We start from the raw sequence: 56,780 nt of genomic DNA on the forward strand, positions 1-56,780 counted from the left end.
AACCGGCTCAAACGTCATCGTGGTGTGGCCACCCGCTACGACAAACTCGCCGTGCGCTACCTGGCCACACTCCACGTCGTCGCCATCAACGAGTGGCTCCGGCCCGGCCTATGAAACACGGCCTAGGCGAGGCGGCCGACGCCGCCCCGGCGTGGGTCGCCGGCCGCGCCGGCGTGCCCGACCGCGCTGGCCCCGCCGAAGTAGTGGTCGGCGCGGTCCCACCAGTGCAGTCGGTACCCGGCGGTGGCGAGCGCCTCGACCTCGTCGGCCGGGTAACCCGGTTCGAGGTGGGCCACCGGCGGGCCGCCGTCCGGATCGGCGACCACGTGGAACCGGGGATGGTTGATCGCGGCGGTCATGTCGGCGTTGCGGACCAGGACGTTGACGAGCGTGTGCACCAGGGCGGTACGGATCCGCGACGCCCCGGCCGAACCGGCGGCGATCAGCAGGTCACCGTCGTCGTCGATGACGACCAGCGGGCACATCATCGACGACATCCGCCCTCCGGGCCGCAGGTCGGCGGTGATCAGTTCCCCCTCACCCAGCATCGAGTTCAGGTGTACGCCCAGGCCGGGCAGCCACACACCGGAGCCGAGCCCGAGCGTCGTCGTGATCACGCAGGCGTTGCCGGCGAAGTCGACGACCGAGATGTTCGTGGTGTCGCCCAACCGCTGCCGGCCGTGGTTGTACAGCGCACCGGCCAGCGCGACGGCCCGGTCACCGGCCGGGAGATCGGCCAGATCCGGCGGCAGCGCGGCGATCGTCGGAATGGTGTTGTTGAGGTCGCGGCGCGCGAACACCCGCGCGCCGGCCAGCGGGGCGTGCTCCACGGGAAGCTCGCGCACCCGGTACGTGGCCAGGTCGTGCGGCCCCATCGCACCGCCCCCGGCGCGGACCGTCTTGACCAGCTGCTCGCCGATCCAGCCGGTGTAGAACACCTCCGGCCCGTCGGCGGCCAGCGCCTGCAGCGCCACGTCCAGGCCGGGGTGGAACAGCAGGTCGCCGCCTTCCAGCAGCTTGCCGCCGGGGGAGTAGATGCCGGCTCCGACGCCGGGGACCATCGCGGGCGCGATCGACACCAACGTACGGGCCTGCGCGGCGGGCAGGACGACCCCGCTGCGCGCGAGGGTGACCGCCGGGGTGACCACCCGGTGCCAGGGCAGCCTGCCCCAGCGCCGGTGCACCTCGCCGATGCCGGCCGGCACGCCGGGTACCCCGATGCTCGCCTCGCCGATGGAGTAGCTCATCGGGACCCCGCCGAACACCACCTCGATCGGCACCATCGGGCCGGGCTCGGCGTCGGCGTCGAGGCCCGGTACCGCACAGAAGAAGTCCAGGCAGGTGACCTCGCCCGAGGCCGCGTCGTAGTAGGTCGCGAAGCCACCGCCGCCGATACCGGTGAGCACGCTCTCGGCCACGCAGCCGGCCAGGACGGCCGCGACCGCGGCGTCGGCGGCCGAACCTCCGGCGTGGAGCACGCGCAGGCCCACCTCGGCGGTTGCCGGGTGACCGGCCGCGACACCGGCGGGCACGGGCCTCGTCTCCTTTCGCGACCGGCAGCGGCGCAGGTCCGGGGTGGCCACCGCGGGGCCTCCCGGCGACGCCGTACCGGCGAAGCGGGCAGCCAGTGCACTAGTGCTCACGGCGGGCAGCGTAAAACCATCCGGCGGACATCGGGGAGGGGTCGGGCGACAATGCGGGATGTGAGGTGGCACCGAGGTGCCCGTTCGGCCAATGCCGCCCGTGGTTAACTGGGCGTTGTGACCGCATTGCCTGGCGTCCTCGGTGAGCCGATCCGGTTCGTGCTGAACTGGGGCCGCCGGTACTCGCTGTGGGTGTTCAACTTCGGGCTGGCCTGCTGCGCGATCGAGTTCATCGCCACCTCGATGGCGCGCCACGACTTCATGCGGCTCGGGGTCATCCCGTTCGCGCACGGCCCGCGCCAGGCCGACCTGATGGTCGTCTCCGGCACGGTCACCGACAAGATGGCGCCCGCGATCAAGCGGTTGTACGACCAGATGCCCGAACCCAAGTACGTGATCAGCTTCGGTTCATGCAGCAACTGCGGCGGTCCGTACTGGGACTCGTACTCGGTCACCAAGGGCGTCGACCAGATCATCCCGGTGGACGTGTACGTGCCCGGCTGCCCGCCGCGCCCGGAGGCGCTGCTGCACGGCATCCTGCGCCTGCAGGAGAAGATCGCCGGCGAGCAGGCCGGCGTCGGCGGGGTCGCCCGCCCCGATCTGGGGGTCGCCGCCGAGCGCCGCGCCCAGCGCGACGTCGCCGCGCTGTCCGCCCCGCCGGTACGCCCGCCGCAGCCGTAGCCGTAGCCGTAGCCGCACGATACGTCCCGAGGGTGACGGCCCAGGCGCTCACCGGCGACCGGGCGGCGGCGGACCATAGGATCGATACATGACGCCGGAAGAAGTGGGCGCCCGGCTGGCGCGGCTGCTGGGCGGAGCGGACGATCTCGCCGCTACCGTCTCCGTCTCGGGTGGCAACGGGTGGGCCCGTGGCACGGTCGACGTACCCGCCGAGCGGTGGCGGGACGCCCTGCGTGCCGCCCGCGACGACGCGGAGCTGGGCTGCGACTTCTTCGACTGGCTGTCGGCCGTCGACGAGGTGGACGCCGGCTTCCGGGTCGTGGCGCACCTGTGGTCGACGACCCGGCGGCACGGCGTACTGGTGCGGACGCTGGTCGGCCCGGACGCGCCGGCCGTCGCCTCGGTCGTCGACCTCTACCCGGGGGCGTCCTGGCACGAGCGGGAGACCCACGAGATGTTCGGCATCGACTTCCCGGGCCACCCGGACCTCGCGCCGCTGTTGCTGCCGCCGGAGTTCGAGGGGCACCCGCTGCGCAAGGAGTTCGTCCTCGCCTCCCGGGTCGCGAAGCCGTGGCCGGGCGCGAAGGAGCCGGGTGAGAGCCACGACAGCACGGCCGCCAAGCGCCAGCCGATGCGGCCGATGGGTGTGCCCGATCCGGGTGAGTGGGGGCCGCGGGCCGGCCGGGACGGGGAGTCCTGAGGTGCCGGTCTGGGTGGAGCTGCTGCTGCGGGTACTCGGGGTGGTGGTCGCGTTCCTCACGCTGCCGCTGATCGTCGGCCAGACCGAGCACAAGGTGATGGCGCACATGCAGGGTCGGCTGGGTCCGATGTACGCCGGCGCCTTCCACGGATGGGCGCAGCTCGTCGCCGACGGGATCAAGTTCGTGCAGAAGGAGGACGTCACACCGGGCGCGGCCGACCGGGCGGTGTTCCGGCTCGCCCCGATCGTGTCGCTGCTGCCGTACCTGCTGGTCCTGCTGGTCATCCCGCTCGGGCCGCACGGCCTGGTGGCCCAGCCGCTGGACATCGGCCTGTTCTTCGTCCTGGCGGTCGTGGGCATCGGCGTCGTCGCGGTGCTCATGGCGGCCTGGTCGTCGGCGAACAAGTACGCGCTGCTCGGCGGCCTGCGGGCGGCGGCGCAGCTACTCGGGTACGAGTTGCCGTTCGTCCTCGCCGCGGCGTCGGTCGCGATGGCGGCGGGCAGTCTGAATCTGTCCGACATCGTCCGAGCGTGGCATCCGTGGTGGCTGTTATGGCAGCTCCCGGCGTTGCTGGTGTTCTTCACCGCCGGGCTGGCGGAGATCCGCCGGCCGCCGTTCGACATGCCGATCGCCGACTCGGAGCTGGTCTTCGGCTACCTGACCGAGTACACCGGGTTGCGCTTCGCGTTCTTCCTGCTCGCCGAGTACGTGGGGATCGTGGTCATCGCCGCGTTGACCACCGTGCTGTTCCTCGGCGGGTGGCGGGGTCCGTTCGCCGACGCCGAGCTGGGCTGGCTGTGGACGCTGCTGAAGGTGTTCGCCGTCTCGTTCGTGATCATCTGGCTGCGGGTGTCGTACCCGCGCCTGCGCGAGGACCAGTTGCAGCGGCTGTGCTGGCTGGTCCTCGTGCCGGTGGCCCTGGTCCAGTTGCTGCTGACGGCGGGGGTCAAGCTGGCCCTGTGATCACGGCGTGATCTCCGAGACCGGGATCCGGATCGGCCACGGTACGGCCACGTCGACGGTGTCGCGGAACTCTCCGGTCTGCCGGTAGACCTCCTCCACCACGTCGAGCCGGTAGGTGGAGACCTCGATGTCGCCGTCGATCTCGACCCGCCAGTAGTAGGGGATGCCGCCGGCCGCGTACAGCGCCGGCTTGGCGATCCGGTCCATCAGCAGCGACGTCGGAGCGACGACCTCGATCGCGATCAGGGCCTCGCGGGGAACCAGCCACGGCGGCCGGTCGGGGCCGGGGTCGCCGATGACGACCGTCAGGTCCGGGATGAAGCAGCGCCGCTCGTTGAACCGGATCTCGACCTCCCGGTTCACCCGGTGCCCGCGCGGGCACCGCGCCGTGAGCCTCGCGTCCAGCAGGGCGACGACGGACCGGTGCCGCGGCCCGGGCGGCGGCCCGACCAGGAGCACACCGTCGATCAGCTCCGGGTGGCGCCCGCCCGCCGACAGCCGGTCCAGGTCCGCGGTGGTCCAGCCGCCGGGCGGCGGATCGTACCGGTCGGGCGGCGGGATCATCGGCCGGTGGCGCTACTCCGCCGCCGACCGGTGCCGGGCGGCTCGCATCCGGTGCCGCGCACCGGGCAGTATGGGAAACATGAGGACGTGTGACGAGGCGGCGACATGACCAGCATCCCTGGAGGTGGGCTGGCCAAGGGGCTCGCGGTCACGTTCAAGACGATGACCCGGCGGGCGCATACCCACCAGTATCCGGATGTGGAGCCTGATCTGCCCCCCCGGTCGCGCGGGGTGATCGCGCTGCTCGAGGAGAACTGCACGGTCTGCATGCTCTGCGCGCGGGAATGCCCGGACTGGTGCATCTACATCGACTCGCACAAGGAGGAGGTCGTCGTACCGGGCGCGGCCCGGCCGCGCCAGCGCAACGTGCTCGACCGGTTCGCGATCGACTTCTCGCTCTGCATGTACTGCGGCATCTGCATCGAGGCCTGCCCGTTCGACGCGCTGTACTGGTCGCCGGAGTTCGAGTACTCCGAGTACGACATCCGTGACCTGCTGCACGAGAAGGACCGGCTGGGCGAGTGGATGCCCACGGTGCCGGCGCCGCCCGCGCACGACCCGAACGGCGAGCCGGCCAAGGAGGAGGCCTCCGCCGCGAAGAAGGCCGCTCGTGCCGCCGGGCCCGCTCAGCCGGCCGCCGGGCCCGCTCAGCCGGCCGGCGGTGGGTCGTCGCCCGCCGCCGGGAACCCGTAGCCCGCGGGGACGTCGGGCCGCCGCCACCCGGACTTCGATGATCACGGTCACTCCGGAGCGTCATCCGGCGATCTCGAGTCCACGGGCCGACCGTGGTTGATGGCAGGATGTCGCCATGGGTATCGAGCCCGTGGACGTACTGCTGGCCGGGCTGGGCGCGATCGCGCTCGGCGCCGGTGCCCTCGTCGTCTCGACCCGACACATCGTCCGGGCCGGCCTCTGGCTGGTCGTGACGCTCGGCGCCACGGCCGGGCTCTACCTCGTCCTGACCGCCGAACTGGTCGCCTGGGTACAGGTGCTGCTCTACGTCGGCGCGGTCGTGGTACTGCTGCTGTTCGCCGTGATGCTGACCCGCGCCCCGATCGGTGCCAGCGCCGACCTGGACCGGCCCCGCTGGGCCGGTCTGCTGGTCGGTGGTGGCGCGGGCGTCGGCCTGGCGGCGCTGCTCGTCCACGCGTACCGGTGGACCCGGGTGGAGCTGCCCGCGGCGGGTACGGGCGCCGAGCGGATCGGTGCCGAGGTGTTCCGGACCTGGGTACTGCCGTTCGAGGTGCTCTCCGTGCTGCTGCTCGCGGCGCTGATCGGCGCGATCGTGGTCTCCCGGCCGGACATCGGCGCCCGGCCCGCACCCGGAGCCGGCCCCGGCCGGCGGGAGGACTGAATGCACCCGGTCATCCCGTACGTCGTCGCCGCCGGAATGTTCGGCCTGGGCTGCTACGGCGTGCTCGTGCGACGCAACGCCGTCCTGCTACTGATGGCCGTCGAGCTGATGCTCAACGCCGTCAACCTGATCTTCGTCACCGCTGATACGACCGTCCGCGCGGTGCTGCCGCACAGCGGGCAGGTCTTCGCGCTGTTCGTCATCGTGCTGGCCGCCGCCGAGATCGGCGTCGGGCTCGCCGTCGTACTCCAGCTCTACCGGCTGCGCCACCACGTCCTCGTCGACGCCGTCCGGCTCGACGGCGGGCCGGACGGCGCCGGAATGGACGACACCGGCGGCGGGCCGGACGACACCGGCGGCGGGCCGAAGGACACCGGCTCCGACGTCGACGCGCGGCCCGCCGCGCCCGGGCCGGCCGGAGCCGCCCGATGAGCGCGGGCGCCCAGACCGCCGCGGGGCTCGCGTTGCCGGCCGTACCGTTCCTGGCCGCGCTCGTCGGCCTGGTTGTGCCGCGCCCGCCGCGGGCGGTGGCGGCGGCAGCCGGCGTCGCCGGGGCGGCCGTCGCGTTCGCCGTCGCGGTCGTGCTGGCGGCCACCGTGGACCGGCCGGTCGAGGCGTTCCGCCACTGGGCCGACTTCGGCGACCTCCAGGTGACGTTCGGCGTCCGGCTCGATCCCGCGGCCGCGCTCGTCGCGGTGGCCGTCACGGCCGTGGCGCTGGCCGTGCAGGTGTACTCGACCGCCTACCTGGCCGACGACGACCGGTACGCCCCCTACGCGGCCCAGGTCAGCCTGTTCACCGCGGCCATGCTGCTGGTCGTGGTCGCCGGTGACCTGGTCGAGCTGCTGGTCGGCTGGGAGGTCATGGGCATCTGCTCGTACCTGCTGATCGGCCACGACCGGCGGCTGCCGGAGGCCCCGCGGGCGGCGGTGAAGGCGTTCCTGGTCACCCGGGTCGGCGACATCGGCTTCCTGCTTGGCATCGCCCTGCTCGGGGTGAAGCTCGGCACCTTCCGGATCACGGAGGTGCTGGCCGGAGCGCAGCGGCTGTCCACGGCCGAGCTGACCGCGATCACGCTGCTGCTGCTCGCCGGCGTCGCGGGCAAGAGCGCACAGTTCCCGTTGCACACCTGGCTGCCCGACGCGATGGCAGGCCCGACCCCGATCTCGGCGCTGATCCACGCGGCCACCATGGTCGCCGCCGGGGTTTACGTGGTGGCCCGGCTGTTCGGGCTGTTCCGCGCCGCGCCGGCCACCCTCGCGACGCTCGCCGTGATCGCGGCGATCACGATGCTGCTCGGCGCCCTGGCCGCCTGCGCCTCCGACGACATCAAGCGGGTACTGGCCTGGTCGACGGTCAGCCAGATCGGGTACATGACCGCGGCGCTGGCCGTCGGCTCCCCGCCGGCGGCCCTGTTCCACCTGCTCACCCACGCCGCGTTCAAGGCGCTGCTGTTCCTCGCCGCCGGCGCGGTCATCCACGCGGTCGGCACCAACGTGATGGCGGCGATGGGCGGGCTGCGCCGCCGCATGCCGGTCACGTTCGCAGGCATGACGATCGGCCTGGCCGCGCTGGTCGGGCTGCCGCCGCTGGCCGGCTTCTGGAGCAAGGACGAGATCATCGCGGTCACCTGGGCGGGGCACGCGGGCGGCCCGGCCCCGGCCTGGGCCGCCTGGCTGGTCTGGCTGTCGGGCGTGCTCACGGTCGCGGTCACCGGCTGGTACGCCACCCGCCTGTGGCTGCGTACCTTCTTCGGCGCGCCGCGCGGGCCGGCGGCGGAGCACCCGCACGAACCGCCCGCGGCGATGTCCGTACCCGTCCTGGCGTTGGCGGTGCCCAGCGCGCTGCTCGGCCTCGCCGGCCTGGCGCCGGGTTTCATGCACCGGCTCGGGTTCGACGGGCCGGTACACCTGACCGCCGCGCTGTTCGTCCCGCTGCTGTTCGCCGTGGCCGGCGTCGCGGGCGCCTGGCTGCTGTGGCGACGGGATCCGGCCGCCGATCCGGCCGGTGTGCTCGGCCCGGCCCGGCCGGTGCTGGCCGCGGCGTTCGGCGTCGACGCTGTGCAGGAGGCGCTGGTCGTCCGCCCGGCCGTCGCGCTCGCGCGGGCGGTCCGCCGCACCGACGAGTCCGTCGTGGACGGCGTGGTCGAGGCGACCGGCCGGGGCGCGGACGACCTCGGTGCGCTGCTCGGCCGGGCGCACCGCGCCGCGCTGCCCCGCGCGGCCACCGCCGTGCTCGTGGCCGCGGTCCTGTTCGGTCTGGTCGCCGTGGTCGTCTTCGGAGGTACCCGATGAGTCCCGGTCCGGCGTTGCTGGCGGCGACGCTCGTGCTCCCCGCCGCCGGGGCGGTCGCCGCCGCGGGCGTCCCCACCCGGTACGACCGGCTCGGCCGGCTCGCCGGCACCGTCGCGGCCGCCGCTACGTTCGTGGCGAGCCTGTTCCTGCTGGCGTGGCGGGAACCGGCGCCGCAGCGCGCTCCGATCCGGCCCTGGCAGTCACTCGACCTGCCCTGGGTACCCGCGCTCGACCTGCGCCTGCACCTCGGCGTCGACGGCGTGTCGTACCCGCTGGTCGTGCTGACCGCGCTGCTCACGCTGCTGTGCTGCGGGTACACGGTGTGGAAGGTGCCCGAGCCGGGGCGCGGCCGGCTGCTGGTGGCGCTGCTCCTGGTGATCGAGGTGGGCATCCTCGGCGTGTTCGAGGCCCTCGACCTGGTGCTCTTCTTCGTCTTCTTCGAGGTCGTGCTGCTGCCGATGTACGCGGTGATCGCGGTCTGGGGCGGCGAGCGGCGCCGGGCCGCGGCCCGCAAGTTCGTGCTGTACACGCTGTTCGGCTCGGTCCTGCTGCTGGTCGGCGTGTTCGTGGTGGTGTCGCGGGCGGGCACCGCCGACCTGATCCGACTGACCGGCGGCGCCGGCCTGCCACGCGGCACCCAGCTGCTGGCGTTCACGCTGCTGGCCCTCGCGTTCGCGGTGAAGAGCCCGCTGTGGCCGCTGCACACCTGGCTGCCCGACGCGCACACCGAGGCGCCGACCGTCGGCTCGGTGATCCTGGCCGGGGTGCTGCTGAAGATGGGCACGTACGGGCTGCTGCGGGTCGGCGTCGGCGTGGCACCCGAGGGGGCCCGCTGGGCCGCGCCGGTGCTCGCCGCGCTGGCCGTCGCCGCCATCGTCATCGGGGGCCTGGTCTGCCTGGCGCAGACCGAGCTGAAGCGGCTCATCGCGTACTCTTCGGTGGGGCACATGGGCTTCGTGCTGCTGGGCGTCGCGACACTGACGGCGACCGGCACGCAGGCCGCGCTGATCGGCAACGTCGCCCACGGCATCATCACCGGCCTGCTGTTCTTCCTCGCCGGAGCGATCAAGGACCGGGCGCACACCGGCCAGCTCGCCGAGCTGGGCGGCCTGCGGGAGACCTCGCCGGCCCTCGCCGGCCTGCTCGGATACGCCTGCGTAGCCTCGCTCGGGCTGCCCGGACTCGCCGGGTTCTGGGGCGAGGCGTTCGCGGTGGTGGCCGCGCTGGAACGGGGCTGGACGACGCTCGCGGTGCTGGCCGCGGCCGGGGCGGCGCTGGCCGCGGCGTACTTCCTGCGCCTGCTGCGCCGGGTCACGCACGGTCCGGCCGCCGCGCGTCAGCTCACCCAGCCCCGGCTCGCCGGCGCGGAACTGCTGTCGTGGGGGCCGCTCGTCGTGCTCGCCCTCGGGCTCGGGCTGGTACCGGCGGCCGTCCTGGACCTGTCGGCCGGCGCGGCCCGGGCGCTGGCGGAGGTGGTCCGGTGACGACGATCGACCAGGTCGCGCTGCTGCCCGCGTACGCCGCGGCGTTGACCGCCGTCGCGGCGCTGGTGACCGACCTGCTCGTACCGGGCCGGCGCGGGCCGGTCCTCGCCGTCACCGCGCTCGGCGCCGCCGTCATCGCGGTCACCGCCTGGGTGGTCGGCGCCGCCGGCCCGGCCCGGCGGACCTTCTGCTCGCCGGTCGGCTGCTCGTACGTCTTCGACCACACGGCGGCCGTCGTTGCCGTGGTGTTCGCCCTGATCACTCTCGGGGTACTGGCGTTCTCGGCGGCCGCCCTGCGCGGCGAGACCCCGCCGGGGGAGTACTGCTTCCTGCTCGCCTGCTCGCTCACCGGCGGCGTCGTCGTGGGCGCCGCCCGTGACCTGATCACGCTGGTGATCGCCGTCGAGACGCTGACGCTGCCGCTGTACGCCCTGGTCGCGCTGCGCCGTCGGGTAGTCGCCTCGGCGGAGGCAGCGGTCACCTTCTTCGTGGTGAGCGTCGTGTCCACCACCGTCACCCTGCTCGGCGCGGCGCTGCTGTTCGCGTCGACCGGAGCGGTCCACTTCGACGCCCTCGCCTCCGCCCTGGCCCAGCGCGACCGCCTGGTCTCGGTGCCGCTGGTGACCGTCGGCGTGGTACTCGTCCTCGTCGGCCTCGGCTTCAAGGTCGCCGCCGTGCCGCTGCACGCCTGGGCGCCGGCCACCTACGACGGTGCGCCGCTGCCGGTCACCGCCTACCTGTCGACCGTCTCCAAGCTGGGCGGGGTGGTGGCGATCCTGCTGGTCAGCGTGCGGGCGCTGGGGCCGTGGCTGGACGTGGCCGGCCCGGTCCTGGCCGCCCTCGCGGTGGCGACGATGACCGTCGGCAACCTCGTCGCGCTGCGCCAGCGCCGGATGGTACGGCTGCTGGCCTGGTCGTCGATCGCGCAGGCGGGCTACATCCTCGCGCCGCTCGGCGCGTTCGCGGTCGGCTCCGGGCGCTCCGAGGCCGCCCTGCGGGTCCTGATCGCGGCGACCGTCGGGTACGCGATCTTCTTCGTGGTCCTGGAACTGGCCGCGTTCGGCGCGGTGATCGCGCTGCGCGGTGACCGCGACGGCGGCGAGATCGCGGACTACCGCGGGGTCGGCCGCCGCGCACCCTGGCTCGCCGGGGCGTTCGTCCTCGCCCTGGCCGGGCTCGCCGGCCTGCCGCCCGGGCTCGCCGGCCTGTTCGCGAAGGTCACCATCGTCCGTGCACTGCTCGTCGGCGGCGCCGCCTGGCTCGCCGTGGTCGTCGCCCTCAACGCCGTCGTCGGCCTGGCGTACTACGTACGGGTGGCCGCCGTCCTGTTCGGCGCCGCGCCGGCCGAGGTCCGGGCCGATGTGGCCGGCCGGACCGTGCCGGCTCCCCGGTTGCCGTGGCCGGTCGCGGTCGGACTCGCCGCCGTCACGATCGCGGGCCTCGTCGTCGGGTTCGCGCCGCAGCTGGTACTCGATGCCGCCGGGCTCGCCGCCGGTCGCTGACGCACCCGCAATGATCAACGCAACGTCCGGGAAGTGGTGGTCTCACGGACACCCGGAAACCACAAGCAGCCGGACGTTGTGACGATCTCGATCGGTGCTCACAGGTGATTCACAGCGGCGCCGGGGAAGACGTCATCGAAACCGGGCGTTGAATCGGTTGCGTTCCTTACCTAAGGAGTCACCGTGCACCGGCACTACAACGGCCTCAAGACAGCGGCCCTGCTGGGGCTGCTCACCTCGTTGATCCTTCTCGTCGGGTACTGGTTCGGTGGCAGCGGCGGTCTGCTGATCGCCCTCGTCCTGTCACTGGCCATGAACGCGGTGTCGTACTTCTTCTCGGACAAGTTGGCCCTGCGGGCCATGCGCGCCCGCCCGGTCACCGAGCGGGAGGCGCCCGAGCTGTACGCCATGGTCCGTGACCTGTCCAGCAGCGCGGGCCAGCCGATGCCCCGGTTGTACGTCAGCCCGACCGCCCAGCCCAACGCGTTCGCGACGGGTCGTAACCCGCAGCACGCCGCCGTCGCCGTGACCGAGGGCATCCTCGGCATGCTCACCCCCCGTGAGCTGCGCGGCGTCATCGGGCACGAGCTGTCCCACGTCTACAACCGGGACATCCTGATCGCCAGCGTCGCGGGGGCGCTCGCCGGCATCATCACGATGCTCGCGAACCTCGCCTGGTTCATCCCGCTCGGTCGATCCAACGACGACGAGGGGCCGGGCATCCTCGGGTACCTGCTCATGCTGTTCCTCGGTCCGCTCGCCGCCTCGATCATCCAGCTCGCGATCAGCCGCAGCCGGGAGTTCCAGGCAGACGAGTCCGGCGCCCGGCTCACCAGCGACCCGCTGGCCCTGGCGAGCGCGCTCCGCAAGATCCACCGGGGTACCCAGGCGCTGCCGCTCCCGCCCGAGGGCCAGCTCACCAGCACCGCGCACCTGATGATCGACAACCCGTTCCGGGCGCAGGGGCTGGCGAAGCTGTTCTCCACCCACCCGCCGATGGAGGAGCGGGTGGCCCGACTGGAGGCGATGGCCGGGGCGACCGGCCCGATCCAGTACCTGCGCTGACCACGTGCTCGTCCCAGAAGGGCGCCCCGCTGCGTGTCCGTACACGTGACGGGGCGCCCCGCTGTACCAACCCCGTGGGCATCCCGGGCGGTGACGTCGCTCCCGGGTGGTGACGTCGCTCAAAAACGCTTTGGCGGCGAACCCCCGTGCCGTTAGGGTCGCTGCCGGCATCCGCTCATTACATTCAGCGGCATCCGCTCGTTACCGTCTTGCCGGTACCCGCTCACTGTCCGGAGGTTCGTGTGGCTGCGTTTCGCCAGTACCTGGCGGTGTGGCGGCTCCCCGGGGCTCCGCTGCTGCTGATCGGCGGCGTGATCTCCCGCCTCGGGATCGGCATGACCCCGCTCGCGCTGCTGCTGCTGGTGCATGCCACGACCGGCCGCTACACCGCGGCGGCGATCGCCGGTAGCGCGTACGCGCTGGCGGGCGCCACGTTGAGCCCGGTCGCCGGGCGGCTCGCCGACCGGGTGGGTCCGGCGCCGGTCCTGATCGCCACCTCGATCGCCCACCCGTTCGCGCTGCTCGCCCTGCTCGTTGCCGCCGACCGGGCGTCCCTGGTCTGGATCGTGGCCGCCGCCGCCCTGGCCGGTGCCACGTACCCGCCGATGACGGCCGCCGTGCGGGGCGCGTGGAACACGCTCACCAGCCCCGCGAGCGGCCGCTTCCACGTCCGCAACGCCGCGCTGGCCGCCGAGACCTCGCTGTTCGAGATCGTGTTCGTACTGGGGCCGCTGCTGGTCGCCGGCTTCGTGGCGCTGTCCACCCCGGCCGCCGCGATCATCGCCGCGGCCGCCGTCACCTTCGTCGGTACCTTCGTCGTCGCCCGCGGCCAGGCCATCCGCGGCTGGCGGCGCGAGGCGGGCCACGAGCGGACGACCGGGCTCGGACCCCTGCGGGTACCGGGCTTTCTGCCGCTGCTGGCCTGCGTCCTCGGCCTCGGGGTGGCGTTCGGCGGCGCCGGCGTCGTGATTCCCGCCTACGCCACCGCGTCGGGGGCGTCGAACGCGGACAGCCTCGGCGGCGTCCTGCTCGCCGTCTGGGGTGTCGGCAGCGCCCTCGGCGGAATCTGGTTCGGTACCCGCCGGGTGCCCGCGGCGCTCAGCCGCCAGTTCGCCTGGCTGCTCGCCGCCGTGGCCGGGAGCCTCGCCATCCTGCCGCTCATGCCCAACCCGGTGGTGCTCGGAGCGGCGCTCGTCGTGGGCGGTTCGACCGTCGCACCCGCCCTCACCATCGAGAACTCCCTGGTCGGCCGGATCGTCCCCGGCGGCATGATGAACGAGGCGTACACCTGGGTGGTGACCGTCTCGGTGGCCGGGAGTTCGCTGGGTAGCTCACTCACCGGCGTGATCGTCGACCGGCCGGGCGGCGTGCCGTGGGCGTTCCTGGTGTGCGCGGTCGCGGTCGCGGCCAGCGCCGCGGTCGCCGGTTGGCCGCGCGGCGCGCTCAGCCGGGCCGACGCGCGCGCGGCGCTGCGGGTGGAGGACATCCTCACCGGGACCGCCTGACGCCGTCGCCACGGCAGCGTCGGCGGCCGCCGTCGCCGGGCGGCCTGATCGCCACCGTCGGGTCGGCCGTACGACGATGGTCGGAGGGTCCGCCCAGTTGTACTTAAAAGTAAAAGTGGATTCCTATCTATGGCTTGCCGTCCTACCGTAGGGACGTGAGCGACTTACGACCGGCGGGCCCGGTGCCCGCTCGGCACCGTCGGTGTGCCGAGCCGGTCTACGTGCACATCACCACCGTGTACGCCCTGATCGCGGTGATCCTGATCGCCGGGTACCCGGTGCTGCCCGCTCCCAGTCGCACGGTCGACTTCCTGCTCGTGTCGTGCGGGGCGGTCGTGCCCGCGGCCTGGGCGGTCCGCCGCCGGTCGTCCGCGCACCGGCGGCCGTGGTGGTACCTGCTCGCCGCGCTCGTCGTGCTCAACCTCGGCAACGTCGTCTGGTACTGGTACGTCGACGTGCGGCACGCGCCCACCGGCGACGGCACGATCGCCGACCTGCTGATCTCCGGCGGCCACGTACTGCTGCTGATGTCGGCCATGTCGGTCGTCTTCCGGCGTGGCCGTAACGACGTCGGCGGGATGATCGACGCGATGATCGTGTCGCTGGCGGTCGGCGGTCTGCTGTGGGACGCCGTGATGCTGCCGTACCTGGACGCCACGAACGAGGGTCCGGGCGCACGGCTGTCCCTGTTCGTCGACATCCTGATCCTCGCCGCGATCCTCGGGGCGCTGCTACGACTGCTGCTCAGCGCCAGGGAGCACATCCCCGCCCTGTGGCTGCTGGTCGTGACGCTGGCGTGCTCCATGGCGGGCAACGTCGTCGTGGCGCTGCTGCTCGACCCGGTCACCGGCGCGCGCCCCGACTGGACCAACATGATCTTCATGGGCGGGTACGCGTGTCTCGGCCTGGTCGCGCTCGCCCGCTCGTCGGATCTGCTCACCCGGCCCGGACCCACGCCCGCGGACGAACTGACCGTCGGCCGCCTGGTGTTCCTCGGCCTGTCCCTCGCCGCGATCCCGGTCATCGGCGGCGGGCGTCAGGTGTTCGGCGGCGACGTCGACGGTCTGCTGCTCGGCTTCGGTGGCGCGGCCGTCACATCCCTGGTGATGGTGCGGGTCGGCCGGCTGGCCGCGGAGCGTACCGACGCCGAACGGGCCCTGTTGCACCAGGCCAACCACGACTCGCTCACCGGCCTGCCGAACCGGCGCGAGTTCGTCCGGCGGCTGACCGCGGAGCTGGACCGGCCGTACGTCACCCGTACCGGCCCGGTGGTGCTCTTCTGCGACCTGGACGGATTCAAGGGGATCAACGACCGGTTCGGGCACGTCGCCGGGGACGAACTGTTGATCGAGGCCGCCGCGAGGCTGCGCCGCTGCGTGGACGGCGACAGCGTGGTGAGCCGCTTCGGTGGCGACGAGTTCCTGATCCTGTACCCGGAGGCGACGGCCGCCGACGCCGTGCGGCTGTCCAACCGCATCTCCGAGGCGCTGATCCTGCCGATCGTCCTCGACGGCGAAGAGGTCGTGATCGGGGCCAGCATCGGGGCCGTCGTCGCGGACGCCGACGCCGACGCCGAGCGGTTGATCCACCGGGCCGACGCCCTGATGTACGCCGCCAAGCAGCAGCGCCGCCTGGAGGTGCCCGGGGTCCGGACCGTCGCGGCCTGACCCTTCTCATGATTGTGGAGGTTGTTCCGTGCCCGGGCACGGAACAACCTCCACAATCACGGTGACCTCAGCGTCGATGCCCACCCCGGGCACCAAGGGGTGGCCCGGAGGTGCGATCAGGTCCGGTAGGTCGTGCTCACCGGTAGTTGGTGAACTGGAGCGCCACCCCGAAGTCCTCCTGCTTGAGCAGCGCGATCACGGCCTGCAGGTCGTCCCTCTTCTTGCCGGTCACCCGGAGCTGGTCACCCTGGATCTGCGCCTGGACGCCCTTCGGGCCCTCGTCCCGGATCTTCTTGCTGATCGCCTTGGCCTTCTCCGACTCGATGCCCTGGACGATCTTGCACTCGATCCGGTGCACCTTGCCGGACTGCTTGGGCTCGCCGCAGTCCAGCGACTTCAGTGAGATGTTGCGCTTGACCAGCTTCTCCTTGAAGACCTCCAGCGCGGCGCGGGCACGCTCCTCGGTTTCGGCCTGCAACGTGACCGCGTTCTCGCCGGCCCACTTGATCTCGGCGCCGGTGCCCCTGAAGTCGAACCGGGTGCCCAGTTCCTTCTCTGCCTGGTTGAGCGCGTTGTCGACCTCCTGCCGGTCGACCTTGCTGACGATGTCGAACGAGGGTGCCGCAGCCATTGGTGCTCCTGTGTCGGGATGCTTCGGTGGTGTTGCCGTACCCATTCTGGTCTGATCTCAGCGTGCACGACCGGGCGGCGCCGCGCGGGGCCGGGGGTGCCCTGGAGGCGGGGCCGGCCCCGTGCGGCCCACCCGTTTGCAGACACCCCGGGGGGTACCGCTATTCTTACGTGCGCTGCCGCGCACTGCGGGCGCGGCACCCTGAGGCGGGTTGCCCGAGCGGCCAATGGGAGCGGACTGTAAATCCGTCGCGAAAGCTACAGAGGTTCGAATCCTCTACCCGCCACAGCAGGGAAGATCGGCCCCTGACCTGGGAAAACCGGGTCAGGGGCCGATCTCGTTGGTCCCGTTGAGTCTCACTCCGGACCGCTTGATCTCACGGGTTGTGTCGCATACGTGTCGCCGAGATCAACTCGGTTCGGCCTCCTCGCCAGGGGTGTCCCGTCTCAAGCGATCTGGCGTCCGTCTCGTTGTAGCTGGCGACGTTGCGCTGCGTCCCATTGAATCTGTCGCCGACGGGGTTCTGGGGTGCGCTCGTCTCGTTGAAGGTGGCGCATCACGCGTGTCGTCTCACTGAAGGGTGGCTTCGGAACTGGTAGCGTGCGCGGCTGAAGATCGAGGAGCGGCTATCTCTGCGACGTGGAGGTGAGGGTGGAGTCGGCGGCGCTGGCGGTGCCGAGGGCCGATGCGTCGTTCGACCGTGCCCGAGACATACCCATCCACCTCACTCCAAGCTTAAGGAGCTGACCAGTGACAGCAGTCGCGACATCGTTGGATGACGGGAACACATCCGGGTCGCCGGACCGGAACGCTGACGGCTGGTTGGCAGATACGCGGACGTCCTACGACACGGTCGCCGAGAGCTACGCAGACTTCGTGCGCGATTCTCTGGCCGGGGAGCCGGACCTGCGCGCGGCGCTGGCGCTGTTCGCTGACCTGGTCCACGCAGCCGGCGGCGGGCCGGTCGCCGACGTGGGTTGCGGACCAGGGCAAGTCACCGCCCACCTGCACAAGCTGGGCGTCGACGCCTTCGGCATCGACCTGTCCCCGGCAATGATCGACCTGGCTCGGCGAGCCCACCCCGACCTGCGGTTCGAGGTGGGCTCGATGACGGACCTACCCCTTGCCGACGCCTCGATCGCCGCCCTGCTCGCGTTCTGGTCCATGATTCATGTCCCCGATGATGCGATCCCCACAGTTCTCGGCCATTTCCGGCGGGTACTGCGTCCCGGCGGACCATTGCTGCTCGGCTTCCACGTCGGCGACGAGACCCGGCTGAAGACGCAGGGCTACGGCGGCCACCCAATGAAGGTCTACGTCCACCGCCGCCAACCCGACCGGGTGGCAACCTGGCTGCACGACGCCGGATTCACCGTCAAGACTCAAATGCTGCTCGACCTCGACCAGAGCGTTCCACAAGCGGTCCTCATCGCCCACCGCCAGTCTTGACCTCGCCCGCGATTCACCTAGCGCTCGCCACATTCATCGAGACGCCGAGCCGCGTTCGGCGTCACCGCGCCGTCTTCGATGAGACTCCAACCCGAAGTCGTCTCATCGAAGTTGTCGTTGTCCAGGTCACAGCCCTGCACCTGCGCCAACTCGACTGAGACAGGACAAGGGGATATCCGCTCCGGTTCCGTCTGGGCCAGCGCGGCTTCGATCCGGCGACGCGCGGCCTCCTCCTGGCCGTAGACGCACTTCGCGTAGACCCGCATCAGGACGTGCACGCTGTGCCCGGCCCCCTCGGCTACCTGGGTCGCCGGCACCCCGGCGTTGAGCCAGAGCGACACAGCGGCGTGCCGCAGGTCGCAAGGGCGCCGGGCCAGCGGGGAGCGTTGCTGTGCCGGGGTCAGTACCTTCGTCCTGGCGTCCCGCCACGCCTTCCCGTAGGTGTTGCTCGGGATCGGTTGCCCGGCGGTGGGGACGTACCGGCCGCCGGGGCCGCGCCGGGTGACGAACAGCCTGCCGTCCGGTCCCGGCGGGTACTCCTTGATGTGGTGATCGAGAAGCCGTACCAGTGCCGGCGGGGCGGGCACGTCGCGGGTAGCTGCCTTCGCCCGGTGCTTGAGTCCCCGGCGCTCGGCGGTGCCGTCCCCATCGCCCCAGTCCCGACCCACCGCGACCGTCGATCCGGTCAGGTGCAGCACGCCCCACCCCCCACGCTGGGTGGGCCGCTCGTACTCGTCTTCGCGCAGGTGGAGCACTTCCTCCGGGGGCAAGGCCGAGTAGTACATGCACCCGAAGAACGCTTCCAGCTCGGGCACGCTGCGCCGTACCGCGGCGAGCAGCGCCCGCGCCTGGTCCGGGTTGACCACCGCCCGGCGGTCGACCTCATCGGCCGCCTTCGGAGCGGTCCAGCTCACCAGGGACATCGGGTGGACGTCGAGTAGCCGCAGTTCGACGGCGTACTTGAGGGCGCCGGAGAAGACGGCTCGTTTGCGGGCGATCGTGCTGGGTGACGCCGGAGCGCCGTCCATCCGTAGGGCAAGCGTGTCGAGCGCCTTGCGGACCAGCGCGGCATCGGCGAGAGCGGTCAGGTCGACCGTGTTGGCCTTGAGCCACCGGACGGTGGCGGCGAGGTCGTCGGGTGGCTCCCCGGCGTCCCGGCGGGTCTTGCTGAACGCCCACCCGTAGAGCGCGGCGCGCATGGCCTTCTCGCTGGGTACGCCCCGATCCGTCGCCAGCAGGGCGGGCGTGACGGTGGCGAGCGTCTCGGCGATGCCCTTGCGGTGCTTGGCCGACGCTCGGGGCCACTTCATGTCCACGTACGCGACGGCGTGTTCGTACCACGATCGCGTGTTGCGCGCCCTCGCCGTCGGTTCCGGTAGGCCGCTGGCCTCGTCGAACGCCACCCCTCCCGCTGAGCAACCACCAGTTTCGAGCGGAAGCTCTCGGCCAGGGCGCGGGTGGCGAACGTGTCGCGGAACGGCCGGCCGGCCACCTTCCACCGGACGGTCCGGCACGTTTGATGTCGGCACTCACCAGGCAAATGACGGAACCGAGCGTCACGGTGACCGGGCGACGGTGGTCGACAGTTATCGCGTGCGGTGGACTCCACCGGCCGATATGCGCGGCGGGGGCGGCAGCATGGTCGTCTCGTACGACGGTGAGCCATATGCCTGGCGCGCCGAGGTTCGCAGGGACCGCACGGGCTGGCGGCTGTGGTCGGTCACCATCCCGCCGTGGTGCGGCGCGTACTCCCGCTGCGGAGCGGTCGCAGCGTCGCCGGAATCGCCTTGAAATGACAGAAAAGTTCAGAGATATGGGTTGGGCGGCCATGGAAGAGCCGCGGCAAAGAGAGATACCTCTTGGGTGGTCAGTGCGCAAGAGATTGTCTCAATGTTGACCCGTGTGAGCGTCCAGGATGGACTGCGGCACGGCTAGCGTTTCACTTGCCCTCAACGGTAGTCGGATCCATAACGATCGGATATCATCGATGTCTAGCCGTCGGCAATCATGCCCTTGCGGCATCGATGCAGAGGGAGAAGCTATGCGCCTAGGAAAGATCTCACGTCCGGTCGTCACCATCTTGTCAGCGATGATTTTGCTCTTAACCGGAACCGCGACGGCTGCTCAAGCCGCGGCTGCTCATGCTACGGCCGATCACGCTACGGTTCTGGCGGCCTGGGACTGCCCTGCCGGCAACCTTTGCGTCTGGAACGGATATGGCGGCACGGGATCCCGCTGCAGCTGGTCGGACGCGGACAACGACTGGGGTGCCGCCCCGGTTATCTGTTCGTGGGCGCCGTACAACAAAGTAAAGTCCATATACAACCGTGGGCAGAGCACCTCCTTCCTGGGAGTGATGCTGTACACCGCTGCCAATTACCCCTCTAACGGTATCTGGGGTTGCGAAGCCCAAGGCAGTAAGTTCACCTTCATTTCAGGCGTTAGCGACGGGGTCTGGTTGGCGTCACATCGTTGGACCAATAGTTTCCCGTACTGCACCTGATGCTGCATGCGTCTCATGTCGCATGCGTGTTGCGCGCTTGATGTGGGACGGTGTGTATGTAGCCCAGGACGACTGAGTTCGGCGCACTGTAAATCCGTCGCGAAAGCTACAGAGGTTCGAATCCTCTGCCCGCCACACGCAGGGACATCGGCCCCTGCCTGGGAGAATCCAGGCAGGGGCCGATGTTGTTCGGTCCGGATGGGTCCAGTCGGGCCCGGCTGTCTACGGCACGTTGTGGGCGGCTCGCGGGCGGGTCGATCATCGGCACTCTCAGTGTGGAAGAAGATCAGGGATGGCTGGTCAGGTTGCGCCTGCCCTGGTCAGATCGTCCCTGGTCAGACCGTCCCTGGTTGTCGGGCAGAGTCGGTAAGTGCGGGCAGTCTTGGCTGTACGGGTGGCGGTACAGCCACCAGGATGGCACTGTGCTCGCCGAACCGACGATGCTCCTTGTCCACAGTCCGCTCCTCACCTCGGCGACGTGGGACGCCCTGCGGCCGCACCTTGAAGCGGCGGGGTGGCACGTGGCGGTACTGGACCTTCGTCCCCTGGTCGAGGCGCCGTCCTTTCATACGGCGATGTGTGCGGAAGCGGCTGCCAGCGTTGCCGCCGGTGCGCCCACCGTCGTCGTCGGCCACAGTCGCGCGGGTGCCTACTTGCCCGGCATCGCCGACGCAGTCGGCAGCGACCGGCTAGACGTCGTCTTCCTGGACGCCCGGCTGCCGCACCCGGGCGCTAGCTGGGTTGGGTCACTGCCGCCGGAGCAGGGCAGGCGGCTGCGGGAGATGGCGGTGTCGGGCCGGCTGCCGGCGTGGGACACCTGGTTCCCCGCCGGTTCCGTCGATGGTCTCCTGCCCGACCCTGGCCAGCGGCGCCATGTGCTGCACGGCTTACCCGAGCTGTCGTGGAAGGTCGTTTCCGAGGTGCTGCCCGCGCCGGGTGGGGTGTGGCACTCCGCCAGGCGGATCTACCTCCAACTGAGTGCTGCGTACAGGTCTACGGCGGAGCAGGCGGAAGAATGTGGGTACCTGGTTCGGCGCATGGATGCCGATCACCTGGCGATGGTCACGCAGCCCGCGATGGTCACGGATCTACTTCTGTCGGCGTTGCGGGCGTAGCCAGTGATAGCTGAATCCATCACGGCGCTGCGGATCTCTCAGGCGGGCCGGGGTTCGGGGCGGAGCCTCGAGGTCTTCGAGGCCTTGTCGCCCGTCAGCGTGGCCGGCCGGGCCGGCCGGCGCGGCCCGTTTTGCGGGCCGCCTTGATTCTTCAAAGGTCGATTCGGTGGTAAAGAAGCCCGGCCCCCGATCGGGGGCCGGGCCTTCCGTTCTGGTCTCGTGGTCCAGTGCGTCGGTCAGCAGCTCAGGAGCTGTGGTGACTGGTTGAGCAGTTGGGCGCGGGGTGAGACGAAGTCCTGGTGCGTCGGGCTGTTGACGGCGTCCGGTCGGAACGCCGCGACCTTGCAGCAGTTCTGGAACTCCAGCTTCACGCCGAAGTGGCGCTCCAGGGCGCCGCGCATGGAGCTGCTGGCCAGTGCGCGCAGGAGTTGGCCTTGTTCGGCGTCGGTCGCAGGCACGGTGTTGTCGTCGGCGTACTGGCCGCCGTCCTGGTGCAGACGGTCGGCTACCTGGCTGACGACCTTCCATGCGTACGGCAGGCTGTCGCGGACGCACGCGATGAAGTCTTCGTCGGTGACCGGGCCGGCCTTCGCCCGGTCGAGCAGGGCTGCGGGTACTTGTAGGGACATGGCACCGCCTTCCTGAGGGGGACCGCTACGACGGGTCCCGCTTATCGCTAATGACATCCGTTTTCAGTAGTCGCGTCAAGCGGTGGGCGCCTGCGCAGAGGTGCATCGAGACGACGCGACCCCGGTCGGGGTCTCCCGCCGGGGCCGTGGTCTGTCGAGGGTGCCGGGTAGTGTCGCGCCCAGGGTGTCAGTCGCTATGGGTGTTGGGCGTTGGGCGTTGCGGATAGCGGGTCGACGCTGAGCGCGTACTCCAGTTCGTACCGGTGGGAGTCCGGTGGGAGTTGAGTCGGAGGCCGGCGGTTTCCACGGGCGTCTCACCCGCGTATGTCGTCCGCACGATGATGACTGGGGTTCCGGGTCGGAGCCGGAGCTGTGCGGCCTCGGACGGGCGTGGCATGCGGGAGCGCATGCGCTCGACCACGGTGGTTGGACGCATGCCGCTCGCGGTAAAACGATCGACCACGCCAGCGGCCATCAGTCGGCCTTCCTCGGGTCGCTCGATGATCGTGCCTCGCGTGATCGCTGTCGGCTCGTAGGAGTGAACGATCATCATGGGTTCGTCGTTCGCGTACGCCGCCGAACCGGGCGTGACGCCGGTGGGACCGCCCCCGGGTCGAGGTGCGCGCCCGCCGGCTCGGGCGGCTACGGTTGCAGATCATGGCTACCTACACCGGACTGGCGACCCTGGTCCTGGCCGACGGCACCAGGGAGCAAGGGCTCGTGACCCTTCGCTCCGGGCGGGCCGAGCCCGGTCAGCAACGACCGTGGAGCGGAACGTTCCGCCCCGACGACCCCGGTGCGGAGCTGACGGGCGCGCTCGGCGCGACCGTACCGATCGAACTGCGGATCGGCGGGACCGGCGAGGTTCTTCTGCAGGGGATGGAGTCCACCGGCGGGGACAACACGGTCCGGTTGGTCGGTAGCGGCCCACCTCCGTTCTGACCGCGTCGATCTACCCGGCTCGCCGCCGGGTCAGCATCCCGCCGCCGAGCACGATGACGGCACCGGTCATCAGCAGGGCGAACGCTACGAGTTCCCGGTGCGTGCCGGCGGTCCGCAGGATCGTGGGCAGTACGCCGTCCCACGCCGGTGTGGTGACCAGCAGTACCGCAGCCACGATCATCAGGGTGCCGAGGGCCTTCATCGGGCGGGTCGCCGGTGCGCGTCGCGGCTGGGGTTCGAACACCGCGCGATGGACGTCCGACCGCGCCTGCTCCTGTACGCGTACTGTCACCGCCTGCATCTTCGCCTGGTCCTTCTCCAGTTGCGCGCGCACGCTGGCGGTCTCGTCGGCGCTGGCGTTCTTCGGGTCGGCCAGCCAGCGCCATCGTGCCAGCGTGAACAGGGCCCGGTCGAACACCTGCTGCCACTCTTTCACGACCTCGCGGAAGGCGTCGGTACCGTGCAACTGGATCAGCGCGTCGAGCCGGGCGCGCTGGTCGGGCTCCGAGAACGTCCCGTCCCAGGGCTTGTCCTCGAGGATCACGGTGGCGATCTCGTCACGGGTACGGGAGAAGACGGTCAGAGCCTCGTCGTACGCCGAGACCCGTTCCCGGTACGACGCCAGGCCCCGCTCGTGTGCCTGCTGGGCCCGCCGCGCGACGGTGACGTGGTGGCTCTGTACGGCAGCCCCGAGGAGGGTCAGCGCGGCACCGGCCAGGATGCCTACGCCACCGACGATCGCCACACCGAAAGCGCTCACCTCCACGTCGCACCATCCCCTCGCCGTGGTCTGCGGCATGGAACCGTGGTCTGCGGCATGGAACTGCAGCGGGGTCGTACCCTGCGGCGCCGCGGCGCGCCGAAGTCAGATGGTGTCTACCCAGCATTCGGTGGCCGATGCCCGGCCCCGTACGGAGCCGGTTCCGAGGTGTGGCGATAAGTTGCCGATCGTACGGTGCGCTGGAAAAGTCGTATTGTGCACAAGTACGTGATCATGGGGGCTCCCGGCAGCGGCAAGGGCACCCAGGCCGCGATGCTGGCCCGTGATCTCGACCTGGTCCAGATTGCCGTCGGCGAGATGTTCCGGTGGCACGTCCAGCAGCACACCAAGATCGGCACCCGGGTTCGCCAGACCATGGCGGCGGGCGAACTGGTCAGCGACGACCTCGTGATGTCGCTGGTCGACGAGCGATTGCGGGCGCACGACTGGAACTACGGTTTCATCATCGACGGCTTCCCACGCAGCCCCCGCCAGGCCGAGTTCCTGATGGCCGACTACGACGTCGACGCCGTCATTCACCTGGACCTGCCCGCCGACGAGGTGCGCCGGCGGGTGCTCGGCCGCCGACTGTGCGGCCGCTGCGGTGCTGACTACGGCACGGTCGCCGGCGGAACGGCCGGCCACGGGACGACGGACGCCGGCGGAATCCCGGACGGTGGCCGTTGCCGCTCCTGTGGCGGCGAGATCGTCACGCGGGAGGACGACACGGACGAAGCGCTGGTGCGGCGGCTGCGGGAGTACCGCGAGAAGACGTACCCGGTACTGGAACTCCTGGGTCGCAAGGAGCGGGTGGTCACCGTCGACGCGCGGCCGGACCGGGCCACCGTCCAGCGGGAGATCCGGCAGGTGCTGGGCCTGCCCGAGTACCACGGTCAGCCCGGTTAGCCACGGCTCGGGACAGCCGACGGTCACCCGCGGCCCCGGCGCGAGGCGGTCGTCCGGTTCGGGTCGGTCGGGCGGAGTTCGGGTCGGTCGTGCGGGGTTCGGATTGGTCGTGCGGGGTTCGGGTCGGTCGGGCGGGGTTCGGGTCGGTCAGGCGCAGTCGAGGGTGCGCGCGAGCGCGCAGACGGCGGTCAGCCGAAGCTGGAACCAGTTGGCCCGTGACCAGTCCACGCTCTCCGGATCGGGTAGTTGCCGGCCCATCCGCGAGGCGGCGGCGACGACCGACGATCCGTACCCGGCGAGCGGCACCGCCGTGACGGTGAGGCCGTTGGCGGCGAGACTCTCCCGGATCGCCGCGGCGTGCTGGTCGACGGCTGCCAGCAGCCCGGGGATCCGAACCGCGGCGGCCAGCCCGTCCGCGCCGACCCGGGCCATGATGGCTCCGAGCACGGCGCCCGGCTCGGTGGCAGCCACGTGCTGGCCCGTCACCGGGAATTCGCTCGTCATTACCTCAATGTAGGACGGTTACCGCTGGTATGTGGGCGTCGCGACCAACCGGCACCCGTATCACACTCCCGCGCCGGTCTGCCGCGCTCGGCGTGCCAGATCCGCGAACGTGACGACGAAGCCGGACAGCACGGCCAGGACAGCGACGAGCGTGATCACTCCGGCGGTGGCGACCAGTGTCTCCCCGGCGACCAGCGCGGTGTCGCCGGTGAGTGTCGCGGTGTCGATCAGGCCGGAGACGACCGTGCCGATGATGACGGCCGTGGCTGCCGTGAGGTAGCTCACTGCTCCGGCGGTGACCAGCCGTACCCGTCGGGCCTCGGACCAGGTCGTGTACGACGCGAGCCAGGCCAGTACCGGCAGCACCGTGACGGCGTGCAGCAGCACGGCGTGCGCCGGCTTGAGCCAGCCGCCGTGCAGGTACGCGCCCTGCCGGTCACCGGCCGCCACCGACGTCACCCCGCCCGCGATCATCACGCCGCCGACCATGAGGGAGGCCATGAGAGTGCCGAGGCCGACCCGGACGGCGAGGCGCATGCTCGCCGGTGTGCCGGGTGCCGGCCGGGCGGCGGCCACGGTGAGCCACCCGAGGGTGACGAAGAGGACCAGACCGCCGACGGCGAGCGTCCGCATCACGGCGGCGTCGAACGGGGTCTCGTCGTTGAAGTGTGACGGCACGCCGCGCCAGCACTGCAGCGTCACGAGCGCCACCTCCGCGACGCTGGCCACGGCGAGAGCGCCGAGCAACCAGGTGCGGGTACGGGAACCGAGCGGCACGAAGCGCGCCACCCAGCAGACCGAGACGAGCGTGATGCCGAACGACAGGCCGAACGTCACCGCCTTGCGCCAGGAGACCGGACCCTCCCACGGCCCGCCGTCCACGGCGTAGACGGCGAGGTGGGCGAACCCGCTGAGGATCAGCGCACCGGCGATGGCGTAGCAGACCCGCTCGACGCGGCGCCCGGCGGTCCACAGTGAGGCGACGTCCCGTACCAGTTGGTCCATGGTGGGAGACGGTAGGGACCGGTCGGCTCCGGTACATCCGCCCACGGTCGACACCGCGGGGCCAACCACTGGCGTACGTGCCCGCCCGGCCGTACGCGTACCGCGGTACGTCCCTGGTGTCCAGGTGGCGGGAGCATCCCGTCCGGTGTGGCGTCGGACCCGGGTCGACCGCTCGCCGCCGTGGCCCGTTCCCGGCCGCGGTCCGTCATCCGTAGCCACCAATTGTGACCTGCGGTTATTCGCCACATCCGGCCGTGTCCGGCCGTGTCCGACCGTGTCCGAAGTCCGACTACCCCGGACGGGTGTCAATGGTGGCGAATGTTCTCGAACGTATGTTCTAATCTCTGCATGGAGCAACGGAAGCACTGGTGGAACGGGCGGTTCGCCAACCCGGCCCGTCGGGATGTCTTTCTGTGGAATGACGGCCGTCAGTGGCACGTCGAGGCGAGTCGGGGCAGCCTGACCAAGCGCTGCCGCCGGTTCGCCTTCGACGACGAGATGGCCGCGCTCACGATGGTCGATGTGTTGACCGGCACTCAGGGTGACGGCTGGCGTGTGGTCTCTCTCTGACTCCCTGCGGCGGCCGTAGGGAAGGTCCGCACTCCGGCCGCTCGTCCGGGACCGGCCGCGACGAGGGCGGCCGAACGCCCCGACGGCGGTCGGAGTGCGTGGCCCGGCCGTTCGTCCTAACGCGGACGAGTGGTTCGTTGGCTGACAAATATCCCCGAAGATGTGCCGGTGGGTCTGTTTCTCGCTAGTTGTCCATTGCCGTTCGTCTAGCCGGAATTAGCCGAAAGGACGAAAGGCGCGCCCTGTTCGGGCGACAGCGGTACACGCAATTTCGCCCCACGCAAAGATGTGGCACTATCTGGGGTACCCCTACCGTTGTCGGACTCGTGTATGAGAGCACAGGAGTGGAAGCAGATGCACAAGCGAACCCTGAGACGGTGGGCGTCCCGGTTGGGCTACGTGGCTGTTGGCCTGGCGACGTTCGCCGTGGCGCTCTCGACCTCTACGGTGACGGCGTCGGACTACGGCTGGTACTGAGTCGCTCCTGCGTTCGGCCGGTGTGGGCCTGAGGTAAGTGTGGAGCTGAGGGAGTTGTCGTGCCCGGACCTCGTTCGACGGCTCCCCGGTCAGAGCAGCTCGCCTGGTACGTAACGGCCACCTGTCTGCTGGTCTCGCTCGCGGTGGCGGTGCCGCTCGGCATCGCCGAGCCCGAACCACTGGCCGGTTGGCCCGTTGCGGCAATCTTCTTCTTCGGTCTGTTCTGGGCAGCTGAGGCGGTCCGGCTCAACTTCGACTTCCGGCGCCAGACGCTGGCGGTCTTCCCGGCGGAGATACCGCTCGTCCTGGCGCTGGCCTATCTGCCACCGCTGACGGTGGTCCTGCTGCGCTTCGCCGGGGCGCTCCTCGCCCAGCTGTACTGGCGGACGCCGACCGTCAAGTTTTACTTCAACCTGGCCGTGAGGCTGGCGGGCATGTCCGTCGCCGGGTTCGTCGTCTTCGCCACGGTGGGCTCCCCGGCCGGCCATCCGCTGCCGGCCGACAGGCCGGTCGTCTGGCTGGCGCTCGTCGCCGCCGCGTGCGCGAACTACCTGGTCAGTCTGGCCGCGGTGGCCGGTGTCATCGCGCTCGTGCAGGGCCGGACGTCGCCGCGTGACATGGCGCGGGCGGCGACGCCCGGCCTCTTCGTGGCTGCCATCAACGTGACGGTCGGTCTGAGCGTCCTGCTCATGATCCAGAAGAGCATCTGGTCGCTGCTGTTGCTCGCCGGACTGGGGCTCGTGCTGGTGAAGGCCTACCGCGCGTACGCGACGTTCGTGCGTCAGCACCGCAGCATGCGCGAGCTGTACGAGTTGATGAAGGCGGTCGAGGAGACCGGCCGCGACGGCACGGTCATCGACGTGCTGCTCGCCCGGGTCCGCGAGCTGATGCGGGCCGACTGCGCGACGCTGTGGCTGAACGCGTCGGGGCGCCACCCCGAACTGCTGCTGTCGGCGCGGGTGGACTACCAGGGTCTGCTGGACTCGGAGGGCAGCCCGGAGAAGCTCCGGCGGCGGGCCCTGGAGACCGGTCGCACCGTGGCCGTGGGCCCCAAGTTGGACGACGGTGAGCTGCTCGCCGAGTTGCGGGCCTGGGGCGGCAAGGACGCGATCGTCGTGCCACTGCGCTCCGGGGAGGCCGTGATCGGCACTCTCGAGGTCACCGGTCGGCTCAGTGACCTCGCCCACTTCAACGACGACGACGTGCGGCTGCTGGAGACCGTGGCGGCCCACGCGGCGGCGGCGGTGGAGAACTCGCGGTTGGTGGAGCGGCTGCGCTTCGACGCGTACCACGATGCGCTCACCGGCCTGCCCAACCGGCGCCGTATCCTCAGCGCCCTCGACGAGGCGATCAAGGTGCAGACGCCGGACGACGTCGTCGCGGCCCTGGTTTTCGACGTCGCGCGGCTGCGCCACCTCAACAACTCGCTCGGCCACACCGCCGGTGACAAGCTCCTCGTCGAGGTGGCTCGCCGGCTGCGCGACCTCGCTCCGCCGGCGGCGCTCGTCGGTCGGATCGGCGGCAACGAGTTCGCGCTCACCGTGCGCGTCGCCAACGCCGAGGCGGCCGTCGCGCTGGCCGTCGACATCCGCGAGTCGCTTCAGACCCCGCTGTCGTTCGGCGTCCTCACCACCGACGTCGACTGCGCGGTCGGCGTGGCCGTCCACCCCGACCACGCCGACGACTCCGCCACGCTGCTGCAGCGCGCCGACGTGGCCACCCACGCGGCGAAGGTCCGGCACACCTCGGTCCAGTTGTTCACCGAGAGCCTGGAGTCCCGGTCGGTGCGCCGGGTCGGCCTCGCGGGCGACCTGCGCCGCGCACTCGACGCGGGGGAGTTGCAGGTGTACTTCCAGCCCAAGGTCGGGCTGCGCGACCGCAGGCTGGTCGGCGTGGAGTGTCTGGCGCGCTGGGAGCACCCGGCGCACGGGGCCGTCGCGCCCGAGGACTTCGTCGCGGCCGCCGAGCACACCGGCCAGCTCGGCCGGCTGACCGAGGTGGTGCTGCGCGAAGGGCTGCGCCGCGCACGGGAGTGGCGGGACAGCGGCCGTGAACTGCCCGTGTCGGTCAACCTGTCGCCGCGTACCCTTCTCGACCCGGCGTTCCCGGGCCGGGTGGCCGAACTGCTGGACGGGTACGGGGTCGATCCCGCCCAGCTGACCCTCGAGATCAGTGCGGGCGGGGTGGTCGGGGGTCCCGACCGTCCGGTGCCGACCCTGCACGCGCTGCGTGCGCTGGGTGTCCGGCTGTCCGTCGACGACTTCGGCACGGAGTACTCGTCGTTGGGGCACCTGCGGCGACTGCCGGTGCAGGAGGTCAAGATCGACCGGACGTTCGTCCAGGGTATGGCGACCGATCCGGACGACCTCGCGATCGTGCGGGCCGTGGTCGATCTGTCCCGGCGGTTCGGGCTCAGCGTCGTCGCCGAGGGCGTGGAGAGCGAACTCACTCTCGGCCTGCTGGAGGAGATCGGCTGCGACGTCGGCCAGGGTTTCCTGTTCAGCCGGCCGCTGCCGTACGAGCGGCTGGACGCCTGGTACGCCGCGCAGACCCAGGCCGGCGCCGGGATCACCGGTGAGGTGCGCTGGCTACGAGCGGTGCCGTGAGGTGCGGCGCGCCGATCCGGTACTCGATTTCGCGGTTGCCGGCTTGGCGTGTACTCTTACCCGGTGCGCGGGCGAGGTTGGTCCGCGCAGGGTGCAAACCCGCCCCCTTAGCTCAGTCGGCAGAGCGTCTCCATGGTAAGGAGAAGGTCTACGGTTCGATTCCGTAAGGGGGCTCCACGGGTTCCCGCTCAGGCGGAGCCCGACTCGGCGGTGTAGCTCAGATGGCAGAGCAAGCGGCTCATAATCGCTGTGTCGCCGGTTCAAGTCCGGCCACCGCTACGGTGAATCCGGAGATCGGCAGAGCCCGCTTTGCAGATCTCTATAGGCGCGAGCTACGCTCTTACGCCGGCAACAGACCCACTTCGAGGAAGGCACTCCGCCGTGGCCAAGGCGACCGACGTACGTCCGAAGATCACGATGGCGTGTGTGGAGTGCAAGGAGCGCAACTACATCACGCGCAAGAACCGCCGCAACGACCCGGACCGCATTGAGCTGAAGAAGTTCTGCCCCCGCTGCGGCAAGCACACCGCGCACCGCGAGACGCGCTGACCGACATCCACACGCTCAGGTGGCGGCCCCGGGAACCCGGGTGCCGCCACTTTTTGTCCCGCGTGCTTGTCCCGCGTGACGCCGCCCAAGGCGCCGCCTTGATCCGTCCGGGTTCCCCCTCCCGGGGTGCCGTCTCGACCCGTCCGGGTGACCGTTCCCCGTCGTCGCCACTTCTTCGCCCGCCGCGGCCGCTCGGCGCCGTCGGCGTGCCGGGTACGGAGGGGAACCGGTAGGTTCGGCCCATGCCCATGGATCCCACCTTCGTCGGCCGCACCTACCCGCCGACGCCAAGCTACGAGGTCGGCCGCGAGAAGATCCGCGAGTTCGCCGCCGCCGTCGGTGCGACCAACCCGGCGCACACCGACCCGGCCGCCGCCCGGGCCCTGGGCCACCCCGACGTCGTCGCGCCGCCGACCTTTCCGTTCGTGATCACCATGCGGGCGAACGAGCAGATCGTCGAGGACCCGGCGCTGGGCATCGACTACAGCCGGGTGGTCCACGGCGACCAGCGTTTCCGCTACGCCCGTCCGGTGTACGCGGGAGACCGCCTGACCTGTGTGTGCGTGATCGAGGAGGTCATCTCCCGGGGCGGGCTCGACTTCCTGACCACCCGCACCGACGTGACGACCGAGGACGGCGAGGCCGTCGTGGCGGTCTGGACGAAGCTGGTCGTCCGGGGGGAGGACTGACATGGAGATCGGCGAGCGGCTCACACCGCACACGTTCCGGATCACCCGCGCCGACCTGGTGCGGTACGCCGGGGCGTCCGGCGACTTCAACCCGATCCACTGGAGCGACCGGGTCGCGACCAAGGTGGGTCTGCCCGGAGTGATCGCGCACGGGATGTACACGATGGCCCTCGCGGGCGAGGCGGTGCTCGCCTGGGCGGGGGACCCCGCCGCGGTCGTGGAGTACGGCGTGCGGTTCACCAAGCCGGTCATCGTCCCCGACGACGACGAGGGCGCCGAGGTGGTCGTCAGCGCGGTGGTCAAGGGCTTCACCGAGGAGGGGCACGCACAGCTGGACATCACGGCGACGTGTGGCGGCGACAAGGTGCTCGGCCAGGCCCGCGCCGTGGTCCGGCACCGGACCGCCTGATCGGCCCGGTCAGCCGGCCCGGTACGGGGGTCGGCTGGCCGCCTCGGTCGAGATCAGGTAGGTGGCGTTGCCCGCGCGGCGCCGGTCGGCCGGACTGTCGACGGGTACGTTGACCGGGGCGGTTGGGAAAGCGGGCGGGTTACCCGTACACTGGTCCGCCGTGGGGTGTGTACCCCTGTCTCGGCGCACGTCTGAGCCAGGAGTCTCCTCCTCACAGAGGGGTGTGGCGCAATTGGCAGCGCAGCGGTCTCCAAAACCGCAGGTTGCAGGTTCGAGTCCTGTCGCCCCTGCGCCGAAGGGCCTGGCAGCCGGATGAGTCCGACGAGGGCGTTCGGTGGTTGGCATCGCCAGAGGTGGTGTCGCGACCGTGGCGGCCAGTCGTCGGGCTGATCCCCGACGAACGCCGGGCCAGACCGTAGACGTGGGATGACCACCGCGACATCACGGAAGAGGGCGGAAGTGGCCGAGAGCAAGCGCCGCGGCGAGGACGCCGTGGACGAGCGCCTCGACGAGGGGCTCGACGGAGACGCCCTCCGCGACGACGCCCTCGACGAGAGGCTCGAGAAGCCGAAGCGGGCGGGTGCGGTCGACAAGTCGACCCAGGCGCCGACCAAGGCCAAGACCAAGGCCGGTGAGCGGCCTGGTGTGTTCGCCAGGATCCGCAACTTCTTTCGTGAGATCATCAGTGAGCTGGGTAAGGTCATCTGGCCGACCCGCAAGGAGCTGTTGACCTACACCACGGTCGTGGTGGTCTTCGTCGCGATCATGATGACCATCGTCGCATCGCTGGACTACGGCTTCGCGCGGGCTGTCCTGTTGGTGTTCGGCACCAAGGGGAAGTAAGAGTCGTCCGGCAACCGGCCGATACCGTGCGGCGGGAGCCGCAAAAGCAATGGAAGTGAGCAACGTGCCTGAGTACGACGAGGTCGAGGCCGGCGAGCTCGGCAACGACTCGACCGTCGCGACGGCGGCCCACGAGGTCGGCGGGACCGCGAGCGCCGACGCCACCACGGCGGCGGACGCCTCCGCCGACACGGACGCTCCGGCCGATGAGGCCGCCGCACCGGTCAGCGCCGCGTCCGCGGAGCTGACCGGCGACACCGACGGCGACGTCGCCGACCCGGTCGCCGAGCTGCGCGCCGCACTGCGCTTCGCGCCCGGCGACTGGTTCGTGGTCCACTCGTACGCCGGCTACGAGAACAAGGTCAAGACCAACCTCGAGACCCGCATCACCAGCCTCGACATGGAAGACTTCATCTACCAGGTCGAGGTACCGACCCGGGAAGAGGTCGAGGTCAAGAACGGCAAGCGGCTGCAGGTGCAGAACAAGGTCTTCCCGGGCTACATCCTGGTCCGCATGGAGCTGACCCCGGAGTCGTACTCCTGCGTCCGCAACACCCCCGGGGTGACCGGCTTCGTCGGTGCCACCGACCGCGCCGACCGGCCCGCGCCGCTGTCGCTGGACGAGGTCGTCAAGTGGCTCGCCCCGGCCGTGCAGCAGGAGAAGAAGGCCGGCGGCAAGCCCGAGATCAAGGTTCTCGACTTCGAGGTGGGCGACTCCGTCACCGTCACCGATGGTGCCTTCGCCTCGCTGCCCGCGACGATCAGTGAGATCAACGCAGACCAGCAGAAGCTCAAGGTGCTGGTTTCGATCTTCGGTCGAGAGACGCCGGTCGAACTCAACTTCAACCAGGTCGCGAAGCTCTAACCCGGCTGGGGTACTCTAGACCGTCCGGCCCGATCGCCGGCGCGTCTGCGTGCGCGCGTCCCGGCGACCGAGTGTCAAGCAGACCCGTCTCGTCCGGCAACGCGCCGGGTGAGCACCACGCCCAGGAAGACAGACATGCCTCCGAAGAAGAAGCTCGTCAAGACGTTCACGCTTCAGCTGCCGGCGGGCCAGGCGACCCCCGCGCCGCCGGTCGGCCCCGCGCTCGGTCAGCACGGCGTGAACATCATGGAGTTCGTCAAGGCGTACAACGCCGCCACCGAGTCGTCCCGCGGTGACATCGTCCCGGCGCAGATCAGCGTCTACGAGGACCGCACCTTCACGTTCGTGCTCAAGACCCCGCCCGCCGCGCGCCTGCTGATCAAGGCCGCCGGCATTCAGAAGGGTTCGGGTGTGCCGCACAAGGAGAAGGTCGGCTCGATCAACCGCGTGCAGCTGCGTGAGATCGCCGAGAAGAAGATGGCGGACCTCAACGCGAACGACATCGAGCAGGCCGAGAAGATCATCGCCGGCACCGCCCGGTCGATGGGTATCACCGTCGCCGAGTAGTCCGCAGACCACCACGTGGGAGGGCCGGGAAGCCGGTCCGCCAACGACCACAGGAGCAAAGACTTATGCAGCACGGCAAGAACTACCGCAAGGCGGCGGAACTGATCGACCGCGACGCGCTGTACAGCCCGGCGCAGGCGGTCAAGCTGGCCAAGCAGACCAGCCCGACCAAGTTCGACGCGACCGTCGAGGTCGCCATGCGGCTGGGCGTCGACCCGCGTAAGGCCGACCAGATGGTGCGTGGCGTGGTCAACCTGCCGCACGGCACCGGTAAGACCGCCCGCGTGATCGTCTTCGCGGCCGGTGACAAGGCCGCCGAGGCCGAGGCCGCCGGTGCGGACGCGGTCGGCACCGACGAGCTGGTCGCCCGTATCCAGGAGGGCTGGCTCGACTTCGACGCGGCGATCGCCACCCCCGACCAGATGGCCAAGATCGGCCGGATCGCGCGGATCCTGGGCCCGCGCGGTCTGATGCCGAACCCGAAGACCGGCACGGTGACCATGGACGTCACCAAGGCGGTCTCGGACATCAAGGGCGGAAAGATCACTTTCCGGGTGGACAAGCACGCCAACCTCCACCTGATCATCGGCAAGGCCAGCTTCGGCGAGACCCAGCTGATCGAGAACTACGCTGCCGTCCTCGACGAGGTACTGCGGGCGAAGCCGTCGGCGGCCAAGGGCAAGTACCTGAAGAAGGTCACGATGAGCACGACCATGGGGCCCGGCGTTCCGGTCGACCCCAACCGCACGCGCAACCTGACCGAGGAGGAAGCGGCCGAGTAGGGCCGACCGAAACGGTGCCGCCGGGTGCCCCCACGATCGTGGGGGCACCCGGCGGCTTTCTTGTTGGCTTAGGCTCACCGGGTGCGTATCGACGACGTGTGGCTGCGCTACGGCCGGCGTGGTCCCTGGGTGCTGCGCGAGGTGACGCTCGCCCTGCCGACGGGCGCCACGGCCGTCCTGCTCGGGCGCAACGGTGCCGGCAAGTCGACGCTGCTGCGCGCGATCGTCGGCACCCTCGTCCCGGCCCGGGGGCGGATCGGTGGCCGCCCGGCGACGATCGCCTGGGTCCCCGAGCGGTTCCCGGCCGACCAACCGTTCACGGTCATCGACTACCTGACCTTCATGGGCACCGTCCGCGGCATGCCGGCGGCGGCGGCCGCTACGGCCGCCCGGGACTGGGCCGGGCGGTTCGACCTCACGTCCTACCTCGATGTCCGGCTGCCGTCGCTGTCGAAGGGCACGGCGCAGAAGGTCGGCCTCACGCAGGCCCTGCTCACCAGGCCGGGCCTGCTCGTGCTCGACGAGCCGACCGAGGGTCTCGACGCCGCTGTCCTGGCCCAGTTGCCACTGGTGATCGCCGAGGTGACCGCCGCCGGTGGGTCGGTGGTGGTCAGCGACCACTCCGGCAAGCTGGTCGACCTGCCCGGAGCCCGCCGGTGGTCGGTGGCCGACGGGCGGGTCACGGCCGACGACCCGACGCCGGCGGAGGAGGCCCGTTGCGTGATCGAAGTGGCGGTCAGTGCCAGCCGCGCCGAGGCCACCGTCGCGCAGTTGCGCGCCGCGGGCCATGACGTGCTGGGCGTACGGCGCGAGCGGGCCGACGAGTCGGGCGTGCGACCCGAGCAGGTCGGCGAGCGGGGTGCCCGGTGATCGCGCTGGTCCGGATGCGCCTGGCGGGCTACGTGCGTACCGGCCGGGTCCTCGCGCCGCTGCTGGCCTCCCTGGCCGTGATCGGAATCCTGTACGGCGGGGGCGCGTCCCCGGCCGGCGAGGCGTACGGGGTGTCCGCCCTGCTCCTGACGCCGGTCCTGGCGTGGCAGACGAAGCTGCTGCTGGACGCGGAGCCGGACGTGCAGCGCCGGCTGGCCGTGGTGGCGCTCGGTTCACGCCGGCGGGAACAGGCCGCCGGGCTGCTGGCCGCCGCCGTCGCCGCGCTGCCGCTGGTGGTGTTCGCGATCGTCCTGCCCTGGCTGCTCGGTGGGATCCAACTGCACCCGCACCCCGGAGAGCCCGGTCTCGCCTCCGGTGTCTCCGTCGGGCTGTGGGCGCACCTCGTCCTGGTGCCGCCGGCGGTTGCCCTGGGTGCGCTGGCCAGCCGGGCCGTGACCGCCACGTTCGGGCTCGGTGCGATGGTGCTCGGCGGTGGAATGGTGGTCAGCCTCGTCTTCGGCCTACGGGGATCACCACTGTGGTGGCTCGTACCGCCCGTGATGTCGACCACCCGGCTCGCGGCGCACGGCTTCGCCCCTTCCGGCGTGGCGACGATCACCGTTCACGTCCTGGTCTGGACCGCGCTGGCGCTGGCCGGGTACGCGCGGATCCGGCGGGTACGGGTCTGACCGGGCGCTACCGTCGCTCCTGGCGTCAAGATCCGGGCAATGTCGCCCACATTGCTGTCTCCCGGGGCGCTGACACCGCAATGTTCGTGACATTGCGAGGATCTTGGGGGCGGCACGGGGCGTTACCCGTACCGCGATTTGGTGCAGCGTCGCGGCTCGCGTACCCTAGCTTGCGTAGTTCCACCCAAAGACCGCTGGTCGCCGTGTTCGCACGGTCGAAGGTCCCGTATCCGCGGGCGGCCCGCGCAGGGCGAACGTTCGGGGTCGGCTGGCGAGGCTGACCGAGCCGGAATGTTCGTAAGGACGGTTAGCGTATCGGCCCGTTTCGTGGGCCGACCCCGCCCCGTGCGCCCTGCGCCGGGGCGTCTCTCGTTTCCGGGCCGACCAGCCTGAAGCAACGAGAGAGGAGGGACATGGCGGACAAGCCGGTTCGGGCAGACAAGGCCACTGCGGTCGGTGAGCTGACCGAGCACTTCCGTAGCTCGTCGGCGACGCTGCTCACCGAGTACCGCGGCCTCACGGTCGCTCAGCTCAAGGAGTTGCGGCGCTCGCTGGGGCGGGAGACCACCTACGCCGTCGCCAAGAACACCTTGGCGAAGCGGGCGGCGAACGACGCGGGCTTCACTGGCCTTGACGATTTGTTCACCGGTCCTACCGCGCTCGCCTTCGTCGGCGGTGACCCCGTCGAGGCGGCCAAGGGCCTGCGTGACTTCGCGAAGGCCAACCCGCTTCTCGTCATCAAGGGCGGTGTCTTCGAGGGTCGTCCCATGTCTGCGGACGACGTCAAGAAGCTCGCCGACCTTGAGAGCCGCGAGGTACTGCTGGCCAAGCTGGCCGGCGCGATGAAGGCAAGCATGAGCAAGGCCGCGGCGACCTTCCAGGCTCCGCTGGCCCAGGCCGCGCGGCTTGCGGCGGCCCTGCAGGACAAGCGTGGGGCAGAAGGCGGCGCAGAGGCCGCTCCGGCCGAGGCTCCGGCCGAAGCCTGATCTCGATTTCGAAGCTAGGAAAGGAAAGCCAGATCATGGCTAAGCTCAGCACCGACGAGCTCCTCGACGCGTTCAAGGAAATGACGCTGATCGAGCTCTCCGAGTTCGTCAAGCAGTTCGAAGAGACCTTCGACGTCAAGGCCGCCGCTCCGGTCGCCGTCGCTGCCGCTCCGGGTGCCGCGGCTGCCGCTGCCCCGGCCGAGGAGGAGAAGGACGAGTTCGACGTCATCCTCGACGCCGACGGTGGCAAGAAGATCCAGGTCATCAAGGTCGTGCGCGAGCTGACCGGCCTGGGCCTGAAGGAGGCCAAGGACCTGGTCGAGGCCGCTCCGAAGCCGGTCCTGGAGAAGGCCAACAAGGAGACCGCGGAGAAGGCCAAGGCCAAGCTCGAGGCCGAGGGCGCCAAGGTCACCCTGAAGTAATCTCCGCGGCGCCATGCGCGCCGCGTCGACGGGGCGGTCGCCGCCGGGAACTCCCGGAGGTGACCGCCCCGTCGCGGTTTTGGGCCGAATCCGTTGTCGGGCCGCTTCGCGCGCCCCAGGGAACGGCTGTCGGGCCGCCTCGGCCGTCCGGGATCGGCTGTCCCGGGTCGGTGGTCGCCGAGGTCGTCCGGGATCGGCTGTCCCGGGTCGGTGGTCGCCGAGGTCGTCCGGGATCGGCTGTCCCGGGTCGGTGGTCGCCGAGGTCGTCCGGGATCGGCTGTCCCGGGTCGGTGGTCGCCGAGGTCGTCCGCCCTCCGGGGCGGTTCGTGCCCCGGCTTGAGCCGTCGACGGGTCGCGCCGTACCCTCATCCACATGATTCGGATCTTGGGTTATCCAAGACCGAAACGGGTCGTTTTCGCGCTAATCCGGGGGGTACCGCACCGGCTGTACGGTCGAACACGCGGCGCGCCGTTGCGAGAGCCCTTGACGGGGTGACCACGATCCAGGCACGCTGAAGCAGCACCACCCTTCCGCGGACGCCATGGCCAGCGCCGCATCCTCAGGAGTGGCCTCCGGGTCGCTCCTCCGGAGGTGGCCAAGGTCGGTGCCGAGAGGTCTCGGTCTCCGGATTTCCGGAGGTCAGAGGCGTATTTCGGTCACCTGCCGGTGGCGACTCGACAGCGGTTAGCCTTTCGGCTACACTGCTAGTTTGCGCTGTCTGCCGACTACCCCTCTGTCGTCGTGCGCCCAGCCGTGGGCGTTTTCGGCGGGGGTCTGTCGGGCTGCACGCGAAACGGCCGCCGCACCACCGGTCCTCGGAAGGACGCATCTTGGCAGCTTCCCGCCCTGCGAAGACCATTAATTCGTCGAGCGCATTCGCTCCCCGCCGGATCTCCTTCGGCAGGATCACCGAACACCTGGAGGTTCCCAACCTCCTCGCCATCCAGAACGAGTCATTCGACTGGCTGGTCGGCAACGAGGCTTGGCAGGCTCGGTCGGCTGGTGATCAGCACTCGCGCTCAGGTCTCGCGGAGATTCTCGACGAGATCAGTCCCATTGAGGACTTCTCCGGCACCATGTCGCTGTCTTTCTCGGCGCCACGCTTCGACGAGGTCAAGGCCTCGATCGAGGAGTGCAAGGAGAAGGACCTGACCTACTGCGCCCCGCTGTTCGTGACCGCGGAGTTCACCAACCACACCACTGGTGAGATCAAGAGCCAGACGGTGTTCATGGGTGACTTCCCGATGATGACGCCCAAGGGCACCTTCATCATCAACGGCACCGAGCGTGTCGTGGTCAGCCAGCTCGTCCGGTCCCCGGGCGTGTACTTCGACAAGCAGCCGGACAAGACCTCCGACCGCGATCTCTCCAGCGTGAAGGTCATCCCGAGCCGGGGTGCCTGGCTGGAGTTCGACATCGACAAGCGCGACACCGTCGGCGTGCGGATCGACCGCAAGCGCCGTCAGGCGGTGACCGTGCTGCTGAAGGCCATCGGCTGGACCAACGAGCGCATCCGTGAGCGCTTCGGCTGGTCCGAGCTGATGATGACCACGCTGGAAAAGGACCACATCGCCGGGCAGGACGAGGCGTTGCTGGACATCTACCGCAAGCTGCGGCCGGGCGAGCCGCCGACGCGGGAGAACGCCCAGACCCTGCTCGACAACCTGTTCTTCAACCCCAAGCGGTACGACCTGGCCAAGGTCGGCCGGTACAAGTTCAACAAGAAGCTCGAGATCGACGTGCCGATCACGACGGGCGTCCTCACCGAGGACGACATCGTCGCGACGGTCGAGTACCTCTGCAAGCTCCACACGGGCGAGGAGGGGTACGAGGCCGACGACATCGACCACTTCGGTAACCGCCGCCTGCGGACGGTCGGTGAGCTGATCCAGAACCAGGTCCGGGTCGGCCTGTCCCGGATGGAGCGGGTTGTCCGCGAGCGGATGACCACGCAGGACGTCGAGGCGATTACGCCGCAGACCCTGATCAACATCCGTCCCGTCGTGGCGGCGATCAAGGAGTTCTTCGGTACGTCGCAGCTGTCCCAGTTCATGGACCAGACCAACCCGCTGGCGGGCCTGACCCACCGCCGACGCCTCTCGGCGCTCGGCCCGGGTGGTCTGTCGCGTGAGCGGGCCGGCTTCGAGGTCCGTGACGTGCACCCGTCCCACTACGGCCGGATGTGCCCGATCGAGACGCCGGAAGGCCCGAACATCGGCCTGATCGGTGCGCTCTCCACGTTCGCGCGGGTCAACCCGTTCGGCTTCATCGAGACGCCGTACCGGAAGGTCGACGGTGGCCGGGTCACCGACCAGATCGACTACCTGACCGCCGACGAGGAGGACCGGCACGTCATCGCCCAGGCGAACGCGCCGCTGCAGTCCGACGGCCGGTTCGCCGAGGCCCGGGTCCTGGTCCGCCGCAAGGGCGGTGAGCTGGACAACGTCGCTCCCGAAGACGTGGACTACATGGACGTCTCGCCGCGCCAGATGGTGTCGGTCGCGACGGCCATGATCCCGTTCCTCGAGCACGACGACGCCAACCGTGCCCTGATGGGTGCGAACATGCAGCGCCAGGCCGTGCCGTTGGTGAAGGCCGAGTCGCCGCTGGTCGGTACCGGCATGGAGTACCGGGCGGCGACCGACGCCGGTGACGTCGTGCTGGCCGAGGAGGCCGGCGTCGTCGAGGACATGTGCGCCGACTACATCACGGTGCACCAGGACGACGGCCACCGCCGCACCTACCTGCTGCACAAGTTCCGCCGCTCCAACGCCGGCTCCTGCGTGAACCAGAAGCCGGTCGTCTTCGAGGGCCAGCGGGTCGAGCCCGGTCAGGTCCTCGCCGACGGTCCCTGCACCGACGAGGGCGAGATGGCGCTCGGGCGCAACCTGCTCGTGGCGTTCATGCCCTGGGAGGGGCACAACTACGAGGACGCGATCATCCTGTCGCAGCGCCTCGTGCAGGAGGACGTGCTCACCTCGATCCACATCGAGGAGCACGAGGTGGACGCCCGCGACACCAAGCTGGGTCCGGAGGAGATCACCCGCGACATCCCCAACGTCAGCGAGGAGATGCTCGCCGACCTGGACGAGCGGGGCATCATCCGGATCGGTGCCGAGGTCGTACCCGGGGACATCCTGGTCGGCAAGGTCACGCCGAAGGGCGAGACCGAGCTGACGCCGGAGGAGCGGCTGCTGCGCGCGATCTTCGGGGAGAAGGCGCGTGAGGTCCGTGACACCAGCCTCAAGGTGCCGCACGGCGAGACCGGCACGGTCATCGGCGTGCGCACGTTCAACCGTGAGGACGGCGACGAGCTGTCGCCGGGCGTCAACGAGCTGGTCCGGGTGTACGTGGCCCAGAAGCGCAAGATCCAGGACGGTGACAAGCTCGCGGGCCGCCACGGCAACAAGGGCGTCATCTCCAAGATCCTGCCGGTCGAGGACATGCCGTTCCTGGCCGATGGCACCCCGGTCGACATCGTGCTCAACCCGCTCGGCGTGCCGAGCCGGATGAACGTCGGTCAGGTGCTGGAGACGCACCTCGGCTGGGTCGCCAAGACCGGTTGGAAGGTCGACGGCGACGACGCCGAGTGGAAGAAGGCGCTTCGGTCGATCAACGCGCACGAGTCGGAGCCGGACACCAACGTGGCGACGCCGGTCTTCGACGGTGCCCGTGAGGAGGAGATCACCGGTCTGCTCGCGTCGAGCCTGCCCAACCGGGACGGCCAGCAGCTGGTGGGTGCCTCCGGTAAGGCACAGCTGTTCGACGGCCGGTCCGGCGAGCCGCTGCCCGACCCGATCGCGGTGGGCTACATCTACATCCTGAAGCTCAACCACCTGGTTGACGACAAGATCCACGCTCGGTCCACCGGTCCGTACTCGATGATCACGCAGCAGCCGCTGGGTGGTAAGGCGCAGTTCGGTGGTCAGCGCTTCGGTGAAATGGAGTGCTGGGCGATGCAGGCCTACGGCGCGGCCTACGCGCTGCAGGAGCTGCTGACAATCAAATCCGACGACGTTCTCGGCCGCGTCAAGGTCTACGAGGCCATCGTCAAGGGCGAGAACATTCCAGAGCCGGGTATCCCGGAGTCGTTCAAGGTGCTGCTCAAGGAGCTGCAGTCGCTGTGCCTCAACGTTGAGGTGCTCTCCAGCGACGGTGTGGCCCTGGAAATGCGCGAGACCGACGACGAGGTGTTCCGGGCGGCCGAGGAGCTGGGCATCGACCTGTCGCGGCGGGAGCCGAGCAGCGTCGAGGAAGTCTGATCCATCCGTGCGGGGGGTCGCCATCCGGCGGCCCCCGCCCGACCCCTGGCAACCACCCGAGCAACTGATTCGAGGGACATAGAAGAGTGCTCGACGTCAACTTCTTCGACGAGCTTCGTATCGGGCTGGCCACTGCCGACGACATCCGGCAGTGGTCGCACGGTGAGGTCAAGAAGCCCGAGACGATCAACTACCGCACCCTGAAGCCCGAGAAGGACGGACTCTTCTGCGAGAAGATCTTCGGTCCGACCCGGGACTGGGAGTGCTACTGCGGCAAGTACAAGCGGGTCCGGTTCAAGGGCATCATCTGTGAGCGCTGCGGCGTCGAGGTGACCCGGGCCAAGGTCCGCCGTGAGCGCATGGGCCACATCGAGCTCGCCGCTTCCGTCACCCACATCTGGTACTTCAAGGGTGTCCCGAGCCGACTCGGGTACCTGCTCGACCTGGCGCCGAAGGATCTCGAGAAGATCATCTACTTCGCGTCGTACGTCGTGACGAGCGTGGACGCCGAGGCGCGTCACCGCGACATGTCCACGATCGAGAACGAGATCGGCGCCGAGAAGCGGCAGGCCGAGAACGCCCGCGACGCCGAGATCGAGAAGCGCGCCGCCAAGCTCGAGCAGGACCTGGCCGAGCTGGAGGCGGAGGGCGCCAAGGCCGACGTGCGGCGCAAGGTCAAGGAGGCTGGCGAGCGTGAGATGCGCCAGATCCGCGACCGCGCGCAGCGCGAGATCGACCGCCTCGACGAGGTGCTCGACACCTTCCGCAAGCTCGACCCGAAGCAGCTGGTCACCGACGAGCTGCTGTACCGCGAGCTGCGCGACCGGTTCGGCGAGTACTTCACCGGTGGCATGGGCGCCGAGGCGATCAAGGCGCTGCTGCAGAACCTCGACCTCGACGCCGAGGCCGAGAACCTGCGCGAGACGATCCGCACCGGTAAGGGCCAGCGCAAGATCCGTGCGCTGAAGCGGCTGAAGGTCGTCGCCGCCTTCCTCAACACCAGCAACTCGCCGCTGGGGATGGTGCTCGACTGCGTGCCGGTGATCCCGCCGGACCTGCGCCCGATGGTGCAGCTCGACGGTGGCCGGTTCGCCACCAGCGACCTCAACGACCTGTACCGCCGGGTCATCAACCGCAACAACCGGCTCAAGCGACTGATCGACCTCGGCGCCCCCGAGATCATCGTCAACAACGAGAAGCGGATGCTGCAGGAGGCCGTCGACGCGCTGTTCGACAACGGCCGTCGCGGTCGTCCGGTGACCGGTCCCGGTAACCGGCCGCTGAAGTCGCTGTCCGACATGCTCAAGGGCAAGCAGGGCCGGTTCCGGCAGAACCTGCTGGGTAAGCGCGTCGACTACTCGGGCCGTTCGGTCATCGTCGTCGGCCCGCGGCTGAAGCTGCACCAGTGCGGCCTGCCCAAGCAGATGGCACTGGAGCTGTTCAAGCCGTTCGTGATGAAGCGGCTGGTCGACCTCAACCACGCGCAGAACATCAAGTCCGCCAAGCGGATGGTCGAGCGGCAGCGCCCGGTCGTGTGGGACGTGCTGGAAGAGGTCATCACCGAGCACCCGGTGCTGCTCAACCGGGCGCCCACCCTGCACCGGCTGGGTATCCAGGCGTTCGAGCCGCAGCTCGTCGAGGGCAAGGCCATCCAGATCCACCCGCTGGTCTGCACGGCGTTCAACGCCGACTTCGACGGTGACCAGATGGCGGTGCACGTGCCGCTGTCGGCCGAGGCGCAGGCCGAGGCCCGGATCCTGATGCTGTCCAGCAACAACATCCTCAAGCCGGCCGACGGCAAGCCGGTCACCATGCCCACCCAGGACATGGTCATCGGCCTGTACCACCTGACCCACTCGCGGCCGGGGATGCTGGGCGAGGGGCGGACGTTCGCGTCCGACGCCGAGGCGCGCATGGCGTACGACAACGGCGAGCTGCACCTGCAGGCGCCGGTGAAGATCCGCCTGCGCGAGCTCATCGGGGTCGACAACGGCGCCGGTGCGCAGCCCTGGGAGGCACCCGAGGACTGGCAGCCGGGTGACCCGGTGATCGTCGACACCACCCTCGGTCGGGTGCTGTTCAACGAGGCCCTGCCCCGTGGGTACCGCTTCGTCAACTACGAGATCCGTAAGAGCCAGCTCTCGGCGATCGTCAACGACCTCGCCGAGCGGTTCCCGAAGGTCTCGCTGGCGGCGACGCTGGACGCCCTCAAGGAGGCCGGTTTCCACTGGGCCACCTGGTCGGGCGTGACGATCGGCATCGAGGACGTGGTCGCTCCGCCGCGCAAGTGGGAGATCCTGGAGCGCTACGAGAAGGAAGCCGAGCGGATCGACAAGCAGTACCAGCGTGGTCTGATGACCGCCGAGGAGCGCCGCGGCGAGCTCATCGAGATCTGGACCAAGGCGACCAACGAGGTCGCCAAGGAGATGGAGACCGCGCTGCCGCAGGAGAGCCCGCTGTGGAAGATGATCCACTCGGGTGCCCGCGGTAACCTGCTCCAGCTCCGGCAGATCTCGGCGATCCGCGGTCTGGTGGCCAACCCCAAGGGTGAGATCATCCCGCGGCCGATCAAGTCCTCGTTCCGTGAGGGCCTGACCGTGCTGGAGTACTTCATCTCCACGCACGGCGCCCGTAAGGGTCTGGCCGACACCGCGCTGCGTACCGCCGACTCGGGTTACCTGACCCGTCGTCTGGTGGACGTGTCGCAGGACGTCATCATCCGCGAGGAGGACTGCGGTACCGACCGCGCGATCCCGATGCAGGTCGGCCAGCGGCTCGACGGCCGGGTCGTGGTGCACGAGCACGCCGAGACCGGCGCGCACGCCCGTACCCTGGCCGACGACGTCCGTGACGCCGACGGCAACCTGGTCGCCGAGCGGGGCATGGACCTCAACTCGATCCTGGTCGACAAGATCGTTGCGGCCGGGGTGGAGAACGTCCGGGTCCGCAGCGTCCTCACCTGCGAGTCGAAGCTGGGCGTCTGCGGTGCCTGCTACGGGCGCTCGCTGCCGACCGGCAAGACGGTGGACGTCGGCGAGGCGGTCGGCATCATCGCCGCCCAGTCGATCGGTGAGCCCGGTACCCAGCTGACCATGCGTACCTTCCACACCGGTGGTGTCGCCGGTGAGGACATCACGCAGGGTCTGCCGCGTGTCCAGGAGATCTTCGAGGCCCGGGTTCCGAAGGGCAAGGCGCCCATCGCCGAGACCGCCGGTCGGGTCCGGATCGAGGACGGCGAGCGGATGCGGAAGATCATCATCGTGCCGGACGACGGCAGCGAGGAGATCGTCCACGACAAGCTGTCGAAGCGGGTTCGTCTGCGGGTGCACGACGGTGGGCACGTCGAGGTCGGCGAGAAGCTGACCGAGGGCACCATCGACCCGCACGAGCTGCTGCGCATCCTCGGCCCCCGTGCGGTGCAGGTGCACCTCACCCAGGAGGTCCAGGAGGTGTACCGGTCGCAGGGTGTGCTCATCCACGACAAGCACATCGAGATCATCATCCGCCAGATGCTCAAGCGGGTCATGATCATCGACTCCGGCGCGACCGAGTTCCTGCCGGGTGTGCTGGTGGACCGGGCGCAGTTCGAGGCGGAGAACCGCCGGATCGTCGCCGAGGGCGGCGAGCCGGCTGCCGGCCGACCGGTGCTGATGGGTATCACCAAGGCGTCGCTGGCGACGGACTCGTGGCTGTCCGCGGCTTCGTTCCAGGAGACGACCCGGGTGCTCACCGACGCCGCGATCCACGCCCGCAGCGACTCGCTGATCGGTCTCAAGGAGAACGTCATCATCGGTAAGCTCATCCCGGCCGGTACCGGCATCGCCAAGTACCGCAACATCCGGGTGGAGCCGACCGACGAGGCGAAGGCCAAGGTGTACTCGATGACCGGGTACCCGGAGACCGACTACGGCTTCGGTCCGGCCAGCGGCCAGGCCGTGCCGCTGGACGACTTCGACCTGGGGTCGTTCCGGTAGTCGAAGATCGCACCAGACGCCGTGGGCCCCGAGGCATCGCCTCGGGGCCCACGGGGCTTTCCGGGTCCGTGTGGCTTCGCGGGCCGCAGGCACGCTTTTGGGACCCCAAACAAAAAAGGCCAGGCCTGCTGCCACGGGGGAAGCAGCAGGCCTGGTGCTCACAACGGTACAACCTCCGAGGCCTTTGTGGGGTCCGGATTTGTTGCCTCGACAGGTTTTTCTCGCGCGGTCGGAGGCTGATCCGTGGCGATCGGCGCGAATCGTCTGGGTTACACCGGTTCAGTTACGCATCTCATGCCTGCCAACCGCCGTACCGCGAGGCGCGCCGGTGACGGTCGGGTCCGCGGGTTGGCCGGCACAGCCGTACGTCATATGCATGAACGTCCATTTGGTGCATGAGCTGGCTTCTCCGCCGAGCCGCCCGACCGCGCCGGCTGCCGCTGTGATCTGCTTGTCGTATGAGTACCGTCGCGCCGGTGACCCCGCCGCCCCGCCGGCATCCGCTCGATCCTGACCCGGTCGCGTCCAGCAAGGCGGGCGCCGTGCTGGCGCTCGGTATCGTCGCCGCGCTGACCGGCATCATGGTCGGTGGCGTGGTACCCGCGACGATCGCCCTCCTCCTTGCCCGCGAGGTCCGGGCCGACCTGCGGGCAGCGGAGGGCTTCCTGATCGGCAACCGGCGGCTGCACACCGGCGTGGCGCTGGCGTGGGCCGGAATCGTGCTGGCCGTGGCCGCCATTGTGATCGCTACCATCGTCGGCCTGCTGGGGTACGCCAGCTACGGCCGCGACTACGCCCCGACGGTCAACTGACCGGCGGGCGCTGCTACCCCCGCTGCCCGGCGTCGGGCAAGATTCGCCGGGACGGCGAGTGAGGCAACGGCGGCGAGTGAGGCAACGAGGAGATGCAGTGATGACACGGGGACTTCCAGGCGGTCGCGGCGGGTGCCGGACCGGTCTCCGCGGGGCCGCGCGGCCTTCGCCGGCTGAGCGGGGTACGTGGTGAGTGACGGGTCTCCGGCCGGGGGTGGCGACCCGCGTGCACCGGAACCCGAGCCGCGGGCGGAGCACGAGGGGACGCCCGAACCCGAGCCGCGGGCGGAGCACGAGGGGACGCCCGAACCCGAGCCGCGGGCGGAGCACGAGGGGACACCCGAACCCGAGCCGCGGGCGGAGGGTGAGCGGGTGCCCGCGCCCGGCGCGCCGACCGGCCCCGCCAGGTCGGGGGAGCCGGGGTACCCGCCGAGGCCGGCGTTGCGGCAGTCCACGTCCCCCTGGTCGGGTGCGTCCGACCCGGCCGCGAACGCGCAGCCCTATCCGCAGCAGCCGTCCTACCCGCAGCCGCCCTACCCGCCGCCGCAGCAGCCGCCCTATCCGCAGCCGTACCCGCCCTATCCGCAGCCGTACCCGCCCTACCCGCAGTGGCAGTCCTACCCGCCGCCGGGATGGCCGCCGCAGCCCTGGCCGGGTGCCGCGCCGGGCCACCCGTACCCACCGCCGGGCTACCCGTACCCACCCCAGGGTGCCCCGTATCCGGGTGCGCGACCGCCGGCGCCTCCACCCGCTCCGCTCCCGTCACAGGTCGAGCCGGTGGCCGGTACCGGGTTCGGCCTGGCATACCTCACCGTCGCCCCGACCGTTTCCGGTCAGGCCGTGGGTTCCATGGTGGCGGGGATCATGTCGGTGCTGGTCGCGTTCGCGGTCGCCTGTTTCGGCCTCACCGGGGCGAAGCAGGGGTGGGGGCCGCTGGTCGGTGGAGCGTTCGCCGTCCTGGCTGCCGCGGCGGGGGCCGGCGCGATCGGGCTCGGCTGGGTCAGTGTGCGCCAGGTCGCCCGTTCGGGTGGTCGGGTGACCGGGCGCGGCATGGCGATCACCGGCGAGGTCTGCGGTGCGGTAGGTCTGGTGTTGACGGCGACGGCGATGGTGGTGGCATTGTTGATCTGAAACTGAGGGGACGATCAGGGGATCAGCGGGTACCCTTGGGTGACAGAGCTTCTCGCCACCCGTATGTGGGCACCCCGTTTTGACCTGCGTGCACGTGGTGGGTACTCTTTCCCTTCGTGCCCGGTCCTTGCCGGGCAACTCGTGCGTGCCCAGGCCGGCTCACACCGACACCACGGCGCGCCACCGGTAAATCCGGCTTGAAAATTGAGCTGGATCCCCGTGTGCGGACGACACGCCCGACCGCGGGGGTCGGTAGAGGCCCGACGGGCCCCTGCCGCCGACGCGACCGGGCGAGGACGGGACGAAGACCACAGCACCAATGACGGCACGGCCGCGAGGCCGAAGGGAGACAGGAACCCGGTGCCCACAATCCAGCAGCTGGTCCGCAAGGGCCGCCAGGCGAAGACGACTAAGACGAAGACGCCGGCGCTGAAGGGGAGCCCTCAGCGGCGCGGCGTGTGCACCCGTGTGTACACGACCACGCCCAAGAAGCCGAACTCCGCGCTGCGCAAGGTGGCGCGTGTCCGGCTGACCAGCCAGATCGAGGTCACCGCGTACATCCCCGGTGTCGGACACAACCTGCAGGAGCACTCGATCGTGCTCGTGCGCGGCGGCCGGGTGAAGGACCTCCCCGGCGTCCGCTACAAGATTGTCCGCGGTTCGCTGGACACGCAGGGTGTGCGTAACCGTAAGCAGGCGCGCAGTCGCTACGGTGCGAAGAAGGAGAAGAGCTGACATGCCTCGTAAGGGCCCCGCGCCGCGTAAGCCGCTCGTCGCTGACCCGGTGTACAACTCGCCGCTGGTCACCCAGCTCATCAGCAAGATCCTGATGGATGGCAAGCGCCAGCTGGCCGAGCGTGTCGTGTACGCCGCGCTCGAGGGATGCCGTGAGAAGACCGGCACCGACCCGGTCGTCACGCTCAAGCGCGCGATGGACAACGTGAAGCCGACCCTCGAGGTGCGCAGCCGCCGTGTCGGTGGCGCGACCTACCAGGTGCCGGTCGAGGTGCGCCCGCAGCGCGCCACCACGCTCGGTCTGCGCTGGCTCGTCACCTACTCGCGCGCCCGCCGTGAGAAGACCATGATCGAGCGCCTGATGAACGAGCTGCTCGACGCCAGCAACGGCCTCGGTGCCGCGGTGAAGCGCCGGGAGGACACCCACAAGATGGCGGAGTCCAACAAGGCCTTCGCGCATTACCGCTGGTAACACAGACCATCGAGACGAAGTAGGGATCATCGTGGCTGCCGCAGACGCCGCCCTTGCCAAGCTCCGCAACATCGGCATCATGGCTCACATCGATGCCGGTAAGACCACCACGACCGAGCGCATTCTGTTCTACACCGGTATCACCTACAAGATCGGTGAGGTCCACGAGGGCGCTGCCGTCATGGACTGGATGGAGCAGGAGCAGGAGCGCGGTATCACCATCACCTCCGCCGCCACCAAGTGCGAGTGGAAGGGCCACACGATCCAGATCATCGACACGCCCGGCCACGTCGACTTCACGGTTGAGGTGGAGCGCTCGCTGCGAGTGCTGGACGGTGCTGTCGCGGTCTACGACGGTGTGGCCGGCGTGGAGCCGCAGACCGAGAACGTCTGGCGCCAGGCGGACAAGTACAACGTGCCCCGGATGTGCTTCGTCAACAAGCTCGACCGTACGGGTGCGGACTTCTTCCGCTGCGTCCAGATGATGATCGACCGGCTCAACGCCACGCCGCTGGTGCTTCAGATCCCGATCGGTGCCGAGTCTGACTTCATCGGCGTCGTCGACCTGGTCGAGATGCGCGCGTTGACCTGGCGCGGCGAGACCCAGAAGGGCGAGGACTACGCGGTCGAGGAGATCCCGGCCGACCTCGCGGACCAGGCGGCGGAGTGGCGCGACAAGCTGCTCGAGACGCTCGCTGACGTCGATGACGAGATCATGATGAAGTACCTCGAGGGCGAGGAGCTCTCGGCCGACGAGATCCGGGCCGGCATCCGCCGCGCCACGATCGCCGGTAAGGCCAACCCGGTTCTTACCGGTACGGCGTTCAAGAACAAGGGCATTCAGCCCATGCTGGATGCCGTCGTCGCGTACCTGCCGTCACCGCTGGACATCCCGGCGATCGAGGGCACGGCGACCGACGGCGAGACGCCGATGACGCGTAAGACGTCGATCGACGAGCCCTTCTCGGCGCTGGCCTTCAAGATCCAGACCGACAAGCACCTGGGCAAGCTCACCTACGTCCGCCTCTACTCCGGCAAGCTGGAGTCGGGTTCGCAGGTCGTGAACTCGACGAAGGACCGCAAGGAGCGGATCGGCAAGATCTACCAGATGCACGCCAACAAGCGTGAGGAGCGGTCGGTCGCGCAGGCGGGCGACATCATCGCCGTGCAGGGTCTCAAGCAGACCACTACCGGTGACACGCTCTGCGACCCGGCCAACCCGGTCATCCTGGAGTCGATGACCTTCCCCGAGCCGGTCATCGACGTGGCGATCGAGCCGAAGTCCAAGGCCGACCAGGAGAAGCTGAGCACCGCCATCCAGCGCCTCGCCGAGGAGGACCCGACCTTCCGGGTCCGCAACGACGAGGAGACCGGCCAGACGGTCATCTCCGGCATGGGCGAACTGCACCTCGACATCCTCGTCGACCGGATGCGGCGCGAGTTCAACGTCGAGGCCAACGTCGGCAAGCCGCAGGTGGCCTACCGCGAGACGATCCGCGGCACGGTGGAAAAGATCGACTACGTACACAAGAAGCAGACCGGTGGCTCCGGTCAGTACGCCAAGGTCGTCTGCAAACTGGAGCCGCTGCCGATGGATTCCGAGGGCGCGACGTACGAGTTCGTGAACGCGGTGACCGGTGGTCGCATCCCGAAGGAGTTCATCCCCTCGGTCGACGCCGGTGCCCAGGACGCGATGCAGTACGGCGTGCTGGCCGGGTACCCGCTGGTCGGCATCAAGTTGACGCTGCTCGACGGTCAGTACCACGAGGTCGACTCGTCCGAGATGGCGTTCAAGATCGCCGGTTCGATGGTGCTCAAGGAAGCGGCCCGCAAGGCCGACCCGGCACTCCTCGAGCCGATGATGGCCGTCGAGGTCGTCACCCCGGAGGACCACATGGGTGACGTCATCGGCGACCTCAACTCCCGGCGTGGCATCATCCAGGCCATGGAGGAGCGCGGCGGTGCCCGCGTCGTCCGTGCCCTGGTGCCGCTGTCGGAAATGTTCGGCTACGTCGGCGACCTGCGGTCGAAGACCCAGGGCCGGGCGAGCTACTCGATGCAGTTCGACTCCTACAACGAGGTTCCTGCGAGCGTCGCCAAGGAGATCATCGCAAAGGCGACCGGGGAGTGAGTTGATCCCGGCTCCCGCGCCAAACGCGGGGGCCGGGGGAGACGCCACTCGTCGGGGGCCGGAGCGGGTTGCATCACCGGGCCTGAGGCTTCCGGCCGCAAGACCCAAGTCGACAAGTCCGTCGGGGCCGCAAGCGCCGCGCGGAACGAACCAAGAAGTCCACAGGAGGACACCAGTGGCGAAGGCGAAGTTCGAGCGGACTAAGCCGCACGTCAACATCGGCACCATTGGTCACATCGACCACGGGAAGACGACGCTGACCGCGGCGATCACCAAGGTCCTGCACGACCGGTACCCGGACGTCAACCCGTACACGCCGTTCGACGAGATCGACAAGGCGCCGGAGGAGAAGGCTCGTGGTATCACGATCTCCATCGCGCACGTCGAGTACCAGACCGAGGCCCGGCACTACGCGCACGTTGACTGCCCCGGTCACGCGGACTACATCAAGAACATGATCACCGGTGCCGCCCAGATGGACGGCGCGATCCTGGTGGTCGCCGCGACCGACGGCCCGATGCCGCAGACCCGCGAGCACGTGCTGCTGGCTCGCCAGGTCGGCGTTCCCTACATCGTCGTGGCGCTCAACAAGAGCGACATGGTCGATGACGAGGAGCTGCTCGAGCTGGTCGAGCTCGAGGTGCGGGAGCTGCTGTCGAGCCAGGAGTACCCGGGCGACGACCTGCCGGTCGTGCGCGTCTCGGCGCTCAAGGCCCTCGAGGGCGACCCCAAGTGGGCGGACGCTCTCATGGAGCTGATGAACGCCGTCGACACCGCGATCCCGCAGCCGGAGCGCGAGACCGAGAAGCCGTTCCTCATGCCGATCGAGGACGTCTTCACGATCACCGGTCGCGGTACGGTCGTCACCGGCCGCTGCGAGCGTGGCGTGCTGAAGCCGAACGAGGAAGTCGAGATCGTCGGCATCAAGCCGAAGTCGATGAAGACCGTCTGCACCGGCATCGAGATGTTCCGCAAGATCCTCGACGAGGCGCGCGCCGGCGAGAACGTCGGTCTGCTTCTTCGTGGTATCAAGCGCGAGGACGTCGAGCGCGGCATGGTCGTGGTCAAGCCCGGCTCGACCACCCCGCACACGGAGTTCGAGGCGACCGTCTACATCCTCTCCAAGGAGGAGGGCGGCCGGCACACCCCGTTCTTCCAGAACTACCGGCCGCAGTTCTACTTCCGTACCACGGACGTCACCGGCGTCGTCACGCTGCCTGAGGGCACCGAGATGGTCATGCCGGGCGACAACACCGCCATGACGGTTCAGCTGATCCAGCCGATCGCCATGGAGGAGGGCCTCAAGTTCGCCATCCGTGAGGGTGGCCGGACCGTCGGCGCCGGTCGCGTTACCAAGATTCTCAAGTAGTACCCGGTGGGGGTCACTGAGTGGCCCCCACCACCCGATTTCACATTGTCGTGCTTGTTACGGCATACTGAATAGGTTGCGCTGCGGGCGGTCGAGTCACGCTGCAGGGGCCTGGCTCTTCGATGGGTCTGGCTCTGTTAGAGTGTCTCGGCCGCCTCGCGCGGCGCCCGGCGGGAGCGGATCCCGCGAGGCGCCTCGCTTCCGCAGCCGGGCGTGCGGCGCCCCAGGGCCATCCGATGCCTCTTCCGGGAGATCCGGCGGGGGCGGAGCCTGGCCCTAGGCCGCGACACGCCCGACCGCGGGGGTCGGAAGACAGGGCCGGGTCGCAGTTCTCACCTGCGGCGCCGGGGCCGTCGGAAGAGGTCGGTGCGCTGGCGAGCAAGCCGGCGAGGATCGCAAAGAGAAGGAACAGAAGCCACCATGGCGGGACAGAAGATCCGCATCCGGCTCAAGGCCTATGACCACGAGGTCGTTGACTCCTCGGCACGGAAGATCGTCGAGACGGTGACGCGTACCGGGGCGCAGGTCGCGGGCCCGGTGCCGCTGCCGACCGAGATCAACCGTTACTGCGTGATCCGCTCGCCGCACAAGTACAAGGACTCGCGCGAGCACTTCGAGATGCGCACGCACAAGCGTCTGATCGACATCATCGACCCGACCCCGAAGACGGTCGACTCGCTCATGCGCCTCGACCTGCCGGCTGGCGTCGACATCGAGATCAAGCTGTAGGGACCGGACTAATGGACAGGCAAGTCAAGGGGATCCTGGGCGCCAAGCTCGGCATGACCCAGGTCTGGGACAACAACCGTGTTGTACCGGTGACCGTGGTTCAGGCCAGCCCGAACGTCGTGACCCAGGTGCGCACTGCGGACTCCGACGGCTACGCGGCCGTCCAGCTCGCGTACGGCGCTATCGACCCGCGGAAGGTCAACAAGCCCAAGGCCGGTCACTACGCCAAGTCGGGCGTGGCGCCGCGCCGGCACATCGTCGAGCTGCGGACCGGGGACGCCAGCGAGTACACGCTGGGCCAGGAGGTCACGGTCGAGACGTTCGCGCCCGGCCAGCTGATCGACGTCACCGGCCGCACCAAGGGCAAGGGCTTCGCGGGTGTCATGAAGCGGCACGGCTTCCATGGCCTGCGCGCCAGCCACGGTGTCGAGCGCAAGCACCGCTCGCCCGGTTCGATCGGCGGCTGCGCGACGCCGGGCCGCGTCTTCAAGGGCATGCGGATGGCCGGTCGCATGGGTGGCGTCCGCTTCACCGTGCAGAACCTGACCGTGCAGGCTGTCGACCCGGAGAACAACGTGATCCTGGTCCGCGGCGCGGTCCCCGGACCGGCCGGCGCGCTCATCCTGCTGCGCTCCGCGGCGAAGGCCCCGGTCAAGAAGGGTGGTGCGAAGTGACCACGGTTGACGTGATCGGTGTCGACGGCAACGCCTCGGGCACGGTCGAGCTGCCCGCGTCGATCTTCGACGCGCAGGCCAACGTTCCGCTGATGCACCAGGTCGTGGTGGCCCAGCTCGCGGCCGCCCGCCAGGGCACGCACAAGACGAAGACCCGCGGCGAGGTCTCCGGCGGCGGCAAGAAGCCGTACAAGCAGAAGGGGACCGGTCGGGCCCGCCAGGGTTCGATCCGGGCACCGCAGTTCGCCGGTGGTGGCGTCGTCCACGGCCCGGTGCCGCGCGACTACAGCCAGCGGACCCCGAAGAAGATGAAGGCCGCCGCGCTGCGTGGTGCGCTGTCGGACCGGGCGCGTGACGGGCGGGTCGCGGTCGTCTCGACGTTCGTCGAGGGCGACACCCCGAAGACCAAGGACGCGCTGAAGGTGCTGAACTCGGTCGCCGAGGCGCGCCGCGTGCTGGTCGTGCTCGGCCGGGCCGACGAGGTCAACTGGCTGAGCCTGCGCAACGAGGCCAGGGTGCACCTGCTCGCCGCGGACCAGCTCAACACGTACGACGTGCTGGTCGCCGACCAGGTCGTCTTCACCACGGACGCGCTGGACGAGTTCCTCGCCGTGGCGGGCAACAAGGAGGGCGAGCAGTGAGCACGGTCGCTGACCCGCGGGACGTCATCTTCGCGCCGGTCGTCTCCGAGAAGAGCTACGGCGAGCTCAACCGCAACTGGTACACGTTCCTGGTCCACCCGGACGCGAACAAGACCGAGATCAAGATCGCGATTCAGCAGATCTTCAACGTTCGCGTCCTGACGGTGAACACGCTCAACCGCGAGGGCAAGCGCAAGCGCACCCGCACCGGTTGGGGCAAGCGCAAGGACACGAAGCGGGCGATGGTCAAGCTCGCCGACGGTGACCGGATCGAGGCCTTCGGCGGCCCGGTCAGCTGAGGGGTTAAAGACAATGGCTATCCGCAAATACAAGCCCACGACCCCGGGTCGTCGCGGCTCCAGCGTCTCCGACTTCGCCGAGATCACCCGGTCGACGCCGGAGAAGTCGCTGCTGCGCCCGCTGCCGAACAAGGGCGGTCGTAACGCCCACGGCAAGGTCACCGCTCGCCACCAGGGTGGCGGCCACAAGCGGCAGTACCGTCTGATCGACTTCAAGCGGGTCGACAAGGACGGCGTGCCGGCGAAGGTCGCGCACATCGAGTACGACCCGAACCGGACCGCGCGCATCGCGCTGCTGCACTACCTCGACGGCGAGAAGCGCTACATCATCGCGCCGCAGGGGCTGGCCCAGGGCGACCGGGTCGAGTCGGGCCCGGGCGCCGACATCCGGCCGGGCAACAACCTGCCGCTGCGCAACATCCCGGTGGGTACCACGATCCACGCGGTGGAGCTGCGTCCGGGCGGTGGGGCCAAGCTGGCCCGTTCCGCCGGCGTCGGCATCCAGCTGCTGGGCCGCGAGGCCGATTACGCGACGCTGCGCATGCCGTCGGGTGAGATTCGCCGCGTCTCGGTGTTCTGCCGGGCCACGGTGGGCGAGATCGGCAACGCCGACCAGTCGAACATCAACTGGGGCAAGGCTGGCCGGATGCGGTGGAAGGGCAAGCGCCCGACCGTCCGGGGTGTCGCCATGAACCCGGTCGACCACCCGCACGGTGGTGGTGAGGGTAAGACCTCCGGTGGTCGTCACCCGGTGAACCCGAAGGGTAAGCCCGAGGGTCGTACCCGCCGGAAGGGCCAGCCGAGTGACCGCCTCATCGTCCGTCGGCGCTACGCCACCCGGAAGCGCGGCTAAGGAGCTATAGAAGATGCCTCGCAGCCTGAAGAAAGGGCCGTTCGTCGACGACCACCTGGTCAAGAAGGTGGACGCGCAGAACGCCAAGAACTCCAAGAACGTGATCAAGACGTGGTCGCGGCGCTCGACGATCATTCCCGAGATGCTCGGGCACACGATCGCCGTGCACGACGGGCGCAAGCACGTCCCGGTGTTCATCACCGAGGCGATGGTCGGGCACAAGCTCGGCGAGTTTGCCCTGACCCGCACGTTCAAGGGTCACGAAAAGGAAGACCGAAAGAGCCGCCGCCGCTAGCGGGTCGAAGGAACGACAGGAGACAACAGCGATGCCAACGAAGGCAGCTCCGGCGCTTCCGGGTGCCCGAGCCGTTGCGCGGTACGTGCGCGTATCGCCGATGAAGGCGCGCCGTGTGGTCGACCTCGTTCGCGGCCTGCCCGCGAAGGAGGCGCTCACGGTACTGCAGTTCGCCCCGCAGGCGGCCAGCGAGCCGGTGTACAAGGTTCTGGCCAGCGCGATCGCCAACGCCGAGAACAACGAGCGGCTCGACCCCGACTCGCTGCTCGTGAGCGAGGCGTACGTCGACGAGGGCCCCACGCTCAAGCGGTTCCGGCCGCGGGCGCAGGGCCGGGCGTACCGGATCCGCAAGCGGACGTGCCACATCACGATCGCGGTCGAGAGCGTGCCGCCGGCGCAGCAGCGCCGCGGCCCTGCCAAGGCGACCAAGGCCGCGAAGGCGGCTCCGGCCAAGGCGACCAAGAAGGCGGAGCCGGCGACGGCTGCGGCCGAGGAGGAGACCGAGTAATGGGTCAGAAGGTTCACCCGCACGGGTTCCGGCTCGGCATCAGCACCGACTGGAAGTCCCGCTGGTACGCGGACAAGCTCTACAAGGACTACATCGCGGAGGATGTCAAGATCCGCCGGATGATGTCCAAGGGCCTGGAGCGGGCCGGCATCGCCAAGGTCGACATCGAGCGCACCCGGGACCGGGTCCGTGTGGACATCCACACCGCCCGCCCCGGCATCGTGATCGGCCGTAAGGGTGCCGAGGCCGACCGCATCCGGGGTCAGCTGGAGAAGCTGACCGGCAAGCAGATCCAGCTGAACATCCTCGAGGTCAAGAACCCCGAGTCGGACGCGCAGCTGGTGGCGCAGGGCGTCGCCGAGCAGCTGTCCAGCCGGGTCAGCTTCCGCCGGGCGATGCGCAAGGCCATGCAGTCGGCGATGAAGAACCCGCTGGTTCGCGGTATCCGGGTGCAGGTGTCGGGCCGCCTCGGCGGCGCCGAGATGAGCCGGACCGAGTTCTACCGCGAGGGTCGGGTCCCGCTGCACACGCTGCGGGCCAACATCGAGTACGGCTTCTTCGAGGCTCGTACGACCTTCGGCCGGATCGGCGTGAAGGTCTGGATCTACAAGGGCGACGCCGTGCCGGGCCGTGAGGCCCCGGCCGAGCAGGCTCCGTCCCGTGGTCGCCGCGAGCGGCCCGAGCGTCCGCGCCGCGGCCGTTC

At 69.8% G+C, this 56,780-nt stretch carries 54 protein-coding genes, 4 tRNA genes and 3 pseudogenes (1 of these 61 running past the window's edge); 52 read left to right on the top strand and 9 right to left on the bottom strand.

Annotation, left to right across the window (positions count from 1 at the left end):
* Nucleotides 1-114: pseudogene (locus tag ACNTMW_RS08400) on the top strand (IS5 family transposase); the annotation flags it as partial.
* A gap of 8 nt (nt 115-122) precedes the next feature.
* On the opposite strand, the gene ACNTMW_RS08405 reads toward ACNTMW_RS08400, so the two are convergent.
* Nucleotides 123-1,643, bottom strand: coding sequence for a gamma-glutamyltransferase (locus ACNTMW_RS08405; RefSeq protein WP_426632866.1), 1,521 nt, complete (start codon nt 1,641-1,643; stop codon nt 123-125).
* Nucleotides 1,644-1,760: 117 nt separating this feature from the next.
* Here ACNTMW_RS08405 and ACNTMW_RS08410 point away from each other — a divergent pair, with 117 nt between their 5' ends.
* From ACNTMW_RS08410 to ACNTMW_RS08420, 3 genes are all read left to right on the top strand, one after another.
* Nucleotides 1,761-2,324 carry an NADH-quinone oxidoreductase subunit B gene (locus tag ACNTMW_RS08410; protein ID WP_426632867.1) on the top strand — a complete coding sequence of 188 codons (564 nt, stop codon included), beginning with the start codon at nt 1,761-1,763 and terminating at the stop codon, nt 2,322-2,324.
* 88 nt (nt 2,325-2,412) lie between these two features.
* Nucleotides 2,413-3,024 carry an NADH-quinone oxidoreductase subunit C gene (locus ACNTMW_RS08415; protein ID WP_426632868.1) on the top strand — a complete coding sequence of 204 codons (612 nt, stop codon included), beginning with the start codon at nt 2,413-2,415 and terminating at the stop codon, nt 3,022-3,024.
* A 1-nt stretch (nt 3,025) separates the two neighbouring features.
* The gene (locus ACNTMW_RS08420; protein WP_426632869.1) at nt 3,026-3,988 is read left to right on the top strand and encodes a complex I subunit 1/NuoH family protein; all 963 of its coding nucleotides are present in this window, start codon (nt 3,026-3,028) and stop codon (nt 3,986-3,988) included.
* On the opposite strand, the gene ACNTMW_RS08425 is transcribed toward ACNTMW_RS08420, so the two are convergent.
* Nucleotides 3,989-4,552, bottom strand: coding sequence for a Uma2 family endonuclease (locus ACNTMW_RS08425; protein ID WP_426632870.1), 564 nt, complete (start codon nt 4,550-4,552; stop codon nt 3,989-3,991).
* A 105-nt stretch (nt 4,553-4,657) separates the two neighbouring features.
* Here ACNTMW_RS08425 and ACNTMW_RS08430 point away from each other — a divergent pair, with 105 nt between their 5' ends.
* The 9 genes from ACNTMW_RS08430 to ACNTMW_RS08470 all read left to right on the top strand — a co-directional run bounded on the left by ACNTMW_RS08430 (nt 4,658) and on the right by ACNTMW_RS08470 (nt 15,423).
* Complete coding sequence (locus tag ACNTMW_RS08430) at nt 4,658-5,245, top strand: NuoI/complex I 23 kDa subunit family protein (RefSeq protein ID WP_426632871.1); 588 nt, start codon at nt 4,658-4,660, stop codon at nt 5,243-5,245.
* A gap of 121 nt (nt 5,246-5,366) precedes the next feature.
* The gene (locus ACNTMW_RS08435) at nt 5,367-5,906 is read left to right on the top strand and encodes an NADH-quinone oxidoreductase subunit J family protein (RefSeq protein WP_426633151.1); all 540 of its coding nucleotides are present in this window, start codon (nt 5,367-5,369) and stop codon (nt 5,904-5,906) included.
* Nucleotides 5,907-6,338, top strand: coding sequence for an NADH-quinone oxidoreductase subunit NuoK (gene nuoK / locus ACNTMW_RS08440; protein WP_426632872.1), 432 nt, complete (start codon nt 5,907-5,909; stop codon nt 6,336-6,338).
* Entirely contained in the window at nt 6,335-8,200 is a 1,866-nt protein-coding gene (locus ACNTMW_RS08445) for an NADH-quinone oxidoreductase subunit 5 family protein (protein ID WP_426632873.1), read from the top strand. Before nuoK ends, ACNTMW_RS08445 begins: the two co-directional genes overlap by 4 nt.
* Nucleotides 8,197-9,684, top strand: coding sequence for a complex I subunit 4 family protein (locus tag ACNTMW_RS08450; RefSeq protein ID WP_426632874.1), 1,488 nt, complete (start codon nt 8,197-8,199; stop codon nt 9,682-9,684). Before ACNTMW_RS08445 ends, ACNTMW_RS08450 begins: the two co-directional genes overlap by 4 nt.
* Nucleotides 9,681-11,186, top strand: a complete 1,506-nt coding sequence (locus ACNTMW_RS08455) for an NADH-quinone oxidoreductase subunit N (RefSeq protein ID WP_426632875.1) — start codon at nt 9,681-9,683, stop codon at nt 11,184-11,186. Before ACNTMW_RS08450 ends, ACNTMW_RS08455 begins: the two co-directional genes overlap by 4 nt.
* Before the next feature lie 183 nt (nt 11,187-11,369).
* Nucleotides 11,370-12,251, top strand: a complete 882-nt coding sequence (htpX, locus tag ACNTMW_RS08460; protein ID WP_426632876.1) for a zinc metalloprotease HtpX — start codon at nt 11,370-11,372, stop codon at nt 12,249-12,251.
* A gap of 242 nt (nt 12,252-12,493) precedes the next feature.
* Nucleotides 12,494-13,756 carry an MFS transporter gene (locus tag ACNTMW_RS08465; RefSeq protein WP_426632877.1) on the top strand — a complete coding sequence of 421 codons (1,263 nt, stop codon included), beginning with the start codon at nt 12,494-12,496 and terminating at the stop codon, nt 13,754-13,756.
* A gap of 155 nt (nt 13,757-13,911) precedes the next feature.
* Entirely contained in the window at nt 13,912-15,423 is a 1,512-nt protein-coding gene (locus ACNTMW_RS08470) for a diguanylate cyclase domain-containing protein (protein WP_426632878.1), read from the top strand.
* Nucleotides 15,424-15,559: 136 nt separating this feature from the next.
* Here the strand turns inward: ACNTMW_RS08470 and ACNTMW_RS08475 are convergent, their stop codons facing one another.
* Nucleotides 15,560-16,054: a YajQ family cyclic di-GMP-binding protein gene (locus ACNTMW_RS08475; protein ID WP_426632879.1), complete on the bottom strand. Its 495-nt coding sequence runs from the start codon at nt 16,052-16,054 to the stop codon at nt 15,560-15,562.
* A 205-nt stretch (nt 16,055-16,259) separates the two neighbouring features.
* On the opposite strand from ACNTMW_RS08475, the gene ACNTMW_RS08480 reads away from it, so the two are divergent.
* Together ACNTMW_RS08480 and ACNTMW_RS08485 are read left to right on the top strand one after the other, a co-directional pair.
* A tRNA-Tyr gene (locus ACNTMW_RS08480) sits at nt 16,260-16,340 on the top strand.
* 464 nt (nt 16,341-16,804) lie between these two features.
* Nucleotides 16,805-17,503, top strand: coding sequence for a class I SAM-dependent methyltransferase (locus tag ACNTMW_RS08485; protein WP_426632880.1), 699 nt, complete (start codon nt 16,805-16,807; stop codon nt 17,501-17,503).
* 197 nt (nt 17,504-17,700) lie between these two features.
* Here the strand turns inward: ACNTMW_RS08485 and ACNTMW_RS08490 are convergent.
* Nucleotides 17,701-19,007 (bottom strand): annotated as a pseudogene (locus ACNTMW_RS08490) (tyrosine-type recombinase/integrase); the annotation flags it as partial.
* Between the two features lie 585 nt (nt 19,008-19,592).
* Between ACNTMW_RS08490 and ACNTMW_RS08495 the strand changes: the two are divergent.
* Nucleotides 19,593-20,006: a peptidase inhibitor family I36 protein gene (locus ACNTMW_RS08495; RefSeq protein ID WP_426633152.1), complete on the top strand. Its 414-nt coding sequence runs from the start codon at nt 19,593-19,595 to the stop codon at nt 20,004-20,006.
* A 422-nt stretch (nt 20,007-20,428) separates the two neighbouring features.
* Nucleotides 20,429-21,121, top strand: a complete 693-nt coding sequence (locus ACNTMW_RS08500) for a hypothetical protein (protein WP_426632881.1) — start codon at nt 20,429-20,431, stop codon at nt 21,119-21,121.
* A 236-nt stretch (nt 21,122-21,357) separates the two neighbouring features.
* On the opposite strand, the gene ACNTMW_RS08505 is transcribed toward ACNTMW_RS08500, so the two are convergent.
* Together ACNTMW_RS08505 and ACNTMW_RS08510 are read right to left on the bottom strand one after the other, a co-directional pair.
* Nucleotides 21,358-21,750, bottom strand: a complete 393-nt coding sequence (locus ACNTMW_RS08505; RefSeq protein WP_426632882.1) for an SCO5389 family protein — start codon at nt 21,748-21,750, stop codon at nt 21,358-21,360.
* A gap of 187 nt (nt 21,751-21,937) precedes the next feature.
* Nucleotides 21,938-22,309: pseudogene (locus tag ACNTMW_RS08510) on the bottom strand (UTRA domain-containing protein); the annotation flags it as partial.
* A 98-nt stretch (nt 22,310-22,407) separates the two neighbouring features.
* Here ACNTMW_RS08510 and ACNTMW_RS08515 point away from each other — a divergent pair.
* Nucleotides 22,408-22,692 (top strand): hypothetical protein, encoded by a 285-nt coding sequence (locus ACNTMW_RS08515; RefSeq protein ID WP_426632883.1) that lies wholly within the window; start codon nt 22,408-22,410, stop codon nt 22,690-22,692.
* 10 nt (nt 22,693-22,702) lie between these two features.
* On the opposite strand, the gene ACNTMW_RS08520 is transcribed toward ACNTMW_RS08515, so the two are convergent.
* The gene (locus tag ACNTMW_RS08520) at nt 22,703-23,452 is read right to left on the bottom strand and encodes a hypothetical protein (protein WP_426632884.1); all 750 of its coding nucleotides are present in this window, start codon (nt 23,450-23,452) and stop codon (nt 22,703-22,705) included.
* 216 nt (nt 23,453-23,668) lie between these two features.
* On the opposite strand from ACNTMW_RS08520, the gene ACNTMW_RS08525 reads away from it, so the two are divergent.
* Entirely contained in the window at nt 23,669-24,358 is a 690-nt protein-coding gene (locus ACNTMW_RS08525) for an adenylate kinase family protein (protein WP_426632885.1), read from the top strand.
* A 147-nt stretch (nt 24,359-24,505) separates the two neighbouring features.
* Here ACNTMW_RS08525 and ACNTMW_RS08530 read toward each other — a convergent pair whose 3' ends face one another.
* Together ACNTMW_RS08530 and ACNTMW_RS08535 are read right to left on the bottom strand one after the other, a co-directional pair.
* A complete protein-coding gene (locus ACNTMW_RS08530) occupies nt 24,506-24,862 on the bottom strand; it encodes a DUF6401 family natural product biosynthesis protein (RefSeq protein WP_426632886.1) in 357 nt (118 codons plus the stop codon).
* Nucleotides 24,863-24,922: 60 nt separating this feature from the next.
* Nucleotides 24,923-25,867, bottom strand: coding sequence for a hypothetical protein (locus ACNTMW_RS08535; protein WP_426632887.1), 945 nt, complete (start codon nt 25,865-25,867; stop codon nt 24,923-24,925).
* Between the two features lie 348 nt (nt 25,868-26,215).
* On the opposite strand from ACNTMW_RS08535, the gene ACNTMW_RS08540 reads away from it, so the two are divergent.
* The 33 genes from ACNTMW_RS08540 to rpsC all read left to right on the top strand — a co-directional run.
* Nucleotides 26,216-26,437 carry a hypothetical protein gene (locus tag ACNTMW_RS08540; protein ID WP_426632888.1) on the top strand — a complete coding sequence of 74 codons (222 nt, stop codon included), beginning with the start codon at nt 26,216-26,218 and terminating at the stop codon, nt 26,435-26,437.
* A 354-nt stretch (nt 26,438-26,791) separates the two neighbouring features.
* Nucleotides 26,792-26,914, top strand: a complete 123-nt coding sequence (locus ACNTMW_RS08545; RefSeq protein ID WP_426632889.1) for a hypothetical protein — start codon at nt 26,792-26,794, stop codon at nt 26,912-26,914.
* 59 nt (nt 26,915-26,973) lie between these two features.
* The gene (locus ACNTMW_RS08550; protein ID WP_426632890.1) at nt 26,974-29,520 is read left to right on the top strand and encodes a putative bifunctional diguanylate cyclase/phosphodiesterase; all 2,547 of its coding nucleotides are present in this window, start codon (nt 26,974-26,976) and stop codon (nt 29,518-29,520) included.
* A 101-nt stretch (nt 29,521-29,621) separates the two neighbouring features.
* A tRNA-Thr gene (locus ACNTMW_RS08555) sits at nt 29,622-29,697 on the top strand.
* A gap of 29 nt (nt 29,698-29,726) precedes the next feature.
* Nucleotides 29,727-29,799 (top strand) — tRNA-Met (locus ACNTMW_RS08560).
* 102 nt (nt 29,800-29,901) lie between these two features.
* Nucleotides 29,902-30,069: a 50S ribosomal protein L33 gene (gene rpmG / locus ACNTMW_RS08565; RefSeq protein ID WP_167925014.1), complete on the top strand. Its 168-nt coding sequence runs from the start codon at nt 29,902-29,904 to the stop codon at nt 30,067-30,069.
* Nucleotides 30,070-30,311: 242 nt separating this feature from the next.
* Nucleotides 30,312-30,758 carry an FAS1-like dehydratase domain-containing protein gene (locus tag ACNTMW_RS08570; RefSeq protein ID WP_426632891.1) on the top strand — a complete coding sequence of 149 codons (447 nt, stop codon included), beginning with the start codon at nt 30,312-30,314 and terminating at the stop codon, nt 30,756-30,758.
* 1 nt (nt 30,759) lies between these two features.
* Nucleotides 30,760-31,167 carry a MaoC family dehydratase gene (locus ACNTMW_RS08575; RefSeq protein WP_426632892.1) on the top strand — a complete coding sequence of 136 codons (408 nt, stop codon included), beginning with the start codon at nt 30,760-30,762 and terminating at the stop codon, nt 31,165-31,167.
* A gap of 217 nt (nt 31,168-31,384) precedes the next feature.
* Nucleotides 31,385-31,457, top strand: a tRNA-Trp gene (locus ACNTMW_RS08580).
* A gap of 169 nt (nt 31,458-31,626) precedes the next feature.
* Nucleotides 31,627-32,010: a preprotein translocase subunit SecE gene (secE, locus tag ACNTMW_RS08585; protein WP_426632893.1), complete on the top strand. Its 384-nt coding sequence runs from the start codon at nt 31,627-31,629 to the stop codon at nt 32,008-32,010.
* A gap of 64 nt (nt 32,011-32,074) precedes the next feature.
* Complete coding sequence (gene nusG, locus ACNTMW_RS08590; RefSeq protein WP_426633153.1) at nt 32,075-32,875, top strand: transcription termination/antitermination protein NusG; 801 nt, start codon at nt 32,075-32,077, stop codon at nt 32,873-32,875.
* Between the two features lie 135 nt (nt 32,876-33,010).
* Nucleotides 33,011-33,442: a 50S ribosomal protein L11 gene (gene rplK, locus ACNTMW_RS08595; RefSeq protein WP_426632894.1), complete on the top strand. Its 432-nt coding sequence runs from the start codon at nt 33,011-33,013 to the stop codon at nt 33,440-33,442.
* Nucleotides 33,443-33,507: 65 nt separating this feature from the next.
* The gene (gene rplA / locus ACNTMW_RS08600) at nt 33,508-34,224 is read left to right on the top strand and encodes a 50S ribosomal protein L1 (RefSeq protein WP_426632895.1); all 717 of its coding nucleotides are present in this window, start codon (nt 33,508-33,510) and stop codon (nt 34,222-34,224) included.
* A gap of 81 nt (nt 34,225-34,305) precedes the next feature.
* Complete coding sequence (locus tag ACNTMW_RS08605) at nt 34,306-35,094, top strand: ATP-binding cassette domain-containing protein (protein WP_426632896.1); 789 nt, start codon at nt 34,306-34,308, stop codon at nt 35,092-35,094.
* On the top strand, nt 35,091-35,783 hold the full coding sequence (locus ACNTMW_RS08610) for a hypothetical protein (protein ID WP_426632897.1): 693 nt from the start codon (nt 35,091-35,093) through the stop codon (nt 35,781-35,783). The genes ACNTMW_RS08605 and ACNTMW_RS08610 overlap by 4 nt, the downstream gene beginning before the upstream one ends.
* A 413-nt stretch (nt 35,784-36,196) precedes the next feature.
* Complete coding sequence (gene rplJ, locus ACNTMW_RS08615; RefSeq protein WP_426632898.1) at nt 36,197-36,769, top strand: 50S ribosomal protein L10; 573 nt, start codon at nt 36,197-36,199, stop codon at nt 36,767-36,769.
* 35 nt (nt 36,770-36,804) lie between these two features.
* Entirely contained in the window at nt 36,805-37,191 is a 387-nt protein-coding gene (rplL, locus tag ACNTMW_RS08620; RefSeq protein ID WP_426632899.1) for a 50S ribosomal protein L7/L12, read from the top strand.
* A gap of 831 nt (nt 37,192-38,022) precedes the next feature.
* Nucleotides 38,023-41,454 (top strand): DNA-directed RNA polymerase subunit beta, encoded by a 3,432-nt coding sequence (gene rpoB / locus ACNTMW_RS08625; RefSeq protein WP_426632900.1) that lies wholly within the window; start codon nt 38,023-38,025, stop codon nt 41,452-41,454.
* 86 nt (nt 41,455-41,540) lie between these two features.
* A complete protein-coding gene (locus tag ACNTMW_RS08630) occupies nt 41,541-45,428 on the top strand; it encodes a DNA-directed RNA polymerase subunit beta' (RefSeq protein WP_426632901.1) in 3,888 nt (1,295 codons plus the stop codon).
* A gap of 458 nt (nt 45,429-45,886) precedes the next feature.
* Nucleotides 45,887-46,240, top strand: coding sequence for a hypothetical protein (locus tag ACNTMW_RS08635; protein ID WP_426632902.1), 354 nt, complete (start codon nt 45,887-45,889; stop codon nt 46,238-46,240).
* Nucleotides 46,241-46,429: 189 nt separating this feature from the next.
* Nucleotides 46,430-47,371, top strand: coding sequence for a hypothetical protein (locus ACNTMW_RS08640; protein ID WP_426632903.1), 942 nt, complete (start codon nt 46,430-46,432; stop codon nt 47,369-47,371).
* Nucleotides 47,372-47,731: 360 nt separating this feature from the next.
* Nucleotides 47,732-48,106, top strand: coding sequence for a 30S ribosomal protein S12 (gene rpsL / locus ACNTMW_RS08645; protein ID WP_426632904.1), 375 nt, complete (start codon nt 47,732-47,734; stop codon nt 48,104-48,106).
* Between the two features lies 1 nt (nt 48,107).
* The gene (rpsG, locus tag ACNTMW_RS08650; protein ID WP_426632905.1) at nt 48,108-48,578 is read left to right on the top strand and encodes a 30S ribosomal protein S7; all 471 of its coding nucleotides are present in this window, start codon (nt 48,108-48,110) and stop codon (nt 48,576-48,578) included.
* 31 nt (nt 48,579-48,609) lie between these two features.
* Nucleotides 48,610-50,709, top strand: a complete 2,100-nt coding sequence (gene fusA / locus ACNTMW_RS08655) for an elongation factor G (protein ID WP_426632906.1) — start codon at nt 48,610-48,612, stop codon at nt 50,707-50,709.
* 175 nt (nt 50,710-50,884) lie between these two features.
* Nucleotides 50,885-52,078 carry an elongation factor Tu gene (gene tuf / locus ACNTMW_RS08660; protein ID WP_426632907.1) on the top strand — a complete coding sequence of 398 codons (1,194 nt, stop codon included), beginning with the start codon at nt 50,885-50,887 and terminating at the stop codon, nt 52,076-52,078.
* 420 nt (nt 52,079-52,498) lie between these two features.
* Nucleotides 52,499-52,807, top strand: a complete 309-nt coding sequence (gene rpsJ / locus ACNTMW_RS08665; protein WP_018347762.1) for a 30S ribosomal protein S10 — start codon at nt 52,499-52,501, stop codon at nt 52,805-52,807.
* An 11-nt stretch (nt 52,808-52,818) separates the two neighbouring features.
* Nucleotides 52,819-53,481, top strand: coding sequence for a 50S ribosomal protein L3 (rplC, locus tag ACNTMW_RS08670; protein ID WP_426632908.1), 663 nt, complete (start codon nt 52,819-52,821; stop codon nt 53,479-53,481).
* On the top strand, nt 53,478-54,122 hold the full coding sequence (rplD, locus tag ACNTMW_RS08675; RefSeq protein ID WP_426632909.1) for a 50S ribosomal protein L4: 645 nt from the start codon (nt 53,478-53,480) through the stop codon (nt 54,120-54,122). The genes rplC and rplD overlap by 4 nt, the downstream gene beginning before the upstream one ends.
* A complete protein-coding gene (gene rplW, locus ACNTMW_RS08680; RefSeq protein WP_426632910.1) occupies nt 54,119-54,421 on the top strand; it encodes a 50S ribosomal protein L23 in 303 nt (100 codons plus the stop codon). The genes rplD and rplW overlap by 4 nt, the downstream gene beginning before the upstream one ends.
* A gap of 13 nt (nt 54,422-54,434) precedes the next feature.
* Complete coding sequence (rplB, locus tag ACNTMW_RS08685) at nt 54,435-55,274, top strand: 50S ribosomal protein L2 (protein ID WP_426632911.1); 840 nt, start codon at nt 54,435-54,437, stop codon at nt 55,272-55,274.
* A 13-nt stretch (nt 55,275-55,287) separates the two neighbouring features.
* Entirely contained in the window at nt 55,288-55,569 is a 282-nt protein-coding gene (gene rpsS / locus ACNTMW_RS08690) for a 30S ribosomal protein S19 (RefSeq protein WP_426632912.1), read from the top strand.
* Nucleotides 55,570-55,600: 31 nt separating this feature from the next.
* Nucleotides 55,601-56,077, top strand: coding sequence for a 50S ribosomal protein L22 (rplV, locus tag ACNTMW_RS08695; protein ID WP_426632913.1), 477 nt, complete (start codon nt 55,601-55,603; stop codon nt 56,075-56,077).
* Nucleotides 56,077-56,780, top strand: the 5' portion of a protein-coding gene (gene rpsC, locus ACNTMW_RS08700) for a 30S ribosomal protein S3 (RefSeq protein ID WP_426632914.1). The gene runs 130 nt beyond the window's last position; the window shows 704 of its 834 coding nt (coding positions 1-704); the start codon lies at nt 56,077-56,079; its stop codon lies beyond the right edge, outside the window. The genes rplV and rpsC overlap by 1 nt, the downstream gene beginning before the upstream one ends.

The sequence above is a fragment of the Planosporangium spinosum genome (assembly GCF_049999945.1).
In the GTDB taxonomy this organism is placed as follows: domain Bacteria; phylum Actinomycetota; class Actinomycetes; order Mycobacteriales; family Micromonosporaceae; genus Planosporangium; species Planosporangium spinosum.

Coding starts and splice junctions, on each gene's coding strand:
- ACNTMW_RS08415 (WP_426632868.1), top strand. CDS start 2,413: ATGACGCCGGAAGAAGTGGGCGCCCGGCTGGCGCGGCTGCTGGGCGGA.
- ACNTMW_RS08425 (WP_426632870.1), bottom strand. CDS start 4,552: ATGATCCCGCCGCCCGACCGGTACGATCCGCCGCCCGGCGGCTGGACC.
- ACNTMW_RS08430 (WP_426632871.1), top strand. CDS start 4,658: ATGACCAGCATCCCTGGAGGTGGGCTGGCCAAGGGGCTCGCGGTCACG.
- nuoK (WP_426632872.1), top strand. CDS start 5,907: ATGCACCCGGTCATCCCGTACGTCGTCGCCGCCGGAATGTTCGGCCTG.
- ACNTMW_RS08445 (WP_426632873.1), top strand. CDS start 6,335: ATGAGCGCGGGCGCCCAGACCGCCGCGGGGCTCGCGTTGCCGGCCGTA.
- ACNTMW_RS08450 (WP_426632874.1), top strand. CDS start 8,197: ATGAGTCCCGGTCCGGCGTTGCTGGCGGCGACGCTCGTGCTCCCCGCC.
- ACNTMW_RS08475 (WP_426632879.1), bottom strand. CDS start 16,054: ATGGCTGCGGCACCCTCGTTCGACATCGTCAGCAAGGTCGACCGGCAG.
- ACNTMW_RS08495 (WP_426633152.1), top strand. CDS start 19,593: ATGATTTTGCTCTTAACCGGAACCGCGACGGCTGCTCAAGCCGCGGCT.
- ACNTMW_RS08505 (WP_426632882.1), bottom strand. CDS start 21,750: ATGTCCCTACAAGTACCCGCAGCCCTGCTCGACCGGGCGAAGGCCGGC.
- ACNTMW_RS08515 (WP_426632883.1), top strand. CDS start 22,408: ATGGCTACCTACACCGGACTGGCGACCCTGGTCCTGGCCGACGGCACC.
- ACNTMW_RS08530 (WP_426632886.1), bottom strand. CDS start 24,862: ATGACGAGCGAATTCCCGGTGACGGGCCAGCACGTGGCTGCCACCGAG.
- ACNTMW_RS08535 (WP_426632887.1), bottom strand. CDS start 25,867: ATGGACCAACTGGTACGGGACGTCGCCTCACTGTGGACCGCCGGGCGC.
- ACNTMW_RS08540 (WP_426632888.1), top strand. CDS start 26,216: ATGGAGCAACGGAAGCACTGGTGGAACGGGCGGTTCGCCAACCCGGCC.
- ACNTMW_RS08545 (WP_426632889.1), top strand. CDS start 26,792: ATGCACAAGCGAACCCTGAGACGGTGGGCGTCCCGGTTGGGCTACGTG.
- ACNTMW_RS08570 (WP_426632891.1), top strand. CDS start 30,312: ATGCCCATGGATCCCACCTTCGTCGGCCGCACCTACCCGCCGACGCCA.
- ACNTMW_RS08575 (WP_426632892.1), top strand. CDS start 30,760: ATGGAGATCGGCGAGCGGCTCACACCGCACACGTTCCGGATCACCCGC.
- rplK (WP_426632894.1), top strand. CDS start 33,011: ATGCCTCCGAAGAAGAAGCTCGTCAAGACGTTCACGCTTCAGCTGCCG.
- rplA (WP_426632895.1), top strand. CDS start 33,508: ATGCAGCACGGCAAGAACTACCGCAAGGCGGCGGAACTGATCGACCGC.
- rplJ (WP_426632898.1), top strand. CDS start 36,197: ATGGCGGACAAGCCGGTTCGGGCAGACAAGGCCACTGCGGTCGGTGAG.
- rplL (WP_426632899.1), top strand. CDS start 36,805: ATGGCTAAGCTCAGCACCGACGAGCTCCTCGACGCGTTCAAGGAAATG.
- ACNTMW_RS08635 (WP_426632902.1), top strand. CDS start 45,887: ATGAGTACCGTCGCGCCGGTGACCCCGCCGCCCCGCCGGCATCCGCTC.
- rpsG (WP_426632905.1), top strand. CDS start 48,108: ATGCCTCGTAAGGGCCCCGCGCCGCGTAAGCCGCTCGTCGCTGACCCG.
- rpsJ (WP_018347762.1), top strand. CDS start 52,499: ATGGCGGGACAGAAGATCCGCATCCGGCTCAAGGCCTATGACCACGAG.
- rplC (WP_426632908.1), top strand. CDS start 52,819: ATGGACAGGCAAGTCAAGGGGATCCTGGGCGCCAAGCTCGGCATGACC.
- rplB (WP_426632911.1), top strand. CDS start 54,435: ATGGCTATCCGCAAATACAAGCCCACGACCCCGGGTCGTCGCGGCTCC.
- rpsS (WP_426632912.1), top strand. CDS start 55,288: ATGCCTCGCAGCCTGAAGAAAGGGCCGTTCGTCGACGACCACCTGGTC.
- rplV (WP_426632913.1), top strand. CDS start 55,601: ATGCCAACGAAGGCAGCTCCGGCGCTTCCGGGTGCCCGAGCCGTTGCG.